At 71.7% G+C, this 57671-nt stretch carries 46 protein-coding genes and 2 pseudogenes (2 of these 48 running past the window's edge); 20 read left to right on the top strand and 28 right to left on the bottom strand.

Features of this window, described 5'->3' with window-relative positions; translation table 11 throughout:
• The 5 genes in view from ABZT93_RS04690 to ABZT93_RS04670 are tightly spaced (at most 54 nt apart) and all read right to left on the bottom strand, a layout consistent with a single transcriptional unit that may run on beyond the window.
• A protein-coding gene (locus ABZT93_RS04690; RefSeq protein WP_356098872.1) for a protein phosphatase 2C domain-containing protein crosses the window boundary here: on the bottom strand, positions 1-577 show its 5' portion. Its footprint begins 746 nt before the window's first position; only the first 577 of its 1323 coding nucleotides appear in the window; the start codon lies at positions 575-577; its stop codon lies beyond the left edge, outside the window.
• Positions 578-3088: a tetratricopeptide repeat protein gene (locus ABZT93_RS04685; protein ID WP_356098869.1), complete on the bottom strand. Its 2511-nt coding sequence runs from the start codon at positions 3086-3088 to the stop codon at positions 578-580.
• A complete protein-coding gene (locus ABZT93_RS04680) occupies positions 3085-4419 on the bottom strand; it encodes a hypothetical protein (RefSeq protein ID WP_356098866.1) in 1335 nt (444 codons plus the stop codon). Before ABZT93_RS04680 ends, ABZT93_RS04685 begins: the two co-directional genes overlap by 4 nt.
• Before the next feature lie 54 nt (positions 4420-4473).
• Complete coding sequence (locus ABZT93_RS04675) at positions 4474-5541, bottom strand: glutamate ABC transporter substrate-binding protein (RefSeq protein WP_356098864.1); 1068 nt, start codon at positions 5539-5541, stop codon at positions 4474-4476.
• Positions 5542-5555: 14 nt separating this feature from the next.
• Positions 5556-7025, bottom strand: a complete 1470-nt coding sequence (locus ABZT93_RS04670; protein ID WP_356098861.1) for a hypothetical protein — start codon at positions 7023-7025, stop codon at positions 5556-5558.
• A gap of 202 nt (positions 7026-7227) precedes the next feature.
• Between ABZT93_RS04670 and ABZT93_RS04665 the strand changes: the two genes are divergently transcribed.
• Positions 7228-7818, top strand: a complete 591-nt coding sequence (locus ABZT93_RS04665; protein WP_356098858.1) for an AAA family ATPase — start codon at positions 7228-7230, stop codon at positions 7816-7818.
• Here ABZT93_RS04665 and ABZT93_RS04660 read toward each other — a convergent pair.
• The 8 genes from ABZT93_RS04660 to ABZT93_RS04625 all read right to left on the bottom strand — a co-directional run bounded on the left by ABZT93_RS04660 (position 7806) and on the right by ABZT93_RS04625 (position 16736).
• A complete protein-coding gene (locus ABZT93_RS04660) occupies positions 7806-8777 on the bottom strand; it encodes a BadF/BadG/BcrA/BcrD ATPase family protein (RefSeq protein ID WP_356098855.1) in 972 nt (323 codons plus the stop codon). The two genes, ABZT93_RS04665 and ABZT93_RS04660, sit on opposite strands and share 13 nt — an antisense overlap.
• A complete protein-coding gene (locus ABZT93_RS04655) occupies positions 8768-10033 on the bottom strand; it encodes a 6-phospho-beta-glucosidase (protein WP_356098852.1) in 1266 nt (421 codons plus the stop codon). Before ABZT93_RS04655 ends, ABZT93_RS04660 begins: the two co-directional genes overlap by 10 nt.
• Positions 10034-10039: 6 nt before the next feature.
• Positions 10040-10933, bottom strand: a complete 894-nt coding sequence (locus tag ABZT93_RS04650) for a carbohydrate ABC transporter permease (RefSeq protein ID WP_356098849.1) — start codon at positions 10931-10933, stop codon at positions 10040-10042.
• A 2-nt stretch (positions 10934-10935) separates the two neighbouring features.
• On the bottom strand, positions 10936-11877 hold the full coding sequence (locus ABZT93_RS04645; protein ID WP_356098847.1) for a sugar ABC transporter permease: 942 nt from the start codon (positions 11875-11877) through the stop codon (positions 10936-10938).
• Positions 11877-13232, bottom strand: coding sequence for an ABC transporter substrate-binding protein (locus ABZT93_RS04640; RefSeq protein ID WP_356098844.1), 1356 nt, complete (start codon positions 13230-13232; stop codon positions 11877-11879). The genes ABZT93_RS04645 and ABZT93_RS04640 overlap by 1 nt, the downstream gene beginning before the upstream one ends.
• A gap of 54 nt (positions 13233-13286) precedes the next feature.
• Entirely contained in the window at positions 13287-14480 is a 1194-nt protein-coding gene (locus ABZT93_RS04635; RefSeq protein ID WP_356098841.1) for an ROK family transcriptional regulator, read from the bottom strand.
• A gap of 181 nt (positions 14481-14661) precedes the next feature.
• Complete coding sequence (locus ABZT93_RS04630; protein WP_356098838.1) at positions 14662-15501, bottom strand: hypothetical protein; 840 nt, start codon at positions 15499-15501, stop codon at positions 14662-14664.
• Positions 15502-15632: 131 nt separating this feature from the next.
• Positions 15633-16736, bottom strand: a complete 1104-nt coding sequence (locus tag ABZT93_RS04625) for a mechanosensitive ion channel family protein (protein WP_356098835.1) — start codon at positions 16734-16736, stop codon at positions 15633-15635.
• A 281-nt stretch (positions 16737-17017) separates the two neighbouring features.
• Here ABZT93_RS04625 and ABZT93_RS04620 point away from each other — a divergent pair, with 281 nt between their 5' ends.
• On the top strand, positions 17018-17554 hold the full coding sequence (locus ABZT93_RS04620; RefSeq protein WP_093908392.1) for an HNH endonuclease: 537 nt from the start codon (positions 17018-17020) through the stop codon (positions 17552-17554).
• An 87-nt stretch (positions 17555-17641) separates the two neighbouring features.
• Here ABZT93_RS04620 and ABZT93_RS04615 read toward each other — a convergent pair whose 3' ends face one another.
• Genes ABZT93_RS04615 through ABZT93_RS04605 form a run of 3 tightly spaced genes read right to left on the bottom strand, consistent with a single transcriptional unit; the run spans position 17642 to position 20273 of the window.
• Positions 17642-18994, bottom strand: a complete 1353-nt coding sequence (locus ABZT93_RS04615; RefSeq protein ID WP_356099783.1) for an ABC transporter permease — start codon at positions 18992-18994, stop codon at positions 17642-17644.
• Positions 18995-19044: 50 nt separating this feature from the next.
• Positions 19045-19743, bottom strand: coding sequence for an ABC transporter ATP-binding protein (locus tag ABZT93_RS04610; RefSeq protein ID WP_356098831.1), 699 nt, complete (start codon positions 19741-19743; stop codon positions 19045-19047).
• Positions 19740-20273, bottom strand: coding sequence for a PadR family transcriptional regulator (locus ABZT93_RS04605; protein ID WP_356098828.1), 534 nt, complete (start codon positions 20271-20273; stop codon positions 19740-19742). Before ABZT93_RS04605 ends, ABZT93_RS04610 begins: the two co-directional genes overlap by 4 nt.
• A gap of 191 nt (positions 20274-20464) precedes the next feature.
• Here ABZT93_RS04605 and ABZT93_RS04600 point away from each other — a divergent pair, with 191 nt between their 5' ends.
• The 3 genes from ABZT93_RS04600 (at position 20465) to ABZT93_RS04590 (ending at position 23113) form a co-directional block, all read left to right on the top strand.
• Complete coding sequence (locus ABZT93_RS04600) at positions 20465-20680, top strand: hypothetical protein (protein ID WP_356098825.1); 216 nt, start codon at positions 20465-20467, stop codon at positions 20678-20680.
• The gene (gene malQ, locus ABZT93_RS04595; RefSeq protein ID WP_356098822.1) at positions 20681-22735 is read left to right on the top strand and encodes a 4-alpha-glucanotransferase; all 2055 of its coding nucleotides are present in this window, start codon (positions 20681-20683) and stop codon (positions 22733-22735) included.
• An 81-nt stretch (positions 22736-22816) separates the two neighbouring features.
• A complete protein-coding gene (locus tag ABZT93_RS04590) occupies positions 22817-23113 on the top strand; it encodes a hypothetical protein (protein ID WP_020116443.1) in 297 nt (98 codons plus the stop codon).
• A 57-nt stretch (positions 23114-23170) separates the two neighbouring features.
• Here ABZT93_RS04590 and ABZT93_RS04585 read toward each other — a convergent pair.
• A pseudogene (locus ABZT93_RS04585) lies at positions 23171-23404 on the bottom strand (TetR/AcrR family transcriptional regulator); the annotation flags it as partial.
• A gap of 34 nt (positions 23405-23438) precedes the next feature.
• Entirely contained in the window at positions 23439-23945 is a 507-nt protein-coding gene (locus tag ABZT93_RS04580; protein WP_356098819.1) for a MarR family transcriptional regulator, read from the bottom strand.
• A 147-nt stretch (positions 23946-24092) separates the two neighbouring features.
• On the opposite strand from ABZT93_RS04580, the gene ABZT93_RS04575 reads away from it, so the two are divergent.
• From ABZT93_RS04575 to ABZT93_RS04565, 3 genes are all read left to right on the top strand, one after another.
• Positions 24093-25025, top strand: a complete 933-nt coding sequence (locus tag ABZT93_RS04575; protein WP_356098816.1) for an EamA family transporter — start codon at positions 24093-24095, stop codon at positions 25023-25025.
• Between the two features lie 41 nt (positions 25026-25066).
• On the top strand, positions 25067-26434 hold the full coding sequence (locus tag ABZT93_RS04570) for a sigma-70 family RNA polymerase sigma factor (RefSeq protein WP_356098814.1): 1368 nt from the start codon (positions 25067-25069) through the stop codon (positions 26432-26434).
• A 91-nt stretch (positions 26435-26525) separates the two neighbouring features.
• Positions 26526-27284: an SDR family oxidoreductase gene (locus ABZT93_RS04565; RefSeq protein ID WP_356098811.1), complete on the top strand. Its 759-nt coding sequence runs from the start codon at positions 26526-26528 to the stop codon at positions 27282-27284.
• On the opposite strand, the gene ABZT93_RS04560 is transcribed toward ABZT93_RS04565, so the two are convergent.
• Together ABZT93_RS04560 and ABZT93_RS04555 are read right to left on the bottom strand one after the other, a co-directional pair.
• Positions 27253-28440, bottom strand: a complete 1188-nt coding sequence (locus tag ABZT93_RS04560) for a hypothetical protein (protein WP_356098808.1) — start codon at positions 28438-28440, stop codon at positions 27253-27255. The two genes, ABZT93_RS04565 and ABZT93_RS04560, sit on opposite strands and share 32 nt — an antisense overlap.
• Positions 28437-29579 (bottom strand): ThiF family adenylyltransferase, encoded by a 1143-nt coding sequence (locus ABZT93_RS04555; RefSeq protein ID WP_356098805.1) that lies wholly within the window; start codon positions 29577-29579, stop codon positions 28437-28439. Before ABZT93_RS04555 ends, ABZT93_RS04560 begins: the two co-directional genes overlap by 4 nt.
• A gap of 318 nt (positions 29580-29897) precedes the next feature.
• On the opposite strand from ABZT93_RS04555, the gene ABZT93_RS04550 reads away from it, so the two are divergent.
• Entirely contained in the window at positions 29898-31151 is a 1254-nt protein-coding gene (locus ABZT93_RS04550; protein ID WP_356098802.1) for a M14 family zinc carboxypeptidase, read from the top strand.
• A 25-nt stretch (positions 31152-31176) separates the two neighbouring features.
• Here the strand turns inward: ABZT93_RS04550 and pepN (ABZT93_RS04545) are convergent, their stop codons facing one another.
• Positions 31177-33753 (bottom strand): aminopeptidase N, encoded by a 2577-nt coding sequence (pepN, locus tag ABZT93_RS04545; protein WP_356098799.1) that lies wholly within the window; start codon positions 33751-33753, stop codon positions 31177-31179.
• 256 nt (positions 33754-34009) lie between these two features.
• On the opposite strand from pepN (ABZT93_RS04545), the pseudogene ABZT93_RS04540 reads away from it, so the two are divergent.
• Positions 34010-34105, top strand: a pseudogene (locus tag ABZT93_RS04540) (DUF1203 domain-containing protein); the annotation flags it as partial.
• Here the strand turns inward: ABZT93_RS04540 and ABZT93_RS04535 are convergent.
• Positions 34102-35118 carry an aspartate-semialdehyde dehydrogenase gene (locus tag ABZT93_RS04535; protein ID WP_356098796.1) on the bottom strand — a complete coding sequence of 339 codons (1017 nt, stop codon included), beginning with the start codon at positions 35116-35118 and terminating at the stop codon, positions 34102-34104. The pseudogene ABZT93_RS04540 and the gene ABZT93_RS04535 sit on opposite strands and share 4 nt — an antisense overlap.
• A gap of 306 nt (positions 35119-35424) precedes the next feature.
• Here ABZT93_RS04535 and ABZT93_RS04530 point away from each other — a divergent pair, with 306 nt between their 5' ends.
• Entirely contained in the window at positions 35425-35949 is a 525-nt protein-coding gene (locus ABZT93_RS04530; protein WP_020136120.1) for a sigma-70 family RNA polymerase sigma factor, read from the top strand.
• A gap of 1 nt (position 35950) precedes the next feature.
• Positions 35951-36655 (top strand): hypothetical protein, encoded by a 705-nt coding sequence (locus ABZT93_RS04525; RefSeq protein ID WP_356098792.1) that lies wholly within the window; start codon positions 35951-35953, stop codon positions 36653-36655.
• A 61-nt stretch (positions 36656-36716) separates the two neighbouring features.
• On the opposite strand, the gene ABZT93_RS04520 is transcribed toward ABZT93_RS04525, so the two are convergent.
• On the bottom strand, positions 36717-40010 hold the full coding sequence (locus ABZT93_RS04520; protein WP_356098789.1) for a S8 family serine peptidase: 3294 nt from the start codon (positions 40008-40010) through the stop codon (positions 36717-36719).
• Between the two features lie 298 nt (positions 40011-40308).
• On the opposite strand from ABZT93_RS04520, the gene ABZT93_RS04515 reads away from it, so the two are divergent.
• The 4 genes from ABZT93_RS04515 (at position 40309) to ABZT93_RS04500 (ending at position 45336) form a co-directional block, all read left to right on the top strand.
• On the top strand, positions 40309-40755 hold the full coding sequence (locus ABZT93_RS04515) for an NUDIX hydrolase (RefSeq protein ID WP_356098785.1): 447 nt from the start codon (positions 40309-40311) through the stop codon (positions 40753-40755).
• Positions 40756-40988: 233 nt separating this feature from the next.
• Positions 40989-42755, top strand: coding sequence for a TIGR03767 family metallophosphoesterase (locus ABZT93_RS04510; RefSeq protein ID WP_356098782.1), 1767 nt, complete (start codon positions 40989-40991; stop codon positions 42753-42755).
• A 98-nt stretch (positions 42756-42853) separates the two neighbouring features.
• Entirely contained in the window at positions 42854-43990 is a 1137-nt protein-coding gene (locus ABZT93_RS04505) for a serine hydrolase domain-containing protein (RefSeq protein ID WP_356098779.1), read from the top strand.
• Between the two features lie 143 nt (positions 43991-44133).
• Positions 44134-45336, top strand: coding sequence for a glycosyltransferase (locus tag ABZT93_RS04500; protein ID WP_356099780.1), 1203 nt, complete (start codon positions 44134-44136; stop codon positions 45334-45336).
• Between the two features lie 67 nt (positions 45337-45403).
• Here ABZT93_RS04500 and ABZT93_RS04495 read toward each other — a convergent pair whose 3' ends face one another.
• Both ABZT93_RS04495 and pepN (ABZT93_RS04490) read right to left on the bottom strand, forming a co-directional pair.
• Complete coding sequence (locus tag ABZT93_RS04495; protein WP_356098776.1) at positions 45404-46462, bottom strand: hypothetical protein; 1059 nt, start codon at positions 46460-46462, stop codon at positions 45404-45406.
• A gap of 205 nt (positions 46463-46667) precedes the next feature.
• A complete protein-coding gene (gene pepN, locus ABZT93_RS04490) occupies positions 46668-49253 on the bottom strand; it encodes an aminopeptidase N (protein WP_356099778.1) in 2586 nt (861 codons plus the stop codon).
• 136 nt (positions 49254-49389) lie between these two features.
• Here pepN (ABZT93_RS04490) and ABZT93_RS04485 point away from each other — a divergent pair, with 136 nt between their 5' ends.
• On the top strand, positions 49390-50052 hold the full coding sequence (locus tag ABZT93_RS04485; protein ID WP_356098773.1) for a DsbA family protein: 663 nt from the start codon (positions 49390-49392) through the stop codon (positions 50050-50052).
• Between the two features lie 257 nt (positions 50053-50309).
• Here the strand turns inward: ABZT93_RS04485 and ABZT93_RS04480 are convergent, their stop codons facing one another.
• Positions 50310-51737 (bottom strand): FGGY family carbohydrate kinase, encoded by a 1428-nt coding sequence (locus tag ABZT93_RS04480; protein WP_356098771.1) that lies wholly within the window; start codon positions 51735-51737, stop codon positions 50310-50312.
• A gap of 16 nt (positions 51738-51753) precedes the next feature.
• Positions 51754-52797, bottom strand: a complete 1044-nt coding sequence (locus tag ABZT93_RS04475) for a 2-hydroxyacid dehydrogenase (protein WP_356098768.1) — start codon at positions 52795-52797, stop codon at positions 51754-51756.
• A 98-nt stretch (positions 52798-52895) separates the two neighbouring features.
• Between ABZT93_RS04475 and ABZT93_RS04470 the strand changes: the two genes are divergently transcribed.
• The 3 genes from ABZT93_RS04470 to ABZT93_RS04460 all read left to right on the top strand — a co-directional run bounded on the left by ABZT93_RS04470 (position 52896) and on the right by ABZT93_RS04460 (position 56223).
• Entirely contained in the window at positions 52896-54329 is a 1434-nt protein-coding gene (locus ABZT93_RS04470; RefSeq protein ID WP_356099776.1) for an FGGY-family carbohydrate kinase, read from the top strand.
• Between the two features lie 475 nt (positions 54330-54804).
• Positions 54805-55434, top strand: coding sequence for a histidine phosphatase family protein (locus ABZT93_RS04465; RefSeq protein ID WP_356098765.1), 630 nt, complete (start codon positions 54805-54807; stop codon positions 55432-55434).
• A 12-nt stretch (positions 55435-55446) separates the two neighbouring features.
• Positions 55447-56223 (top strand): SAM-dependent methyltransferase, encoded by a 777-nt coding sequence (locus tag ABZT93_RS04460; RefSeq protein ID WP_356098762.1) that lies wholly within the window; start codon positions 55447-55449, stop codon positions 56221-56223.
• Between the two features lie 217 nt (positions 56224-56440).
• Here the strand turns inward: ABZT93_RS04460 and ABZT93_RS04455 are convergent, their stop codons facing one another.
• A protein-coding gene (locus ABZT93_RS04455) for an amino acid permease (protein WP_356098759.1) crosses the window boundary here: on the bottom strand, positions 56441-57671 show its 3' portion. The gene runs 155 nt beyond the window's last position; the window shows 1231 of its 1386 coding nt (coding positions 156-1386); its start codon lies beyond the right edge, outside the window; it ends in the stop codon at positions 56441-56443.

Genomic DNA, 57671 nt, shown 5'->3' with positions numbered 1-57671 from the left:
TGAAGGCGTCCTCGTTGCGGTGGTGGCGCAGGCCGCGGTCGCTGACGGCGGCGATCGGACCGGCCTCCTGCTCCATGTGGTCGCGCTCTCGAGGCTGGGCGTGCCCGCAGTTCTCGCAGTAGCCGTCGTCGTCGACCCGGCCCGCGCTGCAGGCCACGCACACTTTGGTGCCCTCGGCCGGGGTGGGCGGTCCGGCGGCCACCCGGGGGTCGGGCGCCTGCAGGGCGTACTCGTCGGGCTCCGGCTGCCGGTCGAAGCGCACACCGGAGGCAGGCGAGACCGGCGACCCGAGCACCGGCGCCGACTGGGGTGGCGTCGGGGGCAGTTCGTGCTCGCCCGAAGCGGAGGCCCGCAGGTCGGTCGGCAGATGGAGCTCCGCCGGCGGGTGCGGGGCCTGTGGCCAGGGGCCGCCCGGGGGCGCGCCGTTCAGGGCGACGGTCGGGCTGTCGTCCGGCCGCGCCGGGACGGCGGACAGGTCGTATCCGCACGCACCGCAGAAACGGTCGCCCGACTCGACGGGTTCCTCACAGCTCGGACACCTCGAAAGGGCGGTCTGCTGGGGCATCTGCGACATCAACTACACCCACGTCCGGGGGCGGTAACGGTTGGCTCGTTCCACCAGGTCGATCCTCTCCTTGCCGCCCTGCGCGAGCCGGGCCAGCGCACGGTACGAACGCTCCAGGCCGAAGCGCAGTCCTCGCTCGTCCAGTCCGCTGCCGAGCAGCGCCCGTCCCCCGGCGGCGGGGGCGACGGAGTCCTGGCCACCGGAGAGTATCCAGTCCAGGGCCGCGCCCAGCACCTCGGCCGACAGCTGCTCACGACGTGCCGGATCCAGTCCGTACGCGTCCAGCGCCTCGACCTGCCCGGCGGCGGCGGTCAGGTCGTCCAGGAAGGGTACGTCGCCCGCGGTCGCGGTGCGTCCACGCAGCCGCGCACGGACGGCCGCGACCCGGGCGGCGGTGTAGTGGATGGAGGACTCCGGCACCGACTCCAGCGTCCGCACCGCGCCACGGCGGTCCCCGGCCGCCAGCTGCACGCGCGCGAGACCGAACGCGGCGCTCACATAACTGGGGTCGGTCGACCAGACCAGGCCGTAGTACTCGGCGGCGTTGTCGAGCTGACCGAGCACCTCCGCGCACAGGCCGAGGGCCAGCTTGGGGGCGGGTTCGCCGGGGAAGGCGTCGTAGATCGCGTCGAAGGCGAGCGCGGCGGCCTCGTGGTCGCCGGTCACCAGGGCGGCCACGCCCCGGTACCAGACCACCCGCCAGTCGTCGGGCCGTTCGTCCTCGAGTCGCCGCAGTGCCTCGTCCGCGGTGTGCGTGTCGCCGTTCTCCAGCCAGGCCCGCACCTGCCGCAGCCGGGTCTCCGCCGACGGGGCCGGCGCGGCCGCGAGGGCCCCGAGCAGTTCGGCGGGCGCGGTGGTCATGAGCCCGGCGAGGAAACCGGCGTTGGGGTCGGAGGGGTCGACGAGGGGGACGGGGAGCGCGAGCGCGGCGGCGGGCGCCTCGACGTCCTTGACGATGGGCCTGGTGGCGCCGACGACCGCGGTGCCGACGGAACCGGTGGTCGCCTTGCCGCGCGTCGACACCACCCGCGCACCGAACCGTGACACCTCCCCGTCCAGCTTCGGGAACAACTCCGCGTCGGTGACCCGGACTTCGGGGCCGAAGAGAGTCGACAAGGAAGGCCTGGCGCGGCCCGTCTGCAGGGAGACGACCTCGCGCAGGACGCCCGTCAGCTGTTCCGACATCTCCTGCGCGGAGGCGAAACGGCGGGCCGGGTCCGGGTCGGTCGCGCGGACCAGCAGACGGTAGAAGGACTCGTACCGGCGGAAGACCTCGATGTGGTCGGGGTCGGGGAGCGAGTCGACGAAGACGTTGGTGTAGCCCTGGAAGTCGAAGGTCAGCACGGCCAGGGTGCGGCCGACCGTGTACAGGTCGGAGGCGACCGACGGGCCCACGTCCGCGACCTCCGGCGCCTGGTAGCCCACCGTGCCGTAGATGGCCGACTCGTCGTCGTCCATCCTGCGCACCGCGCCCATGTCGATCAGCTTGAGCTGGTCCTCGGTCTGGATGGCGTTGTCGACCTTGAAGTCGCAGTACAGGAGGTTGCGGCTGTGGAGGTGGCCGAGCGCCTCCAGGGCCTCGATGCCGTAGGCGCACGCCTGCTCCACCGGCAGCGGGTCCCGCTTGCCGTCGGCCGAACGGCGGCCGTTGGCGATCTCCTTCAGCGACTTTCCGCCCACGTACTCCATGACGATGTAGCCGTCGAGCGAGCCGGTGCGCTGGTCGAGGTGCTCGACGAAGTTGTAGATCCGCACGATGTTGGCGTGCTCGATCTCCGCGAGGAAGCGCCGCTCGGAGATCGCGGCGGCCATCGCGTCCTGGTCACCGGTGTCCAGCAGGCCCTTGAGGACCACCCAGCGGTCGGACACCGCGCGGTCCACGGCGAGGTAGACCCAGCCGAGACCGCCGTGCGCCAGACAGCCCGCGACCTCGTACTGGCCGTGCACGATGTCGCCGGACTTCAGCTTCGGCACGAACGAGTACGGGTGGCCGCACTTGGTGCAGAAGCCCTCCGTGCGCCCCTTGTGGTCCCCCCGCGAGCGCCCCACCGGGGCCCCGCAGTCGGAGCGCGAGCAGAACCGCTTGCGCTCGGGCACCTCCGGGTTCTCCAGGACCATCCCGCGCGGGTCGGGCCGCGGCACCCCGGGCACCTCGACGAGCCCCGCGCCGAGCCGGCCGCGCCCGGTCGAACCGGCGGAGGAGCCGGAGCTGCGCACCGACACCGAACGGCCCGTGGACTTCCCGGAGACCGAACGCGAGAGCCGTCCCGACACCGAGCGCCGGGACTTCGACGAGTGCGACGTCGTACGCGAGGAGCCGCGGCCGGTGGAGCGTGAACTGCCGCTGCCCTGTGAGCCCCTGCCCTCGCCCGCCGTACCGGTGGGCGACGAGCCGGCCCGGGCCGCCCCGGCCGGGAGGACCGGCGCGAGACCGCAGGTGTCGCAGTACAGCTCGCCCCCGCCCATGTCCTCGTACGTGCCGTCGCAGCCGGGCCGCTGGCAGGGCTGCTGTTCCTGACTCATGACGTCGACTCCCCCCTACGGTCCTCGGTGCCGCTCTGCTGCGGCACCCGCGGTGCGTTCAGCAGTTCGGCGACCGCGTGCTGGTAGCGCAGCACGGCCTGTTCGGCGACCCGCAGGTCGCAGGGCGCGCTCCACAGCATGCGCCGGGCCGCGTCGTACCGCTCGATCAGGAACGGGTCCTCCGCCAGGCCGTGCCGGGCGACCTTCGCCTTGTACGCGTCGAGCCGGCCGCGCAGCTCCGCGCGGACCGCCAGCGGCGCGGTGACCGCCGTCAACGACTCGCGGGCGCGCAGCAGTTCGTCCTCCGCCTTCTCCTCCAGGGACTCCAGGAGCGGAGACAGACGGTGCCACTGGGCGTGTCTGCGGTACTCGGCGGCCGTCGCCAGCTGCTCCTGCAGCACGGTCGGCGGTCCGCTGACGACCGGCACCTCCGTGGCGGCGATCTTCGCGAGGACCTCGCCGCGCGCGATGCGGGCCTCGGCGAGTGTGCGGTCCGCGCGGGAGAGCACGTCCCGCAGCTTGACCAGCCGGGCCTCGGCGTCCTGCCGGACCGTGAGCACCGCGTCGATCTCCCGGCGCACGTCCTCGAGGGCGCGCGCCTCACGGTCGTACGCCGCGGTGTCCGGCCTTCCGCCGCCGGGCGCCGAACTGCCCTGTGCGCGCTGCCAGAAGGCGAGCGGGTCGGAGATCACCTGCTCGCGCAGCGAGGTGAGGGTACGCGTGATGCGCTCCAGGTCGTCGCCGGCCGGGTGCTCCCCGGGGCGTACGCCGACGGAGTGCGCGAGCCGGCGGGTGCGCTGGAGTTCGGCGGACAGCAGGTCTATCCGCGCGGGCAGCGCCGACCACACGGCGTCGGCGGCGACGACCATGTCCAGGCTCGTCGCGTACAGCTCGTTCATCCGCTCCACGAGCGTCACCAGTGAGAACTGCTCACTGAGTTTCCCCGAATTACCGTGCAGGGTCGGCGCATTGGCCGTGGCGGTCGCCGAGCCCGCGACCGTGACCGACTCGCCGCGCAACAGCTCGGTCAGCTCCACCAGGTCCTCGCGGCTGGACCAGCGGCGGCGGGAGCGGATCGCGCGGGCGGAGCGCAGCGCGTCCGAGTAGGCGTCGAAGTACGCCCACAGCAGCGTGATCGACGCGTCGGCGGCCTCCCAGCGCTCCTTGGTGACCCCGGTGAGGTCGGCGCCTTCGAGGAGCCTGCGGCCCGCGTGGTCCTGCAGGGCGAAGAGCGAGGTCTCGATCGCCTCGTGCTCCGCGCCGAGCCGCGCCAGCGCACGGTCCACCTCGTCCCGGTCCATCACCGGCCCGGGGGGTCCCGTGACGCCCATCGATCACCTCTCGCTGCTGAAGGGTTGCTGGGTGGTTGTTCGTCCGTGCGGTCGTCAGCTCTTGCGCAGGTACTTCGGTGGCGGCGGCTCCGACTCCGTCGAGTGCTTGGCCAGTGTGGCGGACAGCCACCTGTCGTACGAGGCCTGCCAGCCGTCGGTGGTGTCCTTGCGGTAGTCCACCAGGATCTGGTTGACCCGGCGTACCAGATCGTCGGCGTCGCTCTTCATCGCCACGCCGTAGTACTCGGTGGTGAAGGGGGTGCCCTTCAGTTCGACCGTGGGGTCCTGGGCGGCCTGGCTGGCGGCGAGCGCGCCGTCGGTGACCACGGCGTCGACCTCGCCGAGCTGCAGCCTGACCAGGCAGTCGAGTTGGTTGGGCACTGTGGTTTTGATGTCGGCGGAGGCGACGAGCTCCCCCGTCTTCTTGTCGTCCTCCAGCTTGCTGAAGGCGGTCGAACCCTCCGCCGTGCAGATCTTCTTGCGCGCCAGGGTGTCGTCGTAGCCCTTGATGCCGGAGGACTTGGGGGCGAGGACCTGCTGTCCTGTCTTGAAGTACGGTGCTGAGAACGCCACTTGGCCCACCCGCTTGCAGTTGATCGTCATCGTGCGGACGACCATGTCGACCCGGCCGTTCTGTATGGCCGGGATGCGCTGGTTGGTGGGGATCGCCTTGAACTGCACGGCCTTCGGGTCACCGAGGATGTCCTTCGCGATCCGGTGCACCAGGTCGATGTCGAAGCCCTCCAGGTCGGCGTGCTCCCCGCCGTTGGGGTTGCGGTAGCCCCAGCGGTAGCTGTTCTGGTCGACGCCGACGATCAGTTTGCGCTTCTGGCCCTCGCGGGCCTTGATCTTCTCGATGGTCGTGCCGTCCGCGCTCGACGGGGACAGCGTCTGCTCCTCCGGGTGCGTCCTGATCGCCGGGACGAGACAGGGATCGCCCTCGGCCGCCGCCTGATCGGCGTGGGTCGCGCCCGGGCCGCCGGTGCCGGTGCTGCCGTCGCCGTGCGACCGGGCCTGCGGCAGCAGCAGGGCGAAGGCGAGCACCAGGGCGCAGACGGCCGCCATCGCCCCGACACCGCCCCAGCCCCTGAGACCGGCCCGCACACGTCCACGCATCCGCATCGTCACGCCCCCTCTCACCGGTACTCCGACAGCCTGCGCCCGATGCCGAGCACCGCGCCGGCCGCGCCCAGGACGGCCAGGACGGCGGCGCCCGCCGTCAGGCCGGTCATCGCGTCCAGCCCGTCACCGGCCGACTGCTGGAACTCGGACTTCTCGTGCTTCAGGGCGACGTCGAGGTTGTGGTCGACGCTGTCGAAGCACTCGCCCGTCGCGCCCTTGCCGCCGATGACCCGCTTCAGCGCCTCTTCGTAGTTGCCGTAGTCGTCCTGCGTGCGGGCCGCGGCGTGGCGCTCCTTCCACACCTTCATGTTGCCCTGTGCCGCGGTCACCGGCTCTTCGCCGCTGCGGTCGTCGGCGAGCTTCGACGCCTCGGCCAGCCCCTTGCCGAGAGCGTCCATGTCCTCGCCGAAGTCGAGGTCGTAGGCGTCGTAGGTGAATTCCTTGCCCTGGGCGTTCTTCTTGGTGACCGTCTCCGCGCCGCGGGCCACCAGCGTGAGGTTCTCGTTGCCGCGCGCCTTCAGGGAGGCGATGCGGGCGTCGTGCAGCACATTGAGCGAGCGGACCCCGTGGTCGTAGGAGTCCTCGAGGCCCGAGCGCGCGACGGTGTGGCCGACGACCAGCCACAGCAGCACCACCGTGGCCGTCGCGGTGGCCGCGACCAGACCGTGGTTCAGGACCCGGTTGGTGCGCCGGTAGTTGCGGTGCTGGGCCCAGGCGAGCCCGGCGAGCGCCAGGACGCCGAGGCCGATCGCGGCCCACGGGTAGGGCGTGGCCTCGGCGTAGTCGGCGCGCAGCCGCTGGTTCTCGCTCGTGTAGAGGTTCTGCGCCTTCGGGAGCATCTCCTCCTGCATCTTCTCGTTGGCGTACCGCAGATACGCGCCGCCGACCGGGAAACCCTGGCGGTTGTACGTACGGGCCTGCTCCACCAGGCCTTTGTACTCCGGCAGAAGGGTGTTGAGCTCGGCCACGGTCTTCGCGGCGGGGGAGTTCGGCTCGGAGTTCGAGGCGGCCTCGACCAGACCGTCCGCGGCCTGGTCGATGTCGCGCTCGTAGCGCTCGCGGGAGTCGGCCGACTCCTGCCCGCCGGCGAGGAAGCCACTGGAGGCCGTGGTGTTGGCGTCGGCCAGGTACAGGTAGATGTCGGCGGCGGCGCTGCTGAGCGGCTGGCTCTTGTGGAGCACGTCGTCCGCGGCGGTGGCCCGGTCGTCGGTCTGCCAGGCGGTCACCGCGCCGAAGAGCAGGACGAGCAGGGCGATCGCCGCGCCGATGATGCGCAGCCGGCCCGGTTCGGTGGTGGCGGCCGCGCGCACCTGGTCGAAGCCCTCGGCGAAGGCCGTACGGCGGGCGGGCGCCGGGTCCGGCGCGGGGGCGGACGGGGGTGCCTGCGGGGCCGGGACCGGGGGTCCCGGCTGCGGTGGTACGGCCGGAATCGTGGGCACCCCGGAAACCGGTGGTGCCGCGCTGCTCTTCGGCGGATGTGTCACCGTTTGACCTCCCCCATGGTCATCCCTCGCCGCAAGTATCGCTGCCGGGACCGACATCCGCACCGGCCTTGGCTGGATCTTGATCGGATCGCGTCGGATCGTCTGCCGACGGCCCGGCCGCGCCCCCCCGCACCACCCCTTGCCCATGAATACGCCACGGGAATCGGTTCGGTTCCCCCAGGGGGCGCGTAGGGTTGCCGTCGTGCGCGGGGTACGTGTGGTGATGATCGGCGGAACGTCCCATACCGGCAAGTCCACGGTCGCCGAGGCGATCGCCGACCGGCTCGGCTTCGAGCATCGGTCGACGGACCTGCTGGCGAGGCACCCGGGGCGGCCCTGGCGCACGCCGGAGCGAGAGGTGCCGCCCCATGTGGCCGAGCACTACGCGACGCTCGGCGTCGACGAGTTGATCGACTCGGTCCTGGCCCACTACGAGCGGCTCTGGCCCCGCATCGAGGCGTTGGTCGAGGCGCACGCCACCGGGCCGGGCCTGGTCCTGGAGGGTTCCGCGCTGTGGCCGGAGCGGGTCGCAGCACTGGACGCCCCGCACACGGCCGCCGTATGGCTCACCGCCGGCGAGGACGTCGTACGCGCCCGAATCCGTGCGGGCGGGCGCTATGACGAGGCGTCGGAGCAGGAGCGGGCGCTGATGGACAGGTTCCTGGCCCGGAGCGTGCGCTACCAGGAGCTCATGGTGGAGGCGGTCGACCGGCTGGGACTGCCCCGCGTCGACGTCGGCAACGGCATGTCCGTCTCCGACGTGGCCGACGCGGTGCTCGCTCAGGCCTCGTAGTACGCCCGCACCCTCGCCTGTACCTCAGGGGACGCCCCCGCCCGGTCCAGGCCGAGGAGCGCGGCGCCCAGGACCGGGCTCGCCGTCACCACCTGGGGCACGGCCTTCGGGGCGCGGGCCGCCAGGAGTTCCCGCACCCCGTCGTCCAGTTGGGGGTGGCGGGCGGCCAGGACGCTGCCGCCGAGCAGGACCGGGGTCTCCTCGTCGAGGAGGTCGAGGCGGGCCAGGGCCACCGTGGCCATGGACACCACCTCGTCGGCCAAGCGGTCGACGAGCGAGCGGGCCACGGGGTCGCCGGCGGCGGCCGTGGCGAACAGCACCGGGGTCAGTTCGTGGCGGCGGGCGGGGGCGATCTCCTCCAGGTGCAGGGCCTCGACGAGGGCGTACATCGACGGCAGCCCGAAGTGAGCGGGCAGCACGCGCGCGAGGTCGGTGTCGACGCCCCGCCCGTCCTCCGCGCGGGCGGCGTGCCACAGTGCCTCCTCGGCGAGCCCCCAGCCGCCGCCCCAGTCGCCGGAGATCCGGCCGAGCGCGGGGAAGCGGGCGGTACGGCCGTCGGGACGCATGCCGACGCAGTTGATGCCCGCGCCGCACACCACGGCGACCCCGCGCGGTTCGGTGATCCCGGCCCGCAGGATCGCGAAGGTGTCGTTGCGGACCTCCACGTCCCGGCCCCACGCGCGCGTGTGCAGCGCCGCGGCCAACTGCTGCTCCTCCACCGGGAAGTCGGCGTTGGCGAGGCACGCCGAGACGTGCTCCACCGACGTCACCCCGGCCGCGGCGAAGGCCCGCCCGACCGCGTCGGCGACGGTGTCCACCGCCGCCTCGACGCCCACCACAGGCGGCCGGAACCCGCCGCCGCGGGCCGTGGCGAGGACGTTTCCGTCGGCCGCCACGACGGCCACGTCGGTCTTGCTGTTGCCCGCGTCGACGGCGAGGACGCATGCGGTCAGGCCCACGCGAGATGCTCCCGGTTGTGTGCGATCAGTCGGTCGGTGAGGCCCTCGGCGTACTCGTACTGGCCGACGAGGGGGTGGGCGAGCAGCGCCTTGAAGACCCGGTCCCGGCCGCCCCGCAGAGCCGCCTCCAGCGCCAGGTCCTCGTACGCCGTCACGTGCGCCATCAAGCCCGCGAACAGCGGGTCCACGGCAGGCACCGCCAGCGGGGCCGGCCCGTTCGGGCCCACCGCCGCCTGCACCTCGATCACCGCGTCGGCGGGCAGGAAGGGCAGTGTGCCCCGGTTGAGGGTGTTGACCACCTGGTAGGGGCTGCCGCCCCCGCCGAGCAGTGCGGCGGCAAGGTCCACGGCCGCCTCCGAGTAGTAGGCGCCGCCCCGCCTGGCGAGCAGCTCCGGCTTCTCGTCCAGGGCGGGGTCGCCGTACATCTTCAGCAACTCCTGTTCCATCGCCGCCACTTCGGCGGCCCGGGACGGCTTGCTGCCGAGCTCCCGTACGACCTCGTCGTGCGCGTAGAAGTAGCGCAGGTAGTACGACGGGACCACGCCGAGCCGGTCCAGCAGCGTGCGCGGCAGGTGCAGGTCGGCGGCGATCGCCTCGCCGTGCCCGGTGAGAAGCTTGGGCAGGACGTCCTCGCCCTCGGGACCGCCGAGCCGTACCCCGGTCTCCCAGGTGAGGTGGTTGAGGCCCACGTGGTCGAGGTGGAGGTCGGCGGGGGCGACGCCGAGCAGCCCGGCGAACTTCCGCTGGAAGCCGATCGCCACGTTGCACAGCCCGACCGCCTTGTGCCCGGCCTGGAGCAGGGCACGGGTGACGATCCCGACCGGGTTGGTGAAGTCGATGATCCAGGCGGCCGGGTTGGTCCGGCGGACCCGCTCGGCGATGTCGAGGACCACCGGGACGGTGCGCAGCGCCTTGGCGAGGCCGCCCGCGCCGGTCGTCTCCTGGCCGACACAGCCGCACTCCAGGGGCCAGGTCTCGTCCTGCTGCCGAGCCGCCTGGCCACCGACGCGCAGTTGCAGCAGCACCGCGTCGGCGCCGTCCACGCCCGCGTCCAGGTCGGACGTGGTGACGATACGGCCGTCGTGGCCCTGCCTGGCGAAGATGCGCCGGGCGAGCCCACCGACCAGCTCCAGGCGGTCTTCGGCCGGGTCGACGAGGACGAGTTCCTCGACGGGCAGGGTGTCGCGCAACCGGGCGAAACCGTCGATGAGTTCGGGGGTGTAGGTCGAGCCGCCGCCGACCACGGTGAGTTTCATGTGTGGTTAACCCTTCACTCCGGTCAGGGTGACGCCCTCGACGAACGCCTTCTGCGCGAAGAAGAACACGAGGATCACGGGGGCCATGACCAGCACGGTCGCGGCCATGGTGAGGTTCCAGTCGGTGTGGTGCATGCCCTTGAAGGACTCCAGGCCGTAACTCAGCGTCCAGGCGTTCTGGTTCTCCGAGGCGTAGATCTGCGGGCCGAAGTAGTCGTTCCAGGCGTAGAAGAACTGGAAGAGCGCGACAGCCGCGATACCCGGCTTGGCCATGGGGATGACGACCCGCAACAGGGTGCGCAGATCGCCGCAGCCGTCGACCTTGGCCGCGTCCACGTACTCGTTCGGGATCGTCATCAGGAACTGCCGGAGCAGGAAGATCGAGAACGCGTCCCCGAACGCCATCGGGATGATCAGCGGCCACAGGGTGCCGGACAGCCCGAGCTGCTTCGCCCAGAACAGGTACATCGGGATGATGACCACCTGGGGCGGCAGCATCATCATCGAGATGACCAGCATCAGGGAGAGATTGCGGCCCCGGAAGCGGAACTTGGCGAGCGCGTACGCCACCGGGATCGACGACACGACCGTAAGGACTGTTCCCAGTCCCGCGTAGATCAGCGTGTTGCGCCACCAGGTCAGGAAGCCCGGCGTGTCGAAGACCCGCTTGTAGTTGCCCCACTCCCAGGTGTGCGGGATCAGATCGCGGCTCAGGGCCTGGGTGTCGCTCATCAGCGAGGTCAGGAACACGAACACGAAGGGCAGCGTGAAGAAGAGCGCGGCGGCGATGCCGAGGGAGTGGATCGCCACCCATTCGAGGAGTGCCTTGCGCCGGGCGGTGCGTTCGGCGGGCGAGGCCGGCGTCTTCAACTCCACCGGCCGGTCCAGTACTTGGGTCATGGTCAGTCACCTGCCTGGATGAGACCGCCCCGGCGCCGCATCAGGAACGCGGTGAACAGCATCGACAGGGCGAAGAGGACGAGGGCGACGACACACGCGGAGCCGTAGTCGAAGCGCTGGAAGCCGAGGTTGTAGACGAGCTGGGGGAGGGTCAGCGTGGACTTCTCCGGATAGCCGGGCTCGAACTGCGTGCCCGCGCCCTGGATCACGCCCGAGGCGACCTTCCCGGCGATGAGTGGCTGTGTGTAGTACTGCATCGTCTGGATGACACCGGTGACCACGGCGAACATCACGATCGGCGAGATGTTGGGAAGGGTGACGAACCGGAACCGCTGCCACGCCGACGCCCCGTCCAGCTCGGCGGCCTCGTACTGCTCCTGGGGCACATCCAGCAGGGCGGCCATGAAGATGACCATCAGGTCGCCGATGCCCCACAGGGCGAGCAGGGTGAGGGCGGGCTTGGACCAGGCGGGGTCGTTGAACCAGCCGGGGGCCGGGATGCCGACCTTCTCCAGGATCGAGTTGACCGGTCCGGTACCGGGGTTGAGCAGGAACGCGAAGGCCATGGTGGCGGCCACCGGCGGGGCCAGGTAGGGCAGGTAGAAGAGCGTCCGGAAGACACCCGTACCCGTCTTGATCTTCGTGATGAGCAGGCCGACGCCGAGTCCGAAGACGACCCGCAGGGACACCATTACCACGACCAGCCACAGGGTGTTGCGCAGGGCGGGCCAGAAGAAGGGGTAGTCCTTGAAGACGTAGGTCCAGTTCTTCGTCCCGCTCCAGGTCGGCGGCTTGAAGCCGTCGTAGTGCATGAACGAGAAGTAGACCGTCGAGAGCAGCGGGTACGCGAAGAAGACCGTGAAGCCGATCAACCAGGGCGACATGAAGGCGATCGTGCGAAGCGCCGACCTGCGGCGCTTCGACGCCAGAGTGATCGTGGCCATTACTTCGCCTGCGCGATGTCCGTGTCGATCTGCTTGGCCGCGCCGGCGAGGCCCTTCTTCAGGTCGGTGACCTTGCCGCTCTCGTAGGCGTAGCCGAGGTCCTGAATGGTGGTGAGGTACACACCGCCGTTGATCGAGGACGGGGCGGTCGTCGAGTTCGGGTTCGCGGCGATGTCGAGGAAGGTCTTGAAGCGCGGGTCGTACTTCAGCTTCGGGGACTTCAGGGCGGCGAGCGTCGAGGGCACGTTGTGGATGGCGTTGGAGAAGCCGACCACCGCGTCCGTGTCCGTGGTGATGTACTTCAGGAACTCCCAGGCCGCGTTCTGCTTGGTGCTGTTGGCGGCGATGCCGGCGATGGTGCCGGTGATGTAGCCCTTGCCGTACTGGTCGGCCTGGTCGTCCGCGACGGGCAGCGGGGCGACGCCGATGTCGAAGCCGGGCTTGGCGTCCACGGCCATGCCGAGCCGCCACTCACCGTCGAGCTGCATGGCGACCTGGCCGGTCTGGAAGGGGTGCTTGGGACCCCACTCGTCGCCGAGCCCCGCGCGGTACTTCTCCAGCTTCTTGTAGCCGCCGAGATCGTCGACGAGCTTCTTCTGGAGGGTGAAGGCGGCGGTGACGGCCGGGTCGGTGGCGATCGTGGACTTGCCCGCCTTGTCGAAGTAGGTGGGCGAGAACTGGCCCATGTAGTGCTCGGTGGTCGTCTCCCAGCCGTGGTAGTCCGGCATGAAACCGAGCTGCTTGTACGAGTCGCCCTGGGCGATCGTCAGCTTCTTCGCGTCGGCCTCGAACTCGGTCCACGTCTTGGGCGGCGAGGTGATGCCCGCCTTCTCGAACGCCGTCTTGTTGTAGTAGAGCCCGTACGCGTCACCGAGGAGCGGCGCCGCACAGCGGTCGCCGTCGAACTGCGTGTACTGGTTCATCGCGGCCGGGAAGGTGGTGTCCGGGTCGATCCCCGACTTCTTGAAGAAGGGGTTCAGGTCGACCAGCGCGCCCGAGGAGCAGAACTTGCCCACGTTGTTCGTGGTGAACGACGAGATGACGTCCGGGGCCTTGTCGCCGCCCGTGCGCAGCGCCTGGTTGATCTTGTCGTCGGTCATGTTGCCGACGACGTTGACGTGGATGTTGGGGTGCGCCTTCTCGAACCCGGCGACCAGCGCCTTCACCCCCGCCACCTCGGAGTCCGCGCTCCAGGCGTGCCAGAAGTTGATGGTCGTCTCCTTCGAGGCGTCGTCGTCGGCGCCGGAGGAGGACTGGCCGGTACAGGCCGTGGTGACGAGCACCGCGGACACGGTCAGGGCAAAGGCCGCTTTTCGGGCGGATGAGGGTATGGCGGAGGAAAGGGCTGTGCGCATGACGGGGTCTCCCAGGGACGGGCGGTGAGGTGAGGGTGTGGGGGAGTACGGGGGTCAGCGCGAGGTGTCGAAGACCTCGTCGCGGGTGGCCGCCAGCGCGCTCTCCAGCGCACCGCGCAGCACGGGGTGTTCACGGACGGCGCCGACGACCAGCCGGGGCCGGGAGGCTGCCAGTTCCTCCAGCTCGGCCTGGACGAGGGCGCGCAGGGTGTCGCCGCCGGCGGTGAGCGAGGCACCGCTGAGGACGACGAGTTCGGGGTCGAGGACGGAGACGAGGGAGGCGAGACCGGTGGCCAGGCGGGTGGCGTAGGTCTCCAGGAGCAGCCGGTTCAGGACGGTGTCCTCGGTGGCGGCACGCTCGACGAGGGCGGCGGCGACCTCGGCGTACGGCCCCGAGGGGATGTCCGTCATGCCGAGCTCGCGGGCGAGGCCCGGGACGGCCTGGGAGCCCGCGAGCTCCTGATAGCCGCCACTGTTGGCTTTGGTCACCTGCCGTACCAGGGGCGCTCCGGGAACCGGCAGGAAACCCACCTCTCCCGCGCCCCCCGTCCAGCCGCGGTGCAGCCGTCCGCCGAGGACCAGGGCGGCGCCGAGACCGCCCTCGTTCCACAGCAGCACGAAGTCCTCGTGGCCGCGGGCCGCTCCGAGCCGTTGTTCGGCCACGGCGACGAGGTTGACGTCGTTCTCGTACTCGACCGGCATCGGCAGCACGGCGGCGAGTTCGTCGAGCAGGGTCGGGGTGTGCCAGCCGGGGAGGTGGGAGGCGTAGCGCAGCCGGCCCGTGCCCGGGTCGAAGGCGCCCGGGGTGCCGATGACGAGCCGGTGGATGTCGCCGCGGGCCAGGCCCGCCGCCTTCACCGCCCCGTCGAGGGCGTCGGTGACCTGCCGTACGACGGGCTGGGCGGGTCGCCTTCCCGGGGTCGGCAGTTCGAAGGAGCCCACCTCGCGGCCGGTGATGTCGGCGACCGCGGCGAGGATGCGCTCGGGGGTGACGTCGAGCCCGGCGGCGTACGCGGCACTCGGGTCGACCTCGTAGAGCTGGGCGTTGGGTCCCGGCCTGCCCTCGCTGGTACCGGTGGCCAGGACGAGCCCTGAGGCCTCCAGGCGGGCCAGGAGCTGGGACGCGGTCGGCTTGGAGAGGCCGGTGAGCTTGCCGATCCGCGTGCGGGAGAGGGGGCCGTGCTCCAGCAGGAGGTCGAGCGCGGCACGGTCGTTCATGGCGCGGAGTGTGCGTGGTGTGCCTGCCATGGGTGCCCCTCTCCGTGACTGCCGGACGACTTTACTGTCCGACGACTGTTAGGAAGGTTTCCTATCGGATGTCACGGAACTTAGGTCTGGACCACCTGTCCGTCAAGAGGGGAACGACAAACCGCCCCCGCAGGAAACGGAGTCGTTACCTGCGGGGGCGGTGAGGGTGGTGCGGGTGGGCCTACTGCACGTCGATGTAGTCGCCCGCGGCCGTAGCGGCGCCGGTCGTGGACGTGCCCGCGAAGACGTAGCGGTAGTAGCCGTCCTTGGACGCCGTGGTCGTCGTCTTGAGGGCGCCGCCGGTGCCGGAGGTCACCGTCTTGACCGTGCTGTAGGTGTTCGAGCCCTTGGCCCGGAACTGGAGGGTGGCCTTCTGGGAGGTGTAGCCCGAGTAGGTGCTGGTCTCCCAGTTGGCCCGGGTGAGCTTGCCGGTGACCGTGATGGTCTTCCCCTTTTTCACCGGCTCGGGTGACGCGTTGGCGGTGAGCCTGGCGGCGCGCTTGACCTGGACGCCGCTGCCGAGGGGGCCCCACACGTCGTAGTTGTAGCCCAGGCTGATGTGGCCGTCGGAGTCGTCGTTGTCCTGGTCCATGTGGCTGTAGACGCCGGCGGCCTTCCAGGTGGTGGCGTCCGCGGCCGAGTAGAAGTAGCCCTCGGGGTCGATCGTGAGCGTCTCCTTGCACGACTCGGTGACGGTGGTCTCCGTCGTCGCTGTCGTCGTGCAGGTCGGCGCGTCCTCGGGCTCCATCTCGTTCGCCATCTTCTTGAGCGTGCCCCGGTAGAGCAGGACGCCCGCGAAGGTGTTCTTGTAGTCGATCGTGAGGTCGGCCGGGCGGGCCAGGGTGTAGGTCACCGGCACCTTCACGATGGCGGTGGTGCCGGCGACGATCGCCTTGCCGCTGTTGACCGTGATGCCGGAGAAGACCAGGTTCGGAGTGTCGGCCGCGGACGCGACGGGCGCGACCAGACCGGTCAGGGCCAGGGCACCGGACGCGGCGATGCCTATGGCGAGCTTTCTCATGTGTTTCCCCACATTCGAAACGGGCCCCTGGGCGTTGCGCTCCAGAACAAGGGCCCGTTGTGGGGGTGACATTAGATGATCATGCCTGTGGACGGAATGCGCCGCTCATGTGAAGACGGTGAGAGTTCGGGCTACTTCGGCGCCGGACGCTGAACCGGTGCCGACACGAGCGGGGAGGCCGCCGCCGACTGCGGGGACTCCGAGTTGGAGAAGACCGAAGGGGCCGCGACCGCCGCGGCCGGGTCGGCGGGCTCCTCCTCGGCGAGGACGGTCGCGCCGCCGACGATGCGGATGTCCGCCGCGTCGAAGGCACGCTTGATGCGCCAGCGCAGCTCGCGCTCGACCGTGAGGGACTTGCCGGGCATCGTCTTGGCGGAGACCCGCACCACCATGGAGTCCAGCAGGACGCTGTCCAGGCCGAGGACCTCGATCGGGCTCCACAGGAGCTCGTTCCAGGGCTCCTCCTTGCTCATCTTCTCGGCGACCTCGCCCAGCACCCGCTTGACCTTGTCGAGGTCCTCCGAGGCCCGCACGGTCACGTCCACGCCGGCCGTCGCCCAGCCCTGGGAGAGGTTGCCGATGCGCTTGACCTCGCCGTTGCGGACGTACCAGATCTCGCCGTTGTCGCCGCGCAGCTTGGTCACCCTGAGACCGACCTCGATGACCTCGCCGGAGGCCACCCCCGCGTCGATGGTGTCGCCGACGCCGTACTGGTCCTCCAGGATCATGAAGACACCGGAGAGGAAGTCCGTGACGAGGTTGCGGGCGCCGAAACCGATCGCCACACCCGCGACACCGGCCGACGCCAGCAGCGGGGCCAGATTGATCTCGAAGGCGCCGAGGATCATCAGGGCCGCGGTGCCCAGGATGGCGAAGCTGGCCACCGAACGCAGCACCGAGCCGATCGCCTGGGAGCGCTGGTGACGGCGCTCGTTGTTGACGAGCAGACCGCCGATCGAGGTGCCGTCGACCGCCTGGGCGGTGCGGTTCATCCGGTCGATCAGCTTGGTGATGGCCCGCCGCACGACCATTCTCAGCACGCCGGCGATCACCAGGATCAGCAGGACCCGCAGACCGATCGCCAGCCAGGTCGACCAGTTCTGCTCGACCCAGCTCGCGGCGTTGGTCGCGCTCTCCTGGGCGTCCTGGAGACTCGGCACGGCCGGCGTCGAGGTGTCCGAGGGGGACGGCGACGGCGACGGACTCGCGGCCAGTAGGACGGCGGACAAGGACACGGCAGGTACCTCCAGGTGCTGCGCCTGCTTCCGGCGTGGCGGTCAAGGTCACGAAAAGGTCACCGGTAAAGCAGGCTCACCACACTAACGGTGCATCGTGTGTGGATCGTTGCAATGTCTGGGGGAGAGGTGGCTCTCACCTGGGGATGAAGAAAGGTGTGGTCGAAAACACTCCCAGCCCGTTACCGGGACATGGTGGCGTTTCTCCCGGCAGAGAGGGGAGACTGACTGCAGTTCGTCCCGGCGCGAGCCACGCGCCGCCGACGCCCAAGGAGGCATCCGTGCCGCATGTCCTGGTACTCAACGCGTCGTACGAGCCCCTCGGCGTCGTACCGCTCCGCCGCGCGCTCGTCCTCGTCCTGGAGAACAAGGCCGTCTCCCTCGAGGAATCCGGCGCCTTCATGCACAGCGCGACCGTCACAGTCCCCGCACCCAGCGTGGTCCGGCTCAAGCGATTCGTGCGGGTTCCCTATCGGGGACCCGTCCCTCTCACCCGCAGGGCGCTCTTCGCCCGGGACGGGGGCCGGTGCATGTACTGCGGTGGCGTCGCAACCAGCGTCGACCACGTCATCCCGCGCAGCCGCGGGGGCAAGCACGTCTGGGACAACGTGGTGGCGTCCTGCCGGCGCTGCAACCACGTGAAGGCCGACCGACACCTGTTCGAGATCGGCTGGCGGCTGCGCCACAAACCCGCCCCACCCACCGGGCTGGCCTGGCGCATCATCGGCACCGGGCACAGGGACCCGCGCTGGCTGCCGTACTTGCAGCCGTTCGGCGCGGAGGACGCCATGGCCCGGATCGACGGCATCTCAGCCTGACGACGATCCGGGCCTTTGTGTTGCCGCACGCGGCTCGGTTCCGGCCCCGGAGGTCCCCCGCGCCTCCGGGGCCGGACGTTCATGCGCTCACGTGTACCTGAGCTCCGCCGGACGGACCGAGCGGCGCAGCAGGGGCAGCGAGGTGGCGGCGGCCAGCAGACAGGCCGCGTACACCCCGAGCGGGACCAGAAGGGCCGCGTACGGCGTGACGGGCGGGCCGTCCGAGGTGAGCCGGGCGTACCAGACGCCGATCGCCATGCCCCCGGCGCCGCCCAGCAGCAGAGCGGGCGCGAGCGGCAGCGCGGTCTCCAGGAGCAGCGCCCTGCCGAGCACCGACTGTGGCACCCCGGCGGCGGTCTGCGCGGCCAGGCCCCGGCGCCGCGCGGCCAGGGACTCGACGGTACCGACGGCGAGACCGCCGAGGGTGATCGCCAGGGCGACGAGGATCGCGGCCGCGGTCAGGTCAAGACCCGACTCGTAGTACGACATGCTCGCGCCGAGCCGGTCGGCGTCCCTGCCGCCGAGATCGGCGAGCAGGGCCTGGCGGATGCCCAGGTACCCCGTCCCGGAGACCGTCACCAGCAGCACCGCCGCATGTGTACGGGCCGCCGCCCACGGGTCCTCGCGCAGCCGTTCCGCGGCGATCAGCGTCGCCGCCGTCCGGGCCCGGACGGCCAGCCGGCGCCCCATGAACCCGGCCGTCGCCCCCGACAGCCACACCGCGCCCGCACCGGCCGCGAGCAGCGCCCCGGCCACCAGCAGCGGCCCCTCCGCGTACGCCAGGCCGCCGCGGCCCGGCATCCCACCGGTGGTGCCGGCCACCGCGGCCGGCGCCACCGCGCCCACCGGCAGCAGAGCCGCCGCGAACAGCAGGCCGGGTCCCCGTCCCGACCGCGGCCGCACCCGCCGGACCCAACCGAGCGGCGAGGTCACCACGCGGCGCAGCGCCAGCGCACCCGCGCACGCGCCCAGCACCGGCACGCCGAGGCCGACCACCGCGATCCCGGCCCAGGCGAGGGCGGCCGGGCTCCGCCACCGGCTCAGCAGCACCACGACCGAGACGGCCGTCCCGAGCGCCGAGCCGAGCAGACAGGCCAGGCCCGTCTCCAGCGCCGAGATCCGCCGTACCCGGGCGGCCGAGGCGCCCGCCAGCCGCAGCCCCGCGAGCCGTCGGTCGCGGTGCACGGCTCCGAGCCGGGCGCACTGGCCGAGGAAACCGAGGACCGGCACCAGCAGGAGCAGCAGGGTCACGATCACGCCGGAGCGGGTGCCGGGCTCGTCGAGGAGACCGGCGCCGACGGGGATGTGGTACTGCCCCTGGAGCGAGGCGAGACAGACGGCGGCCAGCGCGAACCCGGTCGCGAGTGCCGCGCCCACGGCCGTGAGCCCGACCCGCCACCATTCCCGCCGGTCGGAACCGCGGGTGAGCAGCCAGGCCATACGGAGATCGGCGGCCAGAGGGCTCGCGGTCCGCACCTTGGGACCGGTCGTCACGCCGTCACCCCCACCGGGACCACGGCCCCGTCGGCCATCCGCAGCTCGCGGTCCGCGTACGCCGCCACCTGGGCGTCGTGGGTGATCAGCAGGACCGCCGTGCCGGACTCGCGGGCCGTGCGGACGAGGGCCGTCATGACCTGCTCGCTCGCCAGGGAGTCCAGCGCGCCGGTCGGCTCGTCCGCGAAGACGACCTTCGGTCCGGTGATCAGGGCGCGGGCCAGCGCGGTCCGCTGGGCCTGTCCGCCGCTCATCTCTCCGGGCCGCAGCCCGGCCTGGCCGCGCACTCCGAACCGCTCCAGCCACTCACCGGCCCGCGTGTGGGCGTCGGCGCGGGACAGGCCCGCGAGCAGCAGCGGCAGCGCCACGTTGTCGAGCGCCGTCAGCTCGGGGATGAGCTGCCCGAACTGGAAGACCACGCCGAACTCCGTACGGCGCAGCTCGCTCAGCCGCTTCTCGGGCAGCTGGTCGAGGCGCTCACCGCCGTAGGACACCGAACCGGCGTCCGGGCCGACGATCCCGGCCAGGCAGTGCAGCAGCGTCGACTTCCCGCTGCCGCTGGTGCCGGTGACGGCGAGGATCTCTCCGGCGTCCAGCCGGACCGAGGCGCCGCACAGCGCCTTGGTCGGGCCGTACGTCTTGACGAGACCGCGCCCTTCGAGGAGCGGCACCCTTGTGTCCCCCTGGGTGTTCATGCCGAGTCGACCTCCGCGGTCAAAGTGGTGAGCCGGGCCGCCGTGGTGTTCATCCAGCGGAGGTCGGCGTCGAGGTGGTTGAGGGCGTAGTCCGCCGAGAGCACGGTCGCGAGGTCGGCCCCCGTGGCGGTCTTGACCGCCGTGAGCTCCCGCATCCGCGTCATGTGGGCGGCGCGCTGGGCCCGCAGGTAGGCGTCCGGGTCGCCGCCGGACAGGATCGAGACGACGACCTTGGCGAAGATCTCGTTGGTCACGAAGGGCGCGGGCGGGGCGATCTGCCCGGCCCACTCGGCCAGTTCCCGCGCGCCCGCCTCGGTCGAGCGGTACCTGGTGCGCTCCGGGCCGCCGTCGGAGTCGGTGCCGTCGATCTCGGCGAGACCGTCCCGGACCAGGCGCTGGAGGGTCGTGTAGACCTGCCCGTAGGCCAGTGGACGGGCCTCGGGGAAACGGTCGTCGTGGCGTCGCTTCAGGTCGTAGCCATGGCTCGGCCCTCCGGCGAGCAGCCCCAGCAGTACGTGGCGGATGCTCATGTCGACGAGTATGCACCATGTACATGTACTGAGTGAATAGTGATCAGTGGGCGAAGGGCGTTCGGTGGACGGGAGCGACGGATCCCCGGAACATGACGAAGAGCACGTTCTCCCCTCCGTTACGTCTGTCCTCGCGTCCTGTGGGTAGGGCTGCGGTAACCCCCGTAGTCGTACTCGACAAGGAGGCCCCCGTGGCCGCATCGGCACCCCTTCTGCTCCCGGCCCTGTCCAAACCCGAGGCGCCCGCTGAGCACTTCTGTGTCTTCAGCGCCGAGGGCGCCTGCACCGAGATCCCGCTCACCAGCGAACCACCCCTGCCCGACGCCGAGCAGCCCCTCACCAGCGAGCCGCCGCTCGCCGACGCCGCCCCCCTGACCAGCGAGTCCGACGCTTACCTGGAGCCGTAGATGGTGGCGCCCCCCGGTCCGGAGCTGTCCCGGCTCGCCGAGTCCTACGGCGTAGCCACCTCCTACCAGCCCTCCCCGGACCGTACGGTCGCCGCCTCCGCAACCGCTGTCACCCTGGCCCTGGCCGCCCTCGGTGTCGACGCGGACGACCCGGCCGCCGCGCTCGCGGCCCGGGAACGCGAACTGCGCGCGCGCCTGCTGCCGCCGACGGTGGTGTGCTGGAGCGGCAGCCCGCCCGCCTTCGTCGCCGACCTGCCCGAGGGCACCCGGCTGCGCATCGCCACCGAACAGGGCGAGACGCGCGCCACCGCCGACCAACTTCCGCCCGGTGTGCATCGGTTGACCGCCACCGCCCCCGACGGCCGCACCGGCGAGGCCCACCTGATCGTGGCCCCGCCGCGGCTGCCCGCGCCGCCGGGGCGGTCGTACGGACTCCTCGTCCAGCTCTACTCCCTGCTCTCGCACCGCTCCTGGGGCATGGGCGACCTCGGCGACCTCGCCGAACTGACCTCCTGGGCGGGGCGCGCCCTGGGCGCCGGCTTCGTCCAGGTCAACCCGCTGCACGCGGCCGTGCCCGGCGCACCCACCGACCCGTCCCCCTACCGGCCGTCCTCGCGCCGCTTCCCCGACCCGGTGCACCTGCGGATCGAGGACATCCCCGAGTACACCCAGGTCGCGGACCCCGACCGGCTGCGGACCCTGTGCGAGCGGGCCGAGCGGTTGCGCGGGTCCGTGCTGGAGAAGGGCGCGCTGATCGACCGCGACGCGGTGTGGGAGCTGAAGCGGGAGGCGCTCGAACTCGTCCGCGAGGTCCCCCTCGGGCCCGGCCGCCGCGCCGCCTACGCCGACTATCTCGCCGAGGGCGGCCAGGCGCTGGAGGACCACGCGACCTGGTGCGCGCTGGCCGAGGTGCACGGCTCGGACTGGCGCGGCTGGCCCGTCGGCCTCCGCGATCCGCGATCCGCTGAAACCGCCCGCGCGCGCGGCGAGCTGATGGACCGCGTCGACTTCTACTGCCGCCTCGCCTGGCTCACCGAGAGCCAGCTCGGTGCGGCCCAGCGCACCGCGCGGGAGGCGGGGATGCCGCTGGGCATCGTCCACGACCTCGCGGTGGGCGTGCATCCCGAGGGCGCGGACGCGTGGGCCCAGCAGGCGTACTTCGCGGCCGGGATGTCCGTGGGGGCGCCCCCGGACGCCTTCAACGCCCGCGGCCAGGACTGGGGGCTGCCGCCATGGCGCCCGGACCGGCTGGCGGAGTCCGGGTACGCGCCGTACCGGCAGCTGCTGCGGGCTCTCTTCCGGTACGCAGGCGCGCTGCGCATCGACCACGTCATGGGCCTGTTCCGGCTGTGGTGGGTCCCGCAGGGGCAGCCCCCGACGCAGGGCACGTACGTCCGCTACGACGCGGAGGCGATGCTCGCCGTGCTCGTCCTGGAGGCCTCGCGGGCCGGGACGGTGGTGATCGGCGAGGACCTCGGCACGGTCGAACCCGGTGTGCGGGAGACGCTGCGCGAGCGCGGGGTGCTCGGCACGTCCGTGCTGTGGTTCGAGCGGGACTGGGAGGGCGGCGGGCGCCCGCTGCCGCCCGAGGCGTGGCGCGCGGACTGTCTGGCGACGGCGACCACGCACGACCTGCCACCCACGGCCTCACGCCTCACCGGCGAGCATGTCGAACTGCGGGACAGCCTCGGCCTGCTGACCCGGCCGCTGGAGGAGGAACGCGCGGAGGCCGCCGCGGACACGGGGGAGTGGCTGGAGCTGCTGGCCCGGCTCGGTCTGCTGCACGGCACGGGCGGCGGCGCCGATCCTTCCTCGGAGGAGGCGCAGATCCAGGCCGTCCACCGGTATCTGCTGCACACCCCGGCCCGCATGGTCGGGGTCTGGCTGCCGGACGCGGTGGGCGACCGGCGGCCGCAGAACCTGCCGGGGACGTGGGACCAGTACCCGAACTGGCGGTTGCCGATCGCGGACGGGGAGGGGCGGGTGATGACGCTGGAGGACCTGGCGGGGTCGGCCCGGCTGCACGCCTTGGTGGAGGTGCTGCGGGCGCCGTAGGGGGCGCCGCTCGTGCGGCCGGGGCGCCTCATACGGCACCCCGGGCGCGCGGCCCGAACCGCCGTTGGATACTTTGACTCCGTGGACAAGAAGAACGCCCTGCGCGCCGGCGCCCTGGTGGCCGGTACGACGCTGATGATGCTGCTCATGTCGTCCCCGGCCTCCGCGCTGACCCGCGACGACGGCGACGACCCCGGCACGGGCCTGAGCGTCATCGAGACGCTGGGTCTCTTCGTCGTGGCCCCGCTCGTGCTGTTCGGGGTCATCGCCGGCCTGGTGATGGTCCTGGACAAGTCCAAGGAAGAGCACCGGGTGACCAGCCGCAACATCAGGACCAAGCCCGCCGAGGCCGAGGCCAAGGCCGGCTCCAAGGCCTGAGCCCGCCTTTCCGGGGCGCTGAACCCGCCTTTCCGGGGCCGGCGCCCTCGCGCGTTCTCAGCGGCCCTCTCGGGGGCTCGGCGCGGTGATGTGCCGATGCACCGTGGGGGCCGGCCACGCCACCATCTCCTCGCGCGCCCGCGTCGCGGTCGGCGGGAACCGCAGGACGTACCGGGGCGGCGCGAGCCGCAACAGCTGCGTGGCGGCCCGGGCGGGGACCTGCTCCGGGCCCCGGACAACCCGCAGGGCCACCGGCATCACCCGCTCCCGGAAGATGCCCTGCATCCGCTCCGCCCCCGCCCGGCCGGTGAGCCGGGTGGGGCCGTCAGTGCTCTGACTCCTGGGTGCCCGCGAGCAACTTCCGCAACAGGTCGGCCAATTGGCCGGCCTGTTCGTCGTCCAGGGGGGACAGGGCCTGCGTCTGGGCGGCCAGGCCCGCTGCTACCGCCTCGTCGATGACCGCCAGCCCCTTCTCCGTCAGGGTCACTTGGAGGCCTCGGCGGTCGTGGGGGTCGGGGGAGCGGCGGACGAGGGCGGCGCGTTCCAGTTTGTCGAGGCGGCCCGTCATGCCGCCCGTGGTGAGCATCAGCGTCGAGGAGAGCAGGCGGGGGGAGAGGGTGTACGGCTCTCCGGCGCGGCGCAGGGTGGCGAGCACGTCGAACTCGCCACGGGAGATGCCGTAGGGGGCGTACACCTTCTCGACGCGGTCGCCCATGGTGCGGGAGAGGCGGTAGATCCGCCCGAAGACCTCCATGGCCCGGGTGTCGAGGTCGGGCCGCACGGCCGCCCACTGGTCGATGATCGCGTCGACGGCGTCCTTGCGTGCACTCATGTGCCGAGTATCCGTGGACGCAGGGTTGCCCGCAAGAAAGTGGCTTGCGGAAAAGTGGCTTGCAGTAAAGCGGCTTGCGAGAAAGTAGCTTAGGGGTAAGCTACTTTCTGCCAAGCTAAGCAAGGTCATGAGACCGAAGGGCTCGCCATGAACCGCACCGCCACCATCCTCCTCACCGCCCTCGCCCCCGTCTCCTGGGGCACCACCTATGCCGTCACCACCGAGTTGCTCCCCGCCGACCGGCCCCTGTTCACCGGCATGATGCGGGCGCTGCCCGCGGGGCTCGTGCTGCTCGCCCTGGCCCGGGTGCTGCCGCGCGGTGTGTGGTGGGGGAAGGCGGCGGTGCTCGGGGCGTTGAACATCGGCGCCTTCTTCCCGTTGCTGTTCCTGTCGGCGTACCGGCTGCCGGGCGGGATGGCCGCGGTGGTCGGGTCGGTCGGGCCGCTGATCGTCGTGGGGCTGTCGGCCGCGCTGCTGGGGCAGCGGCCCACCACCCGCAGTGTGCTCACCGGACTCGTGGCCGCGTTCGGCGTCAGCCTGGTGGTGCTCAAGGCGGCCGGCGCCCTCGACGTCCTCGGGGTGACGGCGGCCTTCGCCTCCACCGCCTCCATGTCAGCCGGGACCGTGCTGACCAAGCGCTGGGGCCGCCCCGACGGTGTGGGCCCGCTCGCCCTCACCGCCTGGCAGCTCACCGCCGGCGGCCTGCTCATCGCGCCGCTCGCCCTCCTCGTCGAGGGCGCCCCGCCCGCGCTCGACGGCCGTGCGGTCGGCGGCTACGTCTACCTCGCGCTGGCGAACACGGCGATCGCGTACTGGCTCTGGTTCCGCGGCATCGGCCGTCTCACCGCCACCCAGGTCACCTTCCTGGGCCCGCTGTCCCCGCTCACCGCGGCGGTCGTCGGCTGGGCGGCACTGGGGCAGACGCTGACGCCGCTGCAGCTGGCGGGCATGACGCTGGCCTTCGGGGCGACGGTGGCCGGGCAGCTGGGGGTACGGCAGCCCACCGTCGGCCGAACGTTCGGTCCCGCTGGAGGGAACGGGGCACCGGAGGCGCTGCGGGGCGTGCCGAGGGCGTTGTAACGTCACCCCGTCCCCGCGTTACGCAACTCCCGGAGGCACCAGTGGACGCAGGCACCTGTCCGGTGTGCGGGGAGCGCCTCCCCGCGCGAGCCGGTCGCACCGGTCGCGGTTCCCTCTACTGCTCCCACGCCTGCCGGCAGAAGGCCTACCGGCAACGCCGGCAGCCCCAGGGCCTCACCGTGCAGGGGCTCATCGACGACATCGGGCGGCAGGCGGGCCTGCTGGCGCCGCGGCCCGCGGACACCCTCTACTCGACGGTCACCGAACTCTCGGAATCCGTCGCACAGTTGAAGCGGGTGGCCCGCACGGTACGCGACACCACCCAGGACGCCGGGGATTCCGTAACAGCCGCCCCCGTTACGCAACCCACCGATGCCGCCCTCGTCACGCACCTCACCGACGCCGCCCCGGCCGCCCACCTCAGCGAGACCGACTTCGCCGCCCTCACCGAGCAGTACCGCCGTGAGATCCAGGTGCACTGCTACCGCATGACGGGGTCGTACGACGAGGCCGAGGACCTCGTGCAGGAGACCTTCCTGCGGGCCTGGCGGGCGCGGGACGGGTTTCAGGGGCGGGCGAGCGCGCGGACCTGGCTGTACCGGATCGCCACCAACGCCTGTCTCGATCTGCTGCGGCGGACCGCGCGCCGCCCGCAACGGTACGAACCGGTGCCGGGGATGAACCACGGCGAGGGGGAGCCGCCGGCCCGCATCACCTGGTTGCAGCCCTACCCCGACGACGAGATGCCCCTGACCGAGGAGCACGAGCAGCCCGAGTCCGCCGCGGTCTCGCGCGAGACCCTGGAGCTCGTCCTCCTGGCCGCGATCCAGCACCTGCCCCCGCGCCAACGGGCCGCACTGGTCCTGCGCGACGCCCTCGGGCTGACCGCCGCCGAGACCGCCGAGGCCCTGGAGACCAGCGTGGCCTCCGTCAACAGCGCACTCCAGCGGGCCCGGCCGGCCCTGCGCGCACACCTGCCCCGGGAACGCTCGGACTGGCGGGCCACCGTGCCCACGGAGGACCAACAGGCCGTACTGGACCGGTACATGGCCGCCGTCGGACGCCTCGACTTCGAGGCGATGGCCGCGCTGCTCACCGAGGACGTGACCCTCACCATGCCGCCGAACCCGTACTGGTTCGTCGGCCGGGACGCCGTCATCGACTTCGTGCGGGTCAGCCTCGATCCCGCCTCCCCGATGTTCTTCGGACACTGGCGCAGCCTGCCCACCCGGGCCAACGGCCAGCTCGCGACGGCGCACTACGTCCGCCGGCCCGGGACCGGCGTCCACCGGGCCCAGGTCCTGGACGTGCTGCGCTTCGCCGACCAGGGCCACGGCGACCGCATCGCGGAGATCACCTCCTTCGAGCCGCACCTCTTCCCCGCGTTCGGGCTGCCCCTGCGGCTGTGACCGGCCGGTGAGCAGGGAGATGGCCGATGAGCGTCGGCGATGTCGTACGTCTGCATGGATGTCACGTACGAACCACTTCCAAGGAGTCACCATGCTGCTCACCGACAAGACCGCGATCGTCTACGGCGCCGGCGGTTCCATCGGCGGGGCCGTCGCCCGTGCCTTCGCCGAGCAGGGCGCGAGGGTGCACCTTGTCGGCCGTGGTCGAAAGACCCTGGAGGCGGTGGCCGCAGACATCAAGGACGCCGAGGTCGCCGTCGTGGACGCGCTGGACGAGGCGGCCGTGGAGGCGCACGCGGAGCAGGTCGGGGACATCGACATCTCCATCAACCTCGTCACGCGCGGCGATGTGCAGGGAGCGCCGCTGGTCGACATGCCCGCCGAGGACTTCCTGCGGCCGGTCACCGACGGTCTGCGCGCCAACTTCCTCACCGCCCGCGCCGCCGGACGCCGTATGGCCGCGCGCGGTTCCGGTGTCATCCTCGCCCTCAACAGCGGTTCCGCGCACGGCAGTCCGATGATGGGCGGCACCGGTCCCGCGGACGGGGCGATCGACACGCTCGTGCGCAACCTGGCGATCGAGCTGGGGCCGCGCGGGGTGCGAGCGGTGGGGCTGTGGGTGGCCGGGGTGCCCGAGACGTTCTCCGTCGAGAAGCTCGCTGCCGTCAATCCGGCCATCGACGAGAGCGCCGTGCAGGGCATCATCGACCAGCTCGCCGGGATGCGCATGACCCGCCGCAACCCCACCCTCGCCGAGGTCGCCGCCACCGCGGTGTTCCTCGCCTCCGACCACGCGGGCGGCATCACCGGCACCTTCGTCAACGTGACGGGCGGGATGGTGTCCGTCTGAGCCGACGGCCCCGCCACCAGGTGCGCAGCCACAGGGCGTGCAGGCCGCCGAGCGTGACGACGACGGCGAGCCCGTCCAGCCGGTCCCAAGTCGACGGCCCCACAACCGACTTGCGCACGGCGCGGGCGAACAGGGTGAGGTCCGCGGGCAGGGTGACGGCGGCGAAGAACGCGAGACACAGCGTGGTGCCGACGACCAGCACCACGCTGTACCCGCGTACGGCCCGCCGTTCGTGCGCGGGCAGTCCCAGGCTGGGGTCCGGCTCGTCGGTACGACGGCTTCGGCGTCGCAGCAGCCGCCGGGCCCGGTACCTCGTGTACGCCACCCCGTCTCCGAACAGGTCGCGGCAGCGGGTGAGGTCCTGGAGGACGAAGTACAGGTCCGTGCGCATGAAGACCATGAGCTGGAAGGGGAGGGGGAGCAGAGCGAGCAGGGCCACGGCGGCGAGGACGCGGCGGGGGATGCCGGTCGTGGCGCCGGTGGCGAGGGCGGCCAGGGACGCGGCCGTCAGGTTGCTCGCGATGCCGGCGAGGTAGGCGGTCAACCGGTGCCTGCGCGGGGCGAGTTCGATGCCGCTGATGTCCGTCTGCATCACCAGGAACTGCAGCCGGGTGCCGAGCCGCATCCGTCCCGCCACGCCGGTCGCACGGGCGGTCAGCAGATGGGCGCACTCGTGGAGCAGCAGCAGGCTCCAGCCGACGCCCGCGCCGAGGGCGATGACCGCGCTGCCGTGCGAACTCCACAGCAGGGTGCGGTAGTCGAGTGGCACCGGAGGGCGAGTGAGCAGGGTGACCGCGATCAGCAGGGCGACCGCCACGGGGGCGACGGGACTCAGCAGCCAGCGCACATGACGGGGCCCTATCCACGCCAACGTCGGTGCCGGAGGCGGCTCCTGGTCGATCGCGCGGCCGTCGACCTCGGCCACGAACCCGAGTCCCAGCAGGGCCTCCACGAAGTCCGGTACGTCGATGTCGTCGCCGGTGCGGGTGCGGAGCCGCTCGCCGACCTCGGCCGGGGTCAGCCCCTGGTCGAGCAGATCGAGGGCCTGCTTGCCCACCTCGGGCAGGGCGACGAAACGGCCGGTCGCCCTGCGGCCCACGATCCACTCGTCGCCGTCGGGGCGGGAGTCCAGCGCGTGCAGCCGTACCCGGTTCACGCACGCTCCCCGCACGCCGGGCAGTCCAGGTGGCGGGGGGTGCGCTGGTCGACGGGGTCGCCGGGGAGCATGAGGTTCACGCCGAAGCGGAAGCCCGGCTCCAGCGCGGGGACCCCGGTCAGCAGGGCCACGGCGGCATGCGCGAGCAGTGCTCCGGAGAGTCCGGCGGTGACGGCACTCGCCGGGTTCCACGGCATCCGCGGCGAGGCGCTCTCCGGGTCCTGCCCAGGCCCGAGCCGCAGGTCCCGCCGGGCGATCTCGCCGTCCCGCAGACATTCCCAGCAGGCCCCCTGACCGGGCACGTACACCCCGGCGGTCACGAGAGGCCCCCGGTATCCGGCGTCCACCCACGGCAGTCCGGCCGCCAGACAGGCCCGGTTGGTCCAGCGGCGAAGCTCGTCGGGGCGGTCGGCGGCGAGGACGAGGAGGTCGTACGGGGAGCGGGCGGAGGACACCAGTCGAGCGAGGTCCTGCGGCCCGCGTACCTCCTTGCGTTCCCCGGTCACCGTCACGTCCGAGTTGAGTGCCCGCAAGGTCGCCACCGCCGCCTCCACCTTCGGCCGGCCGAGATCGGACTCGCGGTACAGGGGCTGGCGGTTGAGGTTGGAGAGTTCGACCACGTCCGGGTCGACGCAGTGGACGTGGCCCACGCCGGAGGCGACGAGGGCCTGGGCCGCGTGGCCGCCGGTGCCGCCGACTCCGATCAGGAGGACCCGGGCCTCGCGCAGGCGGAGTTGGGCGTCCCAGGGGCTGCTGCGGGGGGCGAGGTCCATCCAGCGCAGGAGGGGCACACCGCGGCTGTAGCGGTCCTGTTCGCGGAGTGGCAACGGGGCCGAGACATCCGCGTCGTCCACGAAACCGGCGGCCAGCAGGTCCGCCATCGCCTCGCGGGCGTCCTCGCCGGACAACTCCGGGTGCGCGCGCAGGACCTCGGCGACCACCTCCGACGGTCCCCGCGTCCCGTCCATGGTCTCGACGAGCGTCCACACCCAGCCCTGCGGGTCCGCGATCTCCGCGCCGATGCCGTGGATCACGCTGCCCACGCGGACGTTGCCGTCGACCGTGCGGTAGGCGCGGTGCTCGGGCTTGATCCGGGGCCGCCCGAACGCCTCGACCGTCACCGCCGTCGCATCCGCCACCAGGGACCCCTCTCCTTTACATGTACACCTTCTTGACACTCTGACTCTCGCGGCACAGCCTTGACAAGAGCGGTCAGCGATCGCTTCGGAAAGGTCAAATCCCGTACGGAGACGAGGAGTTGCGATGCCGATGAAGATCGTGATCCGCCCCTTGGACAAGAAGGAGACCACGGGGGACAGCGGCGGCAACGGCGGCAGCTGAGAGGAGCTCACATGCCGGTCAAGATCGTGATTCGCCCGCTGGACAAGAAAGAGACCACTGGGGACAGTAATTCCCAGGGTGCTTGATCGGATCACCAGCGTGCGGGGAGGACCGGCGTGCGGACTTCGCTCTATCCGGCAGTCGACGAACTGGAGCGAAGGGCCCGCACGCTGGTCCGCGCCGCCCCCGGCCTGCTGCGGCTGGACCAGGTCGGACGGAGCCGGGCCGGGCGCCCGCTGTGGCTGCTGTCCGCCGGACACGGCGACCGCCACATCCTCGCCGTCGCCGGAGCCCACGCCAACGAACCGGTGGGCGGGGCCTCGGCGTTGCGGCTCGCCGCCCTGTTCGGCCGCCGGCCAGGCCTCCTCGAACCCCTCGGCTGCACCTGGCACTTCCTGCTCTGCCTCGACCCCGACGGGGCACACCTCGCGCACGGCTGGCAGCCGGAACAGCCCGAGCCGTCGCTGACGGAGTGTCATCGGCACTTCTACCGGCCCGCGTTCGCCCGTCAGCCGGAGTCCCTGCCCGCGCCTCCCGGGAAGCCGCTCCCCGAGTCGGCCGCGCTCGTCCGGCTCCTCGACGAGCTGCGGCCCGTCGCCCAGTTCACCCTGCACGGCATCGAGTTCGGCGGTGCCTTCGTGATGATGACACGGGAGGTGCCCGGCGCCGCGGACGCCTTCCGGGAGACCGCGGCTCGCCTGCGCGTCCCCGTCGACCGGGACCCCGTCGACGGTCCCGACTGGCGGCTCGACCCGCCCGGTGTCCTGGTGTTGCCCGACGGCCACGGCACGGACGAACGCGACCCGAGCGGTTACGTCGCCGAGAGCACCTGGTTCCACCCGCGCCGCCACGGCACCGTGACCACCCTGATCGAGACCCCCGCCTGGGCGGTGCCCTCGGTGAGCGACGCCCGGCCCGTCACCGACCCGGACCGTGCGGCCGCGCGGCTGGGGGAGGTGCTGCTGGGGCGGACCCGGGAACTCGCGGCCGTCCTCGGGACACGGCTCGATGACCTGGCCGTACCGGAGGAGCTCGCGCCGCTGCGGGACGCCGCGCGCGAACTCCTCGACGTGGCGCCGTCGATCGTGGCGAGCTGGGCCGCGGAGGAACCCGGCGGATTCCAGGGCCACTTCGCGACCCGGGGGATCTCCGCACGCCGTATCCCGCTCAGGGTGGCGGCGATGGCGAGCCGCGCCCTGGCCCGCACCGACCCCCGGACCGTCGAGATCCTCGACGACCTGGTGCGCGAGTGGAGCCAGGAGCTGGAGAAGACGTACGACCTGCGGTGGGTGCCGGTGGCCGTGCAGACAGGGCTGCATGTGCGGACGATGCTGAACACGGCCCGGCTGGTGTGCGGGGGAGGCGGATGACCGGGGCCACCCGCCTCCCGCCGTCCTACTGGGCCGCCTGCGCGTCCGCCGCCTGGGCCTTCAGCGCGCGCTCCACGCCCGCCCGGGACTCGGAGACGAGCCGGCGCAGGGCCGCGTTCGGCTCCGCCGAGGCCAGCCAGGCGTCCGTCCGGTCCAGCGTCTCCTGGGAGACCTGGAGCGACGGGTAGAGACCGACCGCGATCTGCTGGGCGATCTCGTGCGAACGGGACTCCCAGATGTCCTTGACCACCTCGAAGTACTTGCCCGTGTACGGCGCGAGCAGCTCCCGCTGGTCGGTCTGGACGAAGCCGCCGATGACGGCCTCCTGGACCGCGTTGGGCAGCTTGTCGGACTCGACGACCTGCGCCCAGGCCTCCGCCTTCGCCTCCTCGGTCGGCCGCGAGGCACGGGCGGTCGCCGCGTGGCGCTCACCCGCGGCGGTCTTGTCCCGCTCGTACTCGGCGGCGATCTCCGACTCGTCGTAGCGGCCCACGGAGGCCAGCCGCTGCACGAACGCCCAGCGCAGCTCCGTGTCGACGGCCAGGCCCTCGACGACCTGGGACCCGTCGAGCAGCCCCTCCAGGAGGTCCAGCTGCTCCGGTGTACGGGCCGTCGCCGCGAACGCCCGCGCCCAGGCCAGCTGGTGGTCGCTGCCCGCCGCCGCGGACCTCAGGTGGGCCAGCGTGGCGTCGGTCCAGCGGGTCAGCAGTGCCTCGCGGGCGCTGGGAGCGGCGTACAGCTCGATCGCCAGCTTCACCTGCCGGTGCAGCGACTGCACGACACCGATGTCGGACTCCTTGCCGATACCGGACAGCACCAGCGAGAGGTAGTCGCGGGTCGCGAGCTCCGCGTCCCTCGTCATGTCCCACGCCGACGCCCAGCACAGCGCGCGCGGCAGGGACGACTCGAAGTCGCCGAGATGCTCGGTGACGAAGGCCAGCGACTGCTCGTCGAGGCGGACCTTGGCGTACGACAGGTCGTCGTCGTTGAGGAGCACGACCGCCGGACGGCGCTTGCCGACCAGCTGCGGTACGGCCGTCAGCTCACCGTCCACGTCCAGCTCGACACGCTCGTCACGGACCAGCTTGCCGCTGTCGTCGTCGAGTTCGTACAGGCCGACCGCGATGCGGTGCGGACGCAGGGTCGGCTCGCCCTTCGCGCCGGCGGGCAGCGCCGGGGCCTCCTGGCGGATCGCGAAGGAGGTGATGACACCGTTCGCGTCCGTCTCGATCTCCGGGCGAAGGATGTTGATGCCGGCCGTCTGCAGCCACTTCTGCGACCAGGTGCCCAGGTCGCGCCCGGAGGTCTCCTCCAGCGCGCCCAGCAGGTCGGACAGGCGGGTGTTGCCGTACGCGTGGCGCTTGAAGTACGCCTGCACACCGCCGAAGAACTCGTCCATGCCGACGTAGGCGACGAGCTGCTTGAGGACGGAGGCGCCCTTGGCGTACGTGATGCCGTCGAAGTTGACCAGCACGTCGTCCAGGTCGCGGATCTCCGCCATGATCGGGTGCGTGGACGGCAGCTGGTCCTGGCGGTACGCCCACGTCTTCATGGAGTTGGCGAACGTGGTCCAGGAGTGCGGCCACCGGCTGTCCGGGGCGTACGCCTGGCAGGCGATGGAGGTGTAGGTGGCGAACGACTCGTTCAGCCACAGGTCGTTCCACCACTCCATGGTGACCAGGTCGCCGAACCACATGTGGGCCAGCTCGTGCAGGATGGTCTCGGCGCGCATCTCGTACGCGGCGTCCGTCACCTTGGACCGGAAGACGTACTGGTCGCGGATGGTGACGGCACCCGCGTTCTCCATCGCGCCCGCGTTGAACTCGGGCACGAACAGCTGGTCGTACTTCTTGAACGGGTACGCGTAGTCGAACTTCTCCTGGAACCAGTCGAAGCCCTGCCGGGTGACCTCGAAGATGGCGTCCGAGTCGAGGTGTTCGGCGAGCGAGGGGCGGCAGTAGATGCCCAGCGGCACCGACTGGCCGTCCTTCTCGTACACGCTGTGCACGGAGTGGTACGGGCCGACGATCAGGGCCGTGATGTACGACGAGATCCGCGGGGTCGGCTCGAAGACCCAGACGTCGTCCTTCGGCTCCGGGGTCGGGGAGTTGGAGATGACCGTCCAGCCGGTCGGCGCCTTCACGGTGAACTGGAAGGTGGCCTTCAGGTCCGGCTGCTCGAAGGAGGCGAAGACACGGCGGGCGTCCGGCACCTCGAACTGCGTGTACAGGTACGCCTGCTCGTCGACCGGGTCGACGAAGCGGTGCAGGCCCTCACCGGTGTTGGTGTACGCGGCGTCGGCGACGACCCGCAGGATGTTGCGGCCCTCCAGCAGGCCGGGCAGCGCGATCCGGGAGTCCTGGAAGACCTCCGCCGGGTCGAGCGGGTCCCCGTTCAGCGTGACCTCGTGAACGGTGGGAGCGACGAGGTCGATGAAGGACTCCGCTCCGTTCTCGGCCACGTCGAAGCGCACCGTGGTCACGGACCGGTAGGTACCGCCCTCCTGCGCGCCGGAGAGGTCGAGATCGATCTCGTAGGACTCGACGCTGAGCAGCTTCGCCCGCTGCTGAGCTTCTTCGCGAGTCAGGTTTGTGCCAGGCACGCGGTCATCTCCTCGTTATGTGTGGGTTCGGCGGTTCGGTCATCCTTCCACGAACTGTCTCCGACGGATCGGGGGATTACCCTGCGGATTCGGGGGGCGGACGTTCCAACGGCCCGAAGGGCCGCAACGAGGTCGAAGGGGCGGAGCCCCCTGGAAGCGGGACGGCCAGGGGCGGCGGGGGCGAAACCCTCTGTCCCGGGCCGTACGACGAACAGGGCCCGGTCTTCTGGTCGAGAAGCTCGACGACGACCCCTTCAGAAACGCGTTCGACGACCCGTCCGTGGCGCTCGTCCATGTCCGGGCCGTCGAGTACGGCTGTTTCCTCTACGAGGTGCGCGGGCGCTCGATCTAGCCCTTCAGCTCGGCCGCCACCAGCTCCGCGATCTGGACCGCGTTCAGCGCGGCACCCTTGCGGAGGTTGTCGTTGGAGATGAACAGGGCCAGGCCGTTGTCGACCGTCTCGTCGCGGCGGATGCGGCCGACGAAGGAGGCGTCCTGGCCGGCGGCCTGGAGCGGGGTCGGGATGTCCGAGAGAGTCACGCCGGGAGCGCCCGCCAGGAGCTCCGTCGCGCGCTCCGGGGAGATCGGGCGGGCGAAGCGGGCGTTGACCTGGAGGGAGTGCCCGGAGAAGACCGGGACGCGCACACAGGTGCCGGAGACCTTCAGCTCGGGGAGCTCCAGGATCTTGCGGGACTCGTTGCGGAGCTTCTGCTCCTCGTCGGTCTCGTTCAGGCCGTCGTCGACGAGGTTGCCCGCGAAGGGCAGGACGTTGAAGGCGATGGGCCGCTTGTAGACCTGCGGCTCGGGGAAGTCGACCGCCGAGCCGTCGTGGGTGAGCTTGTCCGCGTCGGCGGCGACCTTCTGCACCTGGCCGTGCAGCTCCGCCACGCCCGCGAGGCCCGAGCCGGACACTGCCTGGTAGGTGGTGGCGATCAGCGTCAGGAGGCCGGCTTCCGCGTCCAGTACCTTCAGGACCGGCATCGCGGCCATGGTGGTGCAGTTCGGGTTGGCGATGATCCCCTTGGGGCGGTCCGCGATCGCGTGCGGGTTCACCTCGGAGACGACCAGGGGGACCTCGGGGTCCTTGCGCCAGGCGGAGGAGTTGTCGATCACGACCGCGCCCTGCGAGGCGACCTTCTCGGCCAGCGCCTTCGAGGTCGCACCGCCCGCCGAGAACAGCACGATGTCCAGGCCGGTGTAGTCGGCCGTCGCCGCGTCCTCCACCGTCACGCCGTCCAGGACCGAGCCCGCCGAGCGCGCGGAGGCGAACAGGCGCAGCTCCGTGACCGGGAAGTTCCGCTCCTTGAGGATCCCGCGCATGACCGTGCCGACCTGTCCGGTGGCTCCGACGATTCCGACCCTCACGGTGACTCCCTCTGCATGTCCTGGATGTGTCTGCGGCTTTTCCATCATGCGGCCGACCCGGGTCAGCCTGTCCAATTCTTTGTGCCCCATGCCCGCGGGCTGGGACGCGGGCATCGCGATCACCAGTTGTGGAACTCGCGTCGCACCCCCACTGAGCTGGAGAAATTCGTCCTCCCGCGGCTCCGCGCCGCAAGCCGTGCGGCGCGGAGCGGCCGGTGTGACGTACACCTCGCAGAATTTTCCCCGGGCCCCGTCGAACGTTTTTCGCCCCACCGGCGTCGTAGGAGAAACGCGGCGAGGGGAGGGGTGTCGGTGCTGCGCAGAATCGCCCGCCGAACCCAGGGGGACGACCCCCTGGACGCGGCGCAGGAACGCCGGGTGCGGGCCGTGCTCGCCCTGGGCGGGGTGCCGCAGGCGGACCTGCCGGACGGGGTGCAGCAGGTCCGCCTGCGGTTGCTGGAGCGGGCGGCGAAGGGGTACGAGGCGCCACGGGACGTGTCCGCGTGGGCCGCCGTCGTCGCCTCCAACCTCGCCATGGACTGGCACCGGGCCAAGAAGCGCCAGGAGCGGCTGGGGGAGCGGCTGGCCTCGCTGCGCCAGCACGAGCACCCCTCGGGGGAGGACACCAGCGTGCTCTCCCTGGCCGTCGCCCAGGGCCTGGACGAGCTGCCCGACCAGCAGCGCCAGGTCCTCGTGCTGCGGTTCTTCGCCGACCTGCCGGTGCGCTCGATCGCCCACGAGCTGGGCGTCCCGGAGGGCACGGTCAAAAGCCGCCTGCACACGGCGGTGCGGGCCCTGCGCGCCCGCCTGCACGAGGACGAGGTGGTGTGACATGAGCGCCGAGAACGAGACGTACGACAGCGACGCGCTCATGGCCGCGATCACCGGCGAGGAACTCGGCGCCGAGGCCCGCGCGGACACCGCGTTCCTGGCTGAGTACCGTGCGGCAGAGGTTGACATCGGGCTCCTGAGGGAGCAGCTCGGGATCCTCGGCGAGAGGCTCGCCGAAGCGCCGACCGCAGCGAAGCCCGCTCCCCGGCCACGGCCTTCCCCGGCCCGCCGCCGCGCCCGCGTCCTGGCCTTCGGCACCCTCGCGGTGGCCGCCGTGGCCAGTGTGGTCACGGGCCTCGGCTGGCTCGTGGGACACGAGGGTGCGGACAACCTCAGCTCCGCCGATTCGGGAGCCTCCAAGGCGGAAGCCGGCGTCCGCTTCGGCAGCCCGGCCTACCTGGCCTGCGCCACCACGGTCGCCGAGGGCGAGGTCACCGCGGTCAAGGAGCTCCCGGCCACCGGAGAACTCCAGGTCAGCGTGCGGGTGAGCCACTGGTTCAAGCCGGCCCGGGGCGTCGGGCACCTCACGTACACGGTGAGCGAGTACGACCTCCCCGGACCCCTCACCAAGGGCACCCGTGTCCTGTTCGGCGTGACCGAGGGCTCGCCCGCCCCCGACCACTGGGCCGTCGGTGCGCAGGACATCGCCCGGGAGCGGGCCTGGATCACCGCCTCGCTCCCGGCCTCGCGGGGGCTCGGCTGCTGAGGGCACGAGAAAGGGCGGGCGCCCATTGGACGCCCGCCCCTTGTCGCCGTACGGAGAAGTGTTACGGCGTGACCTTCTCGATCTTCACGTTGCCGACGCCCGCGACCGTGCCGCGCGCGTTGACGAGGCTGACCTGGCCGAAGAACTCACGGCCCTCCGGGGCGGGCGCCAGGGCGGTGACGCTGCCGGAGACGGTCGTCGAGGCGCCCGTGGCGAGCTTCACCGGGGCGTCGGAGACGGTGACGGTGCCCAGGGTGCTGGAGAAGAACACGTCCTGGTAGTCGTACGCCGTGGAACCGGCCGGGACCGAGTAGCCGACGACCTCGATGGTGTACGTGCCGGCGGCGGGCGAGGCGACCGAGACGGCCTCCTCCGAGTCACCGTCGGCGGACGTGCCGACCACGGTGCCGGCCGCGTTGTAGACCGTGAGGTCCAGGTCGGCGGAGACGTCGGAGACGTTGCCGATGGCGACGTCCAGCGACTTGGCGCCCGCGGGGACCTCGACCGTGGTGGTCTGGGTGGCGCCCTCGGCGATGGTCGGGCGGGTCGTCTTGGACGAGCCGAGCGGACCGCCGGCCGGCTTGCCGTCGATCGCGGCGAGGGTGTTGGTCACCTTCCAGGAGGCGGTGGCCGGGGTGCCGACCTTGGCCTCGGGGACGGTCACGGTCTCCGGGTCGAAGACCGCGCCGTAGACGGCGACGTCAAGCTTGTACGGGTTGTCGAGCAGCGGCGAGGTGCGGCGCGACTCGACCTCGATCTCCCAGACACCGGCCTGCGGGTCGGCGTAGGAGCGGGCGTCGGGCTTGCAGCCGTTGCCGTCGAGGTAGTTGTTGTAGCAGTACGGGGTGCCGGTGTTGTCGACCGGGACGCCGTAGGGGTGGATGGCGATGAAGCGGGTCTGGCTCTTGTCCTTGAGCCCGCCGATCGCGACCTCCAGCGACTTGGCGCCCGCGGGCACGGTCACGAAGTACGACTGGGTGCTGTTGCGCTGCACGGTGTTCGACGCGGTGTAGGTGTACTTCACCGGCGTCGAGACGACGACCGTGGTCAGGATCTGCTGGTCGAGGCCCTCGGTCTTCGGGTCGTCGACGACGAGGATCGCGCTCTTGAGACCGGCGGACTTCGGCTGGGCCTGGACCTTGACGGTCACCGGCTGGTTCAGCGGGAGGCTGATGTCGTCCTTGCCGAGGATCCGGAAGGTGTGACCCGCGTTGTTCTCGAAGTACAGGTCGTGGCGGAGCGCCTTGTCCGCGCCGGACGTACGGGTGATGGTGACGTCGTACGTCTTCTTCTGGCCGGCCTTCAGGCCGCCCTCGCGGTCGTAGAGACCGGTGCCGAAGCCCGGGGTCTTCAGGAGCTGGTCGATCGCGGTGTCGACGGGCGCCTTGACCGTGTAGTCGTGCGCGGTGGCGCCGTCCTTGATGGCGTCCCAGGCGTCCACGATGTCGATGAGGCCCGCGCCCTCCTCGTACGCCTGCACACCCTTGATGTGCTCGGCGGTCGAGGTCAGGGCGGTGCGCAGGGTGGCCGGCGTCAGCGCGATGTGCTTCTGCTTGGCGGCCGAGATGAGCAGCGCCGAGGCGCCCGCGGCCTGCGGGGAGGCCATCGAGGTGCCCTGGAGCATCGAGTAGCCGGCCGGCAGCGTGTAGCCCGACTCGGCGACCGGGGAGCCCGGCAGCCAGGTCTGCGTGGTGTTGATGGCCGCACCCGGGGCGGACAGGGTCGGCGTGAAGCCGCCGTCCTCACGCGGACCGCGCGAGGAGAACGGCATCATCGCGTACTTCTTCTCCACGGCCGAGCCGTAGTTGGCGGCCCAGGTCTCCTTGGAGATGGCCGCGCCGACGGAGATGACCTTGTCGGCCAGGCCCGGGTCGCCGATGGTGTTCGCGCCGGGGCCGGAGTTGCCCGCGGAGATCACCAGCTGGACGCCGTAGGTGTCGATGAGGCGCGTGTAGAGCTCGGCGCGCGCGTTGTTGCCGTCGTTCAGCGCCGGCAGGCCGCCGATCGACATGTTGACGATGTCGACCCCGCGGTTGACGACGAGGTCGATCATGCCCTCGGTCAGCGCCACGTTGGTGCAGCCGCCGGTCCAGGTGCAGGCACGGGAGGAGACGATCTTCGCGCCCGGGGCCGCGCCGTTCATCCGACCGCCGAACAGGCCGTTGGCGGCGGTGATACCGGCGACGTGGGTGCCGTGCTCGGACTCGATGACGCCGATGTTGACGTAGTCGGCCTTGCTGCCCGCGGCGTCGTAGACGACGTCCTTGCGGATCTCGACGACGAACGGCTGGCGCTCGGCGACGTCGGTCGACGGGTCGTCGGTGCCGAAGTAACCCACCTGGTAGCCGTCCTTGTACGGCTTCATCGGGGTGTCGTCGGAGAAGTCGTTGTTGTTGTTCAGGTCGACCCGGACGGTTCCGGCGGCCGCGTCGTAGAGGACGCCCCAGACGTCGGTGGTGTCGCCGTCGCGGTTGGCGTCGCCCTTGGCGTCACCGCCGGTGGTGGCCGACTCGCGGAACAGGTTGAACTGGTAGGAGCCCGCCGGGGCCTTCCAGGTGGCGCCCGCGATGGTGAAGGTCGGGCCGCTGACGGCGTTGTTCATTCGCCGCCAGGTGGCGTCGCCGTCGGAGACCGGGTCGGTCGCCGTCACCCAGTCGACGATCTTGCGCTCACCGGTGGTGGTCTTCTGCAGGGCCGGGTGGCCGAGGTCCACACCCGAGTCCAGGATGCCGATGGTGACCCCGCGGCCGTCCGCCTTCGGGTGCTCCTTCACGAAGTCGACGGCGCCCGTCTCGAAGGACGGGTTGTACGGGTTCTCGGCGGGGGTCTTCGCGCTCGGCGCGGGGTAGGTCTTCGCGGCCTGGTGCGCGGCGCCCTTGGCGGTGTCGGCGCTCGGCGTCGGGTCGTCCAGCGGGATGTCCTGCTTGACGTCGATGCCGTGCACCGAGGAGAGCTTCGCGGCGGCGGCGATGGCCGAGTCCGCCTTCGCGGTGGGGACGGTGGCCCGGACGTAACCGAGCTTGTCGTACGTGAGGCCCACCAGTCCGCCCTTGACCGCGTCCAGCTCCTCGGCGACCTGCTCGGTCTTCCCGGGGGCGGTGGCGACCATCAGCGTGATGTTCTTGGCGCCGTCGGCCTTGGCCTCGGCGAGCGCGTCGGCGTCGTCCGAACCGAGCTTCTCGTCGGCGGACTTCAGGCCCGGGTCCGACGCCGCGGGGGTGGTGCCAGCCTCGGCGGAGAAGGCCATGGGTATCGGCCCCGCCGCGGAGAGCGCGGCGACCAGTCCCGCGGCCGCCGCTATGCGCGCCACACGTCTCGCGCCCGATATCGGAGCGTGCTGGGGGGTGAGGGTCATCGGCATCCCTTGTAGGTAAAGGAACGAGCGGGTGTGTGACCGGATCCGATCGGACCTGGCCACGGTGATCCGGAAGAAGACCCCGGATGACCGCACAGCTTTACGCATGGGATGCATGTTTAGGGAGAGTTGACCGAATCGATATGGGTGTATGGGGAAAACCCGCGATGCCCTTTGTGGACATCGGTGAAGTCCCATAAGAAAGCGGGCAATTCGCCCTGCGGGCCTCTTGGGCAGCCTTTTTCCTCGACGTGCCGAGACCCCTCGGTGCTCCCCCTGCGCGGGCTAACTTCCTCCTATGCGCAAGACGTTGAGGGTGGCGGCCTACGCCATATGCGTTCGCGACGGACAGGTCCTGCTCCCCCGCTGGCTCAACGACGGCCGGCCGGAGTGGACGCTGCCCGGCGGCGGCTTGGAGCACGGCGAGGACCCCTACGACACCGTGCTGCGGGAGGTGGAGGAGGAGACGGGCTACCGCATCGAGGTGACCGGCCTGCTCGGTGTCACGTCCCGCCGGCTCCCGCTCCGCCGCCGCTTCGGCCGCACCGTCGACCACCACGGCGTGGGGCTCGTGTACGAGGCCCGCATCACCGGCGGCGAGCTGCGGTTCGAGGTCGGCGGCTCCACGGACATGGCCCAGTGGCACGACCTCGACGCGGTACCGGCGCTGAACCGGGTGCCGCTGGTCGACTTCGGCCTGCGGCTGTGGCGGGAGCGGCCAGTGGCCGGACGGCCCGGGGACTAGGTGTCGTACCCCGGAAGATGAACACAAAGTGACCGCCCCCGGGCCGTTCGACGAGCGCTCCTGAACGCGCAGGGTGGGCCAAGATCCACGTACGGTGATCGGCGTTGCGCGTTGCCGTCTCGTTCACGCGCAGGTCATTCCCGGTGCCAAGCATCCAATGCGAGCGGGTTGTTCGCGAACGCGATCACCCCGCGACCACTGCCGACGCAGTTCGCACTCGGGGAGATCGCGCCATGTCGCGCATACGCTCTGTCGCCAGCACCACGCTGGGGGTCCACCGCCGTACCGTCCTCGCCGCCGCGGGCGCGGCCGCCGTCTCCGCGGGCGTCGGCTACGCCCTGCGGCCCACCGACAGCCAGGCCGCGACCACCGCCGGCGCCGCCGAGGCACCGGTGGCCCGCACCGTCCACGAGGCCGCGGCCCCGGCCGAGGTCCCCCTCGCCCCGTACACCCGTGGCACCACCGTCGCCTCCGTCGCCGCCCCGCGCACCAGCTCCGGCTACCGGCGCCTGGGCAACGGTCCCGGCTGGAGCCGCAAGGTCCGCTCGGAGCTTGCCGCCCCGAAGGCCGGGCGGGCCGGCCGCCGTACCGCACTGGCCGCGTTCGTGCAGCTCACCGACCTGCACCTGATGGACAGCCAGCACCCGATCCGCCTGGAGTACCTGCGCTCCACCGACGTGCACGCCTGGCGGCCCCAGGAAGCCCTGACCGTGCCGGGCGCGATCTCGCTCGTCGAGCGGATCAACGCGCTGCGCGGCGGCCCCGCCACCGGCGCCCCGCTCCAGTTCGCCATGACGACCGGCGACAACACGGACAACAACTCGCGCACCGAGCTCGACTGGTTCCTGACCGTCATGAGCGGCGGCCGGATCACCCCCAACTCCGGGGACCCGCGCCACTACGAGGGCGTCCAGAACAGCGGCCTCAAGCAGTACTGGCAGCCCGACTCCACCACCCGCGACCAGGACAAGCAGCTCGGCTTTCCGCACCTGCACGGCTACCTGGCCGCCGCCGTCCGGCAGCTCAACAGCCCCGGCCTGAACATCCCCTGGTACTCCACGGTCGGCAACCACGACAGCCTGCCGCTCGGCTGCTTCGGCCACGGCGACTCCTGGCTCGCCGAGTACGCCGTCGGCGGCAAGAAGCTCATGTCGCTGCCCGCGTCCGAGTCCAAGAAGCTCCAGGACATGCTCAGGAAGGGCAAGGACCCCCAGGGCCACGCCTTCCGGGACCTGCTCAAGGCGCACGCCCGGAACATGCGCTCGGTCACCCCCGACGAGCGGCGCGCCCCCTACACCGCCCACGACTACCTCACGGCCCACCTCGACCCCGCGCACCGCGGTGTCGGTCCGGTCGGCCACGGCTACTCCACCGCCAACCTCGACGCGGGCACGCAGTACTACAGCTTCCGGATCGCCGACGACGTGGTCGGCATCAGCCTCGACACCACCGACCCGGGCGGCCACTTCCAGGGGTCCATCGGCACCGGGCAGCTGCGGTGGCTGGACCGGACGCTGCGGGAGAACAAGGACTCCTACGTCGTCGTCTTCAGCCACCACACCAGCGACTCCATGGACAACACCCAGCCCGACCCCGCCCACCCGGGCGAGCGCCGGCACAACGGTCAGGAGGTCATCGCCCTCCTCGCCAGTCACAGCAACGTCCTCGCCTGGGTCAACGGCCACATCCACCGCAACGCGATCACCGCCCACTCGGCCCCCGACGGCCGCTCCTTCTGGGAGATCTCCACCGCCTCCCACATCGACTTCCCGCACCTCGCCCGGGTCATCGAGCTCACCGACAACAAGGACGGCACGGTCTCGATCTTCACCACGCTGGTCGAGTCCGCGGCCCCCCACCGCACCGACTTCACCGACCTCTCCCAGACCGGCCTCGCGGCCCTCTACCGCGAACTGGCCTACAACGCCCCCGGATCCAACAGCAAGCTGGGCGGCGCCGCGGGGGACCGGAACACGGAGCTGGTGCTGCGGAAGGGCTGAAACCGGCTCAACCCGACGCGCCACCTCAACCTTGTGCCCGCGGCCCGGGTCTTTCCCGCCGATCACGCTCGCCGAGCGTGTCCGGACTGGGGGAAGACATGACCGTACGCACGACTGTGGTGGTCGGGGCGACCGCCGTGGCACTCGCGACCGGCCTCGCCGCCCCGGCGACGGCGGCCGGGGCCGACACCCACGAGGCGACCCGGCAGGCCGTCCGCGCCGTGGTGAAGGACGGTGTGCCGGGGGTGACGCTCACCGCGAAGGACGGCCGGAGCACCTGGTCGACCACCGCCGGGGTCGGCAACCTGAGGACGCGCGCGCCGCGCACGGCGGACGACCGCTACCGCGTCGGGTCCATCACCAAGACCTTCGTCTCCACCGTGCTGCTCCAACTGGAGGCGGAGGGACGGCTGTCGCTCGACGACACGGTGGACAAGTGGCTGCCCGGCGTGGTCCACGGCAACGGCCACGACGGCCGCCGGATCACCGTCCGCCAGCTCCTCAACCACACCAGCGGGATCTTCAACTACACCGCCGACGAGACGTTCGCGCGCACCTACTTCCTCAAGGACGGCTTCTTCGCGCACCGTTACGACACGCAGACGCCCCAGCAGCTCGTCGCGATCGCCATGGCCCACCAGCCGGACTTCGCGCCGGGCACGTCCTGGAACTACTCCAACACCAACTACGTACTGGCGGGCATGGTGATCCAGAAGGTCACCGGGCGCTCGTACGGCGAGGAGATCCGGCACCGGATCATCGCCCCGCTGCACCTGACCGCCACCTCGGTCCCGGGCACCCGTGTCACCGTCCCGCGGCCCAGCAGCCGGGCCTACTCCAAGCTGGCGCAGACGGCGGCGGGACCGACGTACGACGTCACGAGGCTGAACCCCTCCCTCGCCTCCTCGGCGGGCGAGATGATCTCCGACTCGGCCGACCTGGACCGCTTCTACGCGGCCCTGCTGAAGGGGCGGCTGCTTCCGCCGAAACAGCTGAAGGAGATGAAGACCACCGTGACCGTCGAGGGCATCCCGAACGCCGGTTACGGCCTCGGTCTCCTGGACCGCGAGCTCAGCTGCGGGGTCCACGTCTGGGGCCATGACGGCGGCATCCACGGTTCGAGCTCCGTGGCCGTGACCACGGCCGACGGCCGGCACTCCCTCGCCTTCAACTTCAACGGCGACCGGTCGGGGGACGGCGACGCGGTCGTCGAGGCGGAGTTCTGCGGCGAGTAGGCGCGCCGACCCGGATCGGAAGCACGCCGTTCATCCGGACGTAATGTCCGTACCGCCTCATATCGGCTAACCCGCACTTCACGGGGATGGCTCGATCTGTGTGCAAGGCGGGTGGTCGTGTGCGTACGGGACACGAACTGCGAGTGCTGTCGGTCTACGAGGGTTTCTTCTCCGGTGGGGCCCGGATCGTGCACAGCGACATCGTGCTGGGCCTCACCGAGGGCGGCCAGCACCATCAGGTGCTGAGCCTGTACGGAGAGGTCCACCGGGAGGCGACCCGGCAGCGGATGGAGGACGACACCTGCTACCGGGCGCTGACCGCGGCCGGGGTGGGCGTCACCTCCCTCGGCCGCACCTTCCGGAGCACCGGCGTTTCGGCCGACTTCACCGGACCGGAACTGGCCGAGACAGCCCGGGCGACGGCCGGCGCGGACGTCATCCTCTCCCTCAAGGAACAGCCGCTGCGGCTGCTCAACCAGGCGGGGCTGCCGCGCCGCCCGGTCGTGGTCTGCCTGCACCGCTCCGACCCGGAGAACCAGGGCACCGCCCTCGACGAACTGAAGGCGGCCATCGCCGACGGCACGGTCGTGGCCTGCGTCTGCTGCGCCGAGTCGACCCGGGCGGCGTACCGGGCCGCCGGGATCCCCTCCCACCTGCTCCACGTGATCCCCAACGGCGTCGACCTCTTCCGCTTCCGCCCCGATGCCGCCCGCCGCCTCGCGGTCCGCACGGGATTCGGCATCGACCCCGCGGCCCCCGTGGTCGTCTTCGCCGCCCGCTACGACGCCATGAAGAACGTCCCCCTGCTGCTCGCCGCCGCCCGCGCCTGGCTCGCCCGCGTCCCGGAAGGGCAGGTCCTGATGTGCGGGGCGGGCATGACGGCCGCGAACCCGGGGCTCACCGCGGACATCGCGACGGCGTTCCGAGGGGCGACGCCCCTGGCGGACCGGGGGCTGCGCCTGCTGGGCGTCCGGCGCGACATGGAGGCGCTGTACGCCGCCTCGGACGTCGTCGCCCTCACCTCCGCCTGGGGTGAGGCGGCCCCGCTGTGCCTGATCGAGGGCATGATGTGCGGGGCGGTCCCGGTGGCGACGGACGTCGGCGACAGCGCCGCGATCGTGGCGGGCCACGGCCTGGTGACGGCCCCGGACCCGGAGGTGATCGCGGCGGCGTGGTCGCAGGCGGTGGCCGCACGCGCCGACCTCGCCCCGGCCCTCGCGACGACCCGCGAACGTTTCAGCCGTACCCGGATGATCGCGTCGTACGCGACCCTGCTGGACCGCGCCGCGGCGGGCACCGTCCTCCCCGCGCTGCCCGACCCGCTCCAGCGGCCGCACCCGCAATGAGGAGGGGCCCCGGCTCCCCAGTGCCGTGGCCCCTCCTCTCCCCTCCTGGTCCCGCCCCGGTCCGTCACTACCGGGGCAGCACCACGACATAGGCGGCCGGATCTCGGTCGCCGGAGGCCATGAGCGCCGTACGGATCACCGTCGCCTGTTGTTCCATCGCGTCCCGGAGCTTGCGCGGGGTGATGTGGACGACCGTGATGCCGAGCCGCTCCAGGTGCTCGCGCTTGCGGGCGTACTCCGACCACAGCGCGTCGTCGTCCTGCCGGTGGCTCTGCCGAGGAGCGCGGGTGTCGAGCTCGATCGCGACCGCCTGCTCCGGCCAGTAGGCGTCCAGGCCGCCCAGGTGGGGGCCGCCCGGCAGCCTCAGGTCGACGTTCCACACCGGGTCGGGCAGGCCGTACTCCTGGACCATGCGGTACAGGCGGTCCTCCGCGATGGCGCGGCCCTCGGCGAGCAGGGAGTCCACCGCGTCCACCACGTGCGGGCGGCTCAGCAGCTTGGCGTTGGTCAACTCCCGGACGACCGCGGCCGGTTCGCAGTGTCCGCCGCGTACCGCCTCCGTCAGCAGCCGGCGTACCGCGCCCGCGTCGGTCAGTTCGGTGACCGCGTCGGCGAGGGCGCGCGGCACCGGGGCGACCGGGAGGCCGGTGACCTGTTCGGCTGCGGGGAGCGCCGACGTGCGGACGATCCGCGCCCCGCTCGTCGAGCGCAGCCGGCGCATCCTCGGGACCAGGACGTCGATCCGGTCCAGGGAGAGCAGCGGCGGGGTGGAGCTGAAGCCGTGCAGCGTCAGCGCCGCGAGGCCGGTGATCATCGCGTCCGCGTAGACGGGGCGGTGCGGTTCCTCCGCGCCCGGCTGCGTCGGGACCCCGGCGCTCTGCTCCCGTGCCGCGTACATCAGCACCGCGTGCAACCGCTCCTCGCTGGTCGGCGGGCCCGGGTGGAGCAGGAAGACACCGGGGAAAATCTGCTGCCAGGGGCCGCCGGGCCGGCACTGCTCGTCGGCCTCGGCGACCGAGACGCCGGTCGCACGCAGCCGGCCGGCCGTGACGACCCGGCGATGCACCTCGGACAGGTGACGCAGGGGACGGGGGGAGAGCGGGGGGACCGGGGTGTTGTGGTTCATGCAGCGGAGATTCCCGCCTCAGGGCCGCCCGCTAACCGCTGTTACACGCTCGTCGACAAATACGGACAAGGCAGTACTAAAGGACGGGTGTTCGGATGCCGAGGAGGAGCGAAAACCCCTGGTCCATTCGGGTGGGACCAGGGGTTACGGCTGTGATGGAACGGATTTCGTAACGGCTACCGGACGCCCAAGCTCAGGCCAAAGGTCATCCGTGATTGACGGTCTGCGCGTCGCACTCCTGCCCCCGCAGTGCCCGCGCCAGATCGTCCCGCCCCTCCAGCACCAGCCTGCGCAGCGCAGGCGCCGCGTCCTCGTGCGCCGCGAGCCACGCGTCGGCCGCCTCCAGCGTCGCCGGCGAGTCCTGGAGGGAGGGGAACAGCCCCGAGACGATGTTCATCGCGATCTGGATCGAACGGTCCTTCCAGACCCGCTCGATCACCGCGAAGTACTTCTCCGTGTACGGCTCCAGCAGGGTGCGCTGGGACGGCTGGTCGAACCCCGCGATCGTCGCCTCGGCCAGCGCGTTGGAGAGCGCGTCGGACTCCACGACCTGCGCCCACGCCTGCGCCTTCACCGCCTCGGAGGGCCGGGCCGCCAGGCAGCGGACCTGGTGGCGCTTGCCGGAGGCGGTGTCGTCGCGGGCGAGCTCGGCGGCCAGCGCCTTCTCGTCGGCGACCCCCCACACGGTCAGCGGCTGCAGGAACGCCCACCGCAGCTCCTGGTCGACGTCCAGCCCCTCGATGGCCGACGTGCCGTCCAGCAGGCCCTGCAACAGGTCGAAGGCGGCCCCGCCCACGGCCGTGCGCGCGAAGGACCGCGCCCACGCCAGTTGCTGCTCGCTGCCCGGCTCGGCGGCGAGCAGCTCCCGCTCGGCGCCCTCGGCGAGCAGCCCCGCGCCCGTCTCCCGCCACTCGGGAGCCACGTAGTGCACGAGGGCCGACTCGGCCCAGGCGTGCAGCATCTGCAGGACGCCGATGTCGGACTCGCGGCCCGCGAAGCGCAGCACGATGTCGATGAACTCCCTTGCCGGCAGCAGCGCGTCCCGCGTCATGTTCCACAGCGCCGACCAGCACAGGGCGCGGGCGAGCGGGTCGGTGAGGTCACCGAGCCCCGCCTTCAGCGTCTCCAGGGAGCCCGCGTCGAAGCGGGTCTTGCAGTACGTCAGGTCGTCGTCGTTGACCAGCACGAGCTCCGGCGCCTCGGCACCGGCCAGCTCCGCCACGACCGTACGAGGTCCGTCGACGTCCGCCTCGGCGCGCGCGTACCGCTCCAGAGCCCCTTCGGGCGTACGGCGGTACAGCCCGACCGCGACCCGGTGCGGCCGCAGCTCCGGGTGCGACTCGGCGGCCTCCTGCACGACCGCCAGCTCGTCGACCCGGCCCTCGGCGCTCAGCAGCACCTGCGGGGTCAGTGAGTTGACCCCGGCCGTCTGCAGCCAGGACCGCGCCCACGTGCCCATGTCCCGACCGCTGGTCTCCTCCAGCACCGACAGCAGGTCACCGAGGCGGGTGTTGCCGTACGCGTGCCGCTTGAAGTAGCGCCGGGCGCCCTCCAGGAACGCGTCCTGACCGACGTACGCGACGAGCTGCTTCAGGACCGAGGCACCCTTCGCGTACGTGATGCCGTCGAAGTTGAGCTTGGCGTCCTGGAGGTCGCGGATGTCGGCGGTGATGGGGTGCGTGGAGGGCAGCTGGTCGGCGCGGTAGGCCCAGGCCTTGCGGCGGTTGGCGAAGGTGATCCAGGCGTCCTTGAAGCGGGTCGCGCCGACGTTGGCGAAGGTGCCCATGAAGTCCGCGAAGGACTCCTTCAGCCACAGGTCGTCCCACCAGACCATGGTGACCAGATCGCCGAACCACATGTGGGCCATCTCGTGCAGGATGACGTTGGCCCGGCCCTCGTAGGACGCCCGGGTGACCTTGCCCCGGAAGATGAACTCCTCGCGGAAGGTCACCAGGCCCGGGTTCTCCATCGCGCCGAGGTTGTACTCGGGCACGAACGCCTGGTCGTACTTCCCGAAGGGGTACGGGTAGTCGAAGTGCTCGTGGAAGAAGTCCAGGCCCTGCTTGGTGACGAGGAAGACGTCGTCGGAGTCGAAGTGGGGGGCGAGCCCCTTGCGGCACAGGGCGCCGAGGGGGATCTCCAGGCGGGTGCCGTCGTCGAGGACACGCTCGTAGGAGTCCGTCACATAGTGGTACGGGCCCGCGGTGACGCAGGTGATGTACGTCGAGATCGGCTTGGTCTCCGCGAACCGCCAGACGCCGTCGCTCTCCGAGCCGGCCCCGTTGCTCCACACCGTCCAGCCCTCCGGCGCCCGCACCTCGAAGCGGAAGGGCGCCTTGAGGTCCGGCTGCTCGAAGTTCGCGAAGACGCGGCGGGAGTCGGCGGGCTCGTACTGCGTGTAGAGGTAGACCTCGCCGTCCTCGGGGTCGACGAAGCGGTGCATGCCCTCGCCGGTGCGGGAGTAGGCGCACTGGGCGTCGACGACCAGTTCGTTGTCGGCGGCCAGGTCCTCCAGGGCGATCCGGGAGCCGTCGAAGACCGCACCGGGGTCGAGGTCCCGGCCGTTCAGCGAGAGAGCGGTGACACTCGGGGCGATCAGGTCCGCGAAGCTGGTGGCCCCCGGCTCGTTGCACCGGAAGCGGATGGTGGTCACCGACCGGAAGGTGCGCGGACCGTCCCCGGGCTCGTCACCCACCGCCGAGCGCAGGTCGAGGGACACCTCGTACCCGTCGACGGACAGCAGGGCGGCCCGCTCCCGGGCCTCGTCACGGGACAGATTCTCACCGGGCACGGCGATGCTCCCTCGGATGGTGTTCAGCATGCGGACAGGCCCGATCCTGCCATGTGCTCCTGACATCGGTCAGCTGGGAATGGGGTGGGCGGTGAGCAGTGTTGGGGGTTGAAACGAACACTTTTCTAGGAGACCCATGTCCGAGACCACGAGCGCCTCCGGCAAGACCCCTGTCGACTTCTGGTTCGACCCGCTGTGCCCCTGGGCCTGGATGACCTCTCGCTGGGTCCTGGAGGTCGAGAAGGTCCGGGACATCGAGGTGCGCTGGCACATCATGAGCCTGGCGGTGCTGAACGAGCCGAAGATCGACGAGCTGCCCGAGGAGTACCGCGAGCTGCTGGAGACCAAGGCCTGGCAGCCGATCCGGGTGGTCACCGCGGCCTGGCAGAAGCACGGCTCCGACATCCTCGGCCCGCTGTACACCGCCCTCGGCACCCGTATCCACAACGAGGGCCAGGGCCCGACGCGCGAGGCCGTCGAAGGCGCCCTCGCGGAGGTCGGCCTGCCCGCCGACCTGATCGAGTACTTCGACCAGAAGGACTTCGAGTTCGACGCCGAGCTGCGCGCCTCCCACAAGGAGGGCATCGACAAGGTCGGCCAGGACGTCGGCACCCCGGTCATCGCGGTCCCCGGCCCCGACGGCGAGCAGATCGCCTTCTTCGGCCCGGTCGTCACCCCGGCCCCCAAGGGCGAGGAGGCCGCCCGTCTCTGGGACGGCACGGTGGCGGTCGCCTCGGTCCCCGGCTTCTACGAGATCAAGCGCAGCCGCACCAAGGGCCCGGACTTCAGCAACCTGTAGTCACTTCTCCGGCTCGGGGAAGGACCCCCCGTCCTTCTGGTCCCCGCGTCGCTGATACCGCAGACACCCTTCACGCGCACACCGGAAGTACGAGCCCAGGCTGGTGTGCCTGGGCTTGTGCTCCCGGACGAACTTCTGCTCCTCGTCGGTGAGTCTCCGGAACTCCTGAAGCGACCCACCACAGTTCGAGCACCGCATGAACACCGTGCACTCCAGCCCACCCAGGGGCGCGGGGACCAGCCACGACGCCGCCGCAGCTAACGACCGGCCCGTCCCCGAGCCTCATCCAACCGCACCAAATGCTCCTGGAACCCCTTGGAGTAATACGCGGAATGCCCAGGATCCGGCTCAACAATGGCCGTAGGTTCGGTCCACGCTCCGGCGTCGAGAGAAACCCCGTACCGCTCAGCCGCCGCCAACACGGCTCCCCGGGCCCCCACCTCCCCCTCGACCACCCTGAGCGGCCGCCCGAGCACATCGGCGAGCAACTGCATCCACGCCGAACTCCGCGTCCCACCCCCGCACACCGCGAGCGACCCCGTCAGACCGGCCGCCTCCAGACAGTGCCTGGCCGCGTACCCGATCCCCTCACAAGTCGCCCGGATCAGATCCGCCTTGGACGTCTCCAGCGACACCCCGCTCAGCTCGGCCCGCAGATGAGGCTCGACGAAGGGCGCCCGCTCCCCCGAGGGGGCGAAGTACGGCAGCACGCGCACCCCGTCCGCCCCCGGCGGGGTCGCCGCCAGCAGGTCGTCCACCTCCGCGTGCGCGACACCGGTCGTCGACAGCACCCAGTCCAGCGCGGCCGTACCCACCATCGCCGGCATGGCTCGCAACCGGTGCCCCGGCCGGTCGGTGGAGATGTACAGCCCGGCCGGCTCACCGGTCAGGTCCAGCTCGGTGGTGGCGACGAGCGCGGCCAGACACGTGCCGACGATGAGGAGTCCGTCGCCCGGCGCGGTGACCCCCGCGCCCAGCGCACAGGCCGGCAGATCGTACGGCCCGTTGGACAGCCGCGTCCCGGACGGCAGCCCGTCGCCCCGCGCCTCACCCGTGGCGATCGGATCCCCGACGGATGCCAGCAGCCGCCTGCGACGGGTGAGCCCCAGCAGCTCCACCACCCGGTTGTCGTACGACCGGGTCCGCGGGTCGAGGAAGGGCATGGACGCGTCCGACACGTCCGTGATCGCCCGCGCGGCCCCCGTGAGCCGCTGGAAGACCATGTCCTTGCAGTACACGGCCGCGGAAGCCGCGTCCAGGGACTTCGGGTCGTACCGGTCCAGCCAGGCCAGCAGCGGCCCCGGCGAGCCCGGGAACATCGCGCCGCCGGTCCGCCGGAACACCGTCTCGAAAGTGCCGTCCGCGAGCCACTGGTCGAGCAGTGCGTGCGCCCGCCCGTCCATCCAGGACAGCGCCGACCGCACCGGCCGGCCCTCCCGGTCGACCAGCCACACCCCGTCACCCTGCCCGGTCAGCCCGGCCAGCTCCACCGGCTCCGGCACCCGCCCGGTCAGCTTGCCGAGGACCTCGACGACCGCCTCGTACACCTCCTCCATGTCCTGCTCGACGTAGCCGCCGTGCAGGGAGAGCTCCACCGGGCGTGACTCGACGGCCAGTTGACGGCCCCCGCTGTCGAAGGCGGCGGCTTTGACGACGGACGTGCCCACATCGATACCGACGTACATGAAACTCCCTTCCAGGTCACGTCAAGCAGTGCGCCAACCGCTCCCCACGCGCCCAGCGGCCCACCTCCTCCGCGGCGATCCTCGCCGCCTTCTCGGCCACCGCACGGCTCGCCCCGCCGAGGTGCGGGGTCAGCACGACCCGGTCGGCCAGGGCGCGCAGGCGGGAGTCCGGGGGGAGTGGCTCGTGCTCGTAGGTGTCGAGGGCGGCGGCCGACAGCCGGCCGACTTCGAGGGCGGCGCACAGGGCGCTCTCGTCGATCAGCGGGCCGCGGGCCACGTTCACCACGACGGCGCCCTCCGGCAGCAGCGCCAGCTCGCGGGCGCCGATCAGGCCGCGGGTCTCGGCGGTGAGACGGGCGTGCAGGGTGATCACCCGGGAGCGGGCCAGGAGCTGGTCCAGGGAGGACACGCGCAGGCCGTGGATCTCGCCGCGCACATAGGGGTCGTACACCATCACCTGCGCCCCGAAGGCGCACAGCACGCGCGCGACCCTGCTGCCGACGGCGCCGTAGCCGACGAGTCCGACGGGCAGGTCCTCCAGCTCCAGGCCGCTGTGCTGGTACGTGTAGTAGGCGGCGCCGCCCTCCCAACTGCCCTGTCCGGCAAGGAGGTCGTGGGCCTGCGGGATGCGGCGCACGGCGGCCAGCAGCATGCCGACGGTGAACTCGGCGGTGGCGGCGGCGTTGCGGCCGGGCGCGAAGCACACCCGGACGTCACGGGCCTTGGCCGCGTCCAGGTTCACGTTGACCGGGCCGCCCCGGCACACGACGACCAGCCGCAGGCTGTCGGCGGCGTTCAGCACCCGCTCGGTGACCGGGCCCATCTGGGTGACGAGGACCTCCGCGCCGTCCAGCGCCTCGATCAGCTCGTCCTCGGCGTCGCTCGCCTCCGTCACCTCCGAGACGGGCCCGAAGGGTTCCAGCGGCCAGCCGAGCGTCACCTCCTTCGTCTCCGCGGCGATGCCGCCCAGCTCGGCCTCGACGGCCCCGGCGATCAGCTCCGGCAGTACGAAGTGGTCGCCGGCCGCCACGACACGTACGGGATCGGTCCTCCGGGTCATCGTCGACCTCCGAGTCGTCGCTTCACTGAGACGATGTTGAGCCGCGGATCCCGGGTACGCATAGACCCCGTGCGGGTGGGAGGCCCTCGATGACACGGATGACGGACGAGAACGAGACGGCGTGGCTGGGGATCGACCTCGGCACCCAGAGCGTGCGCGCGCTGGCGGTCACGGCCGACGGAACCGTGCTGGGCACGGGTTCCGCCCCGCTCGGCGGTCGCCGCGAGGGCGTGCGGCACGAGCAGGATCCGGGGGAGTGGTGGGCGGCGGTGCGCACGGCGTGCCGTTCCGCGCTCCTCACCCGGACGGGTGTACGGATCGGCGGACTGGCCGTGTGCGGGACATCGGGGACGGTCCTGCTGACGGACCCGGAGGGCAGGCCGACGAGCCCGGCGCTCATGTACGACGACGCCCGCGCGGCGCAGGAGGCGGCCGGACTGCGTACGGCGGGCCTCGCGGTCCAGGACACGTGGGCGCTGCCGAAGGCGCTGTGGCTGGTGCGGGAGTACGGCGGAGCGGGCCGGGTCACCCACCAGCCCGACGTCGTCACCGCCCGTCTGGTCGGCCGGCCGGTGCCCACCGACTCCAGTCACGCGCTCAAGACGGGCTACGACGTCGAGCGCGACGCCTGGCCCGACATCGCCCTGGACCTTCCCGAGGTCGTCCTGCCCGGCACCCGTCTCGGCGAGGTCTGCCCGGCCGCCGCGGACGCGACCGGCATCCCCGCCGGGACCCCCGTCATCGCCGGGATGACCGACGGCTGCGCGGCCCAGATCGCGGCGGGCGCCCTGCGGCACGGCTCCTGGAACTCGGTGCTCGGCACCACCCTGGTGCTGAAGGGGGCCGCCCCGGACCCGGTCCGTGACCCGACCGGCGTGGTCTACAACCACCGTGCGCCGGGCGGTACCTGGCTGCCCGGCGGGGCGTCGAGCGTGGGCGCCGGGGCGCTCCCGTCGGACGTGGACCCCGGAGCCATGGACCGACGGGCGGCCGGATTCGAGCCGTCCGGTGCGGTGGCCTACCCGCTGGTGTCCCGCGGGGAGCGGTTCCCCTTCCTCGCCCCGGACGCCACCGCCCTCCTCATCGGCACCCCCGCCGACGACGCCGACCGGTGGGCCGCGCTCCTCCAGGGCGTCGCGTTCGCGGAACGCCTCTGCCTCGACTACCTGCACCACCTGGGCGCCCCGCTCGACGGCCCCCTCGCCTTCACCGGCGGCGCGGCCCGCAGCCCGTACTGGAACCAGCTCCGCGCCGACATCCTCGGCCGCCCGGCCCGCGTCCCCGAACAGACCGAACCGGCCCTGGGAATGGCCGCGTTGGCGCTGCACGGCACGACCGGTACCCCCCTGGCGGAGGCCGCCGAGCACATGGTCCGCATCCGCACGCTCGTGGAACCGCGCCCCGGCCGCACGGCCCTCTTCGCCGAGCCGTACGCCCGCCTCGTCGACGAACTCACCGCGCGCGACTGGCTCTCCCCAGAGCTGGCGAACCACGCGCGCGACCGCCTGGCCGGGAACAAGGCGACCTCATGACCGCATCCCTGCGAACTCACCGCCCGGGCCGGCTCCCCGCACCGGTCGCGGCCTACGCGCGCGAAAGCCTGGCCGGCAACGCGGCGACCTCATGACCGCACCCCCGCCCCGTGAGGGACACCCCGGCCGATGGCGCCCGCGTCGGGGCGCCCGCGTCGAGCCGTACCCGTCCGGGCCGCGAACTCACCGCCCCGGGGCGGCTCCCCGCACAGGTCGCGGCTCCCGCGCGCGGTCGCCTGGCCCGGGACACCGGGGCACCATGACCGCACTCCCGCCGCGTGCGGGGCACGTCTGCCGACGGCGACTCCGGCCGGGCGCCCGCGCCGCGTGTCCGGGTCGCCCGGGCGGCGGGTACTTCTGCCCGCTCCGGGTAGCCGCCTCCGGGCCGGTGGCGGTTCCGCGCGGCACCCATGGCCGCCCCTCGACAACGGCCCACCCTGACCCCGACCTCGACCTCGACCGAGCGGACCGTTTCATGAGCACGAGCACGACCCTGCTGCTGGCCCGGCACGGGCAGACCATCTGGCACGCCGAGAACCGTTACGCGGGCGTGAGCGACATCGGCCTCACCGACGAGGGCCGCGCCCAGGCGGACGCGCTCGGGCGGTGGGCCACCGCGCACCGCCCCGACGCGATCTGGACGTCGCCCCTGTCGCGGGCGATCGCCACCGCCGACCCGGCCTGCCGTGCCCTCGGCATCGCCCCGCACCGTGAACCGGGCCTGAGGGAGTGCGACTTCGGGGTGGTGGAGGGCCGTACCCTTACGGAGTTCGCCGCCGAGGTGCCCGACGCGGCCGAGGCGTACCGCGCGGACCCGGTGACGTACCCCTTCCCCGGCGCGGAGGACCCGACGGCGGCCGCCGCCCGGGGCACCGAGGCCCTGCGCCGCATCGCCGCCGCCCACCCCGGCGGGCGCGTCCTCGTCGTCGCCCACAACACCCTGCTGCGGCTGGTGCTGTGCGCGCTGCTGTCGATCCCGCTCGGGGAGTACCGCAGAGTGTTCCCGCGGTTGCGCAACGCGGCGATCACCGAACTCCGGCTCGGCGAGGACGGATCCGCCGCACTTCTCTCCCTCAATGTGCCGTGCGAGCCGGACAGGTCGTAGCACGATAGGCCCATGACGGAGATCGACACCTCGGTGCCGCATTCGGCCCGGATCTGGAACTACTGGCTCGGCGGCAAGGACAACTACCCCGTCGACGAGGCGGCCGGCGACGCCTACACGGCGGTCTTCCCCGGCATCGTCACGATCGCCCGCAGCAGCCGCGCCTTTCTCGGCCGCAGCATCCGGTACCTGGTCGAGGAGGCGGGCGTCCGCCAGTTCCTGGACGTCGGCACCGGGCTGCCCACGGTCGACAACACCCACGAGGTCGCCCAGCGCTTCGCCCCCGAATCGAAGATCGTCTACGTCGACAACGACCCGCTCGTCCTCGCCCACGCCCGCGCCCTGCTCACCTCCACCCCGGAGGGCGAGACGGCGTACGAGGACCTGACGCTCTACGAGCCGGAGACGATCCTTCAGGCGGCCTCCCGGACCCTCGACCTCACCCGCCCGACCGCCCTGATCCTCAGCGGCATCCTCGGCCATGTCACCGACTACGACCTGGCCCGAGACCTGGTCCGCCGACTGGTGGCGGGCCTGCCCTCCGGCAGCTACCTGTGCGTCAACGACGGCTCCCGCGGCACCGACCCGGACTACGAACAGGCCCAGGACGCCTACAACGAAACCGGCGCGGTGCCCTATCTCCTGCGCCCGGTCGACCAGATCGAGGCGTTCTTCGAGGGTCTGGACCTGGTGGACCCTGGCGTGGTGTCGGTCCCGCTGTGGCGCCCGGACGGCGACTCGGCCCCCGCTCCGATCGGCCAGCACGGCGGCGTGGGCCGCAAGCCCTGACCTCTCGACCCATGGGGAACCCCCGCGAGTCACGTCCTCGCGGGGGTTTCCGCCCGCCTGTGTTCGGGTGAGAAGGCGATCACGAGGCGGGAGGCGCGGTGCGATACCGAACCTCTTATTGCGTATTGCTTGCAACTGCACGCTAGCAACAAAAAGACCTCCGTGGGGGGACCGGGGTCTTACGGATGGTGCGGGAGGGGCTTTCGGCGCGGCGGGCTCAGGACTCGGCGCGCGCCCGCTGCCACGCGTATCCCGCACCCGCCAGCACCAGCGTCATCCCGCCCGTCCAGTACAGCTGAACGCGGGTGGCCGGTTCGCGGGCCATCAGGACGAGGATCGCGGCCATGCCCGCGAGGGCGACCCAGGTCAGGTACGGGAACGCCCACATGTGGACGGCCAGCCGCTCCGGGGCCTCGCGTTCCAGCGCGCGGCGCAGCCGCAACTGGGAGGCGGCGATGAAGCCCCAGACGGCGAGGATGACCGCGCCGATCATGTTGAGGAGCCAGGAGAAGACGTCGTCGGGGCGCCAGTAGCTGAGGGCCACGCAGACGAGGCCGAAGACGCTGGAGGCGAGGACCGCCGGGCGCGGGGCACCGCCGGAGACCCGCCCCAGGCTGCTGGGCCCGAGGCCCCGCGCGACCAGGGAGCGGGCAATGCGGGAGGCGCCGTAGACGTTGGCGTTCATCGCGGACAGGAGGGCGACCAGGACGACGACGTTCATCAGCTGCCCCGCCCCCGGAATGCCCAGTTCGTCGAGGGCGGCGACGTAAGGGCCCTTGTCCACGACAGCCTTCGCGTCCCAGGGGACCAGGGTGACGATGACCGCCATCGAGCCGATGTAGAACAGCGCGATGCGCCACATCGCCGTACGGACCGCACTCGCCACCCCGCGCACCGGGTCCTCGGACTCGGCGGCCGCGATGGTGACCGTCTCCAGGCCGCCGTAGGCGAAGACGGAGGCGAGCAGGCCGACGACCAGGCCCTCGCCGCCGCCCGGGAAGAAGCCCCCTCGGCCGGTGAGGTTCGCGGCGCCCGGGGCGTCCGTGCCGGGCAGGACACCGGCGATCGCCAGCACCCCGAGAACCAGGAACAGGCCGATCGCGCCCACCTTCAGGGCCGCGAACCAGAACTCGAACTCGCCGAAGTTCTTCACCGCGGCCAGGTTCGTGACGCAGAAGACCACCATGAACAGGGCCACCCAGGCCCATTCGGGGGTCCCCGGCAGCCAGCCGGTCACGATCTTCGCCGCGCCGATGCCCTCGAGCCCCACGGCCGTGCACAGCAGGATCCAGAAGGACCACCCGACGGTGAAGCCCGCCCAGGGCCCGAACGCCCGCTCGGCGTGCGCGGAGAAGGAGCCGGAGGAGGGGTACGCGGCCGACATCTCGCCGAGCATGCGCATCACCAGCATCACGAGGAGGCCGGAAAGCGTGTAGGCGAGGACGATC

The sequence above is a fragment of the Streptomyces sp. NPDC005303 genome (assembly GCF_040607335.1).
Taxonomy (GTDB): domain Bacteria; phylum Actinomycetota; class Actinomycetes; order Streptomycetales; family Streptomycetaceae; genus Streptomyces.
This window is presented reverse-complemented; position numbering and strand designations above follow the sequence as displayed.

Excerpts from the sequence above, each read along its gene's own strand:
- ABZT93_RS04520 (WP_356098789.1), bottom strand. The coding sequence starts at position 40,010 with ATGACCCTCACCCCCCAGCACGCTCCGATATCGGGCGCGAGACGTGTG.
- ABZT93_RS04465 (WP_356098765.1), top strand. The coding sequence starts at position 54,805 with ATGAGCACGAGCACGACCCTGCTGCTGGCCCGGCACGGGCAGACCATC.
- ABZT93_RS04605 (WP_356098828.1), bottom strand. The coding sequence starts at position 20,273 with ATGAGCATCCGCCACGTACTGCTGGGGCTGCTCGCCGGAGGGCCGAGC.
- ABZT93_RS04460 (WP_356098762.1), top strand. The coding sequence starts at position 55,447 with ATGACGGAGATCGACACCTCGGTGCCGCATTCGGCCCGGATCTGGAAC.
- ABZT93_RS04675 (WP_356098864.1), bottom strand. The coding sequence starts at position 5,541 with ATGCGGATGCGTGGACGTGTGCGGGCCGGTCTCAGGGGCTGGGGCGGT.
- ABZT93_RS04575 (WP_356098816.1), top strand. The coding sequence starts at position 24,093 with ATGAACCGCACCGCCACCATCCTCCTCACCGCCCTCGCCCCCGTCTCC.
- ABZT93_RS04470 (WP_356099776.1), top strand. The coding sequence starts at position 52,896 with ATGACGGACGAGAACGAGACGGCGTGGCTGGGGATCGACCTCGGCACC.
- ABZT93_RS04640 (WP_356098844.1), bottom strand. The coding sequence starts at position 13,232 with ATGCGCACAGCCCTTTCCTCCGCCATACCCTCATCCGCCCGAAAAGCG.
- ABZT93_RS04515 (WP_356098785.1), top strand. The coding sequence starts at position 40,309 with ATGCGCAAGACGTTGAGGGTGGCGGCCTACGCCATATGCGTTCGCGAC.
- ABZT93_RS04565 (WP_356098811.1), top strand. The coding sequence starts at position 26,526 with ATGCTGCTCACCGACAAGACCGCGATCGTCTACGGCGCCGGCGGTTCC.
- ABZT93_RS04510 (WP_356098782.1), top strand. The coding sequence starts at position 40,989 with ATGTCGCGCATACGCTCTGTCGCCAGCACCACGCTGGGGGTCCACCGC.
- ABZT93_RS04505 (WP_356098779.1), top strand. The coding sequence starts at position 42,854 with ATGACCGTACGCACGACTGTGGTGGTCGGGGCGACCGCCGTGGCACTC.
- ABZT93_RS04485 (WP_356098773.1), top strand. The coding sequence starts at position 49,390 with ATGTCCGAGACCACGAGCGCCTCCGGCAAGACCCCTGTCGACTTCTGG.
- ABZT93_RS04645 (WP_356098847.1), bottom strand. The coding sequence starts at position 11,877 with ATGGCCACGATCACTCTGGCGTCGAAGCGCCGCAGGTCGGCGCTTCGC.
- ABZT93_RS04480 (WP_356098771.1), bottom strand. The coding sequence starts at position 51,737 with ATGTACGTCGGTATCGATGTGGGCACGTCCGTCGTCAAAGCCGCCGCC.
- ABZT93_RS04580 (WP_356098819.1), bottom strand. The coding sequence starts at position 23,945 with ATGAGTGCACGCAAGGACGCCGTCGACGCGATCATCGACCAGTGGGCG.
- ABZT93_RS04610 (WP_356098831.1), bottom strand. The coding sequence starts at position 19,743 with ATGAACACCCAGGGGGACACAAGGGTGCCGCTCCTCGAAGGGCGCGGT.
- ABZT93_RS04655 (WP_356098852.1), bottom strand. The coding sequence starts at position 10,033 with ATGAAACTCACCGTGGTCGGCGGCGGCTCGACCTACACCCCCGAACTC.
- ABZT93_RS04475 (WP_356098768.1), bottom strand. The coding sequence starts at position 52,797 with ATGACCCGGAGGACCGATCCCGTACGTGTCGTGGCGGCCGGCGACCAC.
- ABZT93_RS04680 (WP_356098866.1), bottom strand. The coding sequence starts at position 4,419 with ATGGGCGTCACGGGACCCCCCGGGCCGGTGATGGACCGGGACGAGGTG.
- ABZT93_RS04635 (WP_356098841.1), bottom strand. The coding sequence starts at position 14,480 with ATGGCAGGCACACCACGCACACTCCGCGCCATGAACGACCGTGCCGCG.
- ABZT93_RS04630 (WP_356098838.1), bottom strand. The coding sequence starts at position 15,501 with ATGAGAAAGCTCGCCATAGGCATCGCCGCGTCCGGTGCCCTGGCCCTG.
- ABZT93_RS04525 (WP_356098792.1), top strand. The coding sequence starts at position 35,951 with ATGAGCGCCGAGAACGAGACGTACGACAGCGACGCGCTCATGGCCGCG.
- ABZT93_RS04685 (WP_356098869.1), bottom strand. The coding sequence starts at position 3,088 with ATGAGTCAGGAACAGCAGCCCTGCCAGCGGCCCGGCTGCGACGGCACG.
- ABZT93_RS04650 (WP_356098849.1), bottom strand. The coding sequence starts at position 10,933 with ATGACCCAAGTACTGGACCGGCCGGTGGAGTTGAAGACGCCGGCCTCG.
- malQ (WP_356098822.1), top strand. The coding sequence starts at position 20,681 with ATGGTGGCGCCCCCCGGTCCGGAGCTGTCCCGGCTCGCCGAGTCCTAC.
- ABZT93_RS04615 (WP_356099783.1), bottom strand. The coding sequence starts at position 18,994 with ATGGCCTGGCTGCTCACCCGCGGTTCCGACCGGCGGGAATGGTGGCGG.
- ABZT93_RS04495 (WP_356098776.1), bottom strand. The coding sequence starts at position 46,462 with ATGAACCACAACACCCCGGTCCCCCCGCTCTCCCCCCGTCCCCTGCGT.